Genomic DNA, 56271 nt, shown 5'->3' on the forward strand with positions numbered 1-56271 from the left:
CCGGCCTATGGCGTGAGGTTTATTGCCATCAATGACAATATTGATACTCTTAATGAAAGCGCAGGCGATGACCTGACTGTATCAGTAAAGAACATTATGAATGAAGCCTATGCACGGGATATTTCCATCAAGACGAGAAGTTCTCTGGAGACAAAGCGCAAGAACGGTGATTTCGTTGGAGCTTTCCCGGTTTACGGCTATCGTAAATCCGAAGATAACCATAATCTTCTTGTGGTAGACGAATATGCTGCCCAGGTGGTGCGGAGCATTTTCAGGATGCGCCTGGAAGGATTCAGCCCCTACGCCATCGCAAATGAGCTGAACCGGCTGGGTACGCTCTCTCCCCTGGCATATAAAAAGTATTATGGCCTTCCCCATGCCAAGAAAGGCTATACAGACCGGAAGGATTGCCGGTGGTCGGCAAATACCGTCACCCGGATCTTGCAGGATGAAACTTATACCGGTACGCTGGTTCAGGGCCGAAAGGGTTCTCAGCACTTCAAACTGAAAGAGATGGAGAGCCGCCCTTCCTCCGAGTGGATTCGCGTGGAAAATGCTCACGAAGCCATTATTGATCGGAATGATTTTGACCTGGTGCAAAGGATTCGCAACCTGGACACCCGTACATCTCCCCAAAAAGATAAAGTCTATCTGTTTTCCGGCATACTGGTCTGCGGTTGCTGCGGCAGCCGGATGGTACGCAAAACGAACCGCTACAAAGACAAAGAATATCACTATTACTATTGTCCCACTGGAAAGAAGAACGGCTGCGCCCATCCGGTCATGGTAAAGGAACATGAGCTGATGGAGTGCGTGCGGGACAGCCTGAAAGGGTTTATTGCCAATGTAGTCTCTTTGGATGAAATCTTATCCGGCATAGACCAGAGCCGTATCAACCGTGAACTTATCAAAGAGTATTCGCGGCAGATCGCCCAGAACGAGCAGCAGTTGGAGCAGATCCGTCAATATAAGATGAAGCTGTATGAGAGCATGGTAAACGGCTTTCTGGACAAGGCGGAGTTCCTTTATAACAAAAGCAGTTACAGCGCCCGTATCACCCAACTGGAACAGGCGGTTGCCGCCCTTAAGGAAAAACGGACCGATGTAATGGAAAACCGGAGTGAGCGGAATCGCTGGATTGAGAATTTCAGGCGTTTTTCCGATCTGGAAGAACTGGACCGCAAGGCGGTGATCCAGCTTGTGCAGGTGATTACAGTGCTGGGGAAAGACGAATTGCAGATTCAATTTAATTATCAGGACGAATATGAAAAAGCCCTCGCCCTGATTACGCCGGTACAGGAAAGGATGGTGGTCTGAAATGGCGAGAAAGAGCAGGAAGCATACTATGGCGCAGGCTGCCATGCCTGCTTCCCCGTTTATCAGCACGGCACTGTATATCCGGCTGTCTGTGGAGGATAACAATAAACGTGGAAATTCTATCGAAACGCAAAAGCTGGTTCTCGAAAAATTCTTATTGGGAAAACCTGAACTGCGTCTTTATGACATTTATATCGACAATGGAGCAACAGGAACGAATTTCAACCGTGACGGCTTCCAACGGATGCTTTCGGATATTGAATCCGGCAAAGTGGGCTGTGTGATTGTCAAAGACCTTTCACGCCTGGGACGCAATGCCATTGACACGGGATATTACATTGAGCGGTATTTCCCTTCCCATAATGTCCGGTTCATCAGCGTTACGGATCAATTTGATTCTGAAAATCCTGATAATCTCCACGGCGGTATTATCCTTCCGCTGAAAAATATGATTAACGAAGCCTATGCTCTGGACATAGGACGCAAGATAAAGGCCCAGGCCCGTCAGGATATGAAAGAGGGCAAGTATGTGGGTGGCAGGGCGCCATTTGGATATATGAAAGACCCTGATGACTGCCACAAATTGATTATTGATCCTGTGGCGGCTCCTGTGGTACGCCAGATTTTCCAGTGGGCTTATGAAAAAGTCCCCCTCAACCGGATTGTGCTTCTGCTCAATGAAGGAAACTACCCTTCTCCCGGAAAGTATAAGATGCAGACCGGGGAGATCACCCATCAGGCGTTAGCCGGGCGCGGCTACTGGCAGACCTGGACAGTTGCCAAGATTTTGAAGGAAGATAAATATACCGGCGACATGGTGCAAGGGCGGACAAAAACCGTTCTTCACCGGCAGGTGCCCGCAGGCGAGGAAAACCTGATTGTGGTTACTGGCACCCATGAGCCTATTGTTTCCAGAGAGATTTTTGATGCTGTCCAGAAGTACCGGGCAGAAGTGGCCGAGGAAAGCAAGAAGCATCCGGTTATTCCATATACGCCCAATATTTTCAAGGGGCGGATTTTCTGTGGAGACTGCGGGAGAAGCCTGCACCGGCAGCGTTCTCATGGAGTGTATCGCCTCCACTGTCTGACCCCTACCAGGGTACATAAAGATAAATGCGCTGGTGTTTCCATCAGCGAAACCGAGCTGATCGCAACGGTGCTGGACATTCTTAAAAGGGAACTTGCTGCCGTCCTGGGGGATTACGCACTGCTTCTGAACGACAACATTCAAAAGCAGGAAAAAGAGGCTGCCACCCGTGAGAAAATTAACCGGGCAAAGTTACAGCTTAACCAAAGCCGTGAGTTTTTGCAGACTCTTTATGAAAATCTGATGAACGGAGCGATTGACAGCGAAGAATATTTCGTCTTGAAAGCGACTTACGAAGAACAGATGCAGGCGGCCCAAAAAGAGCTTTCCTCTTATGAAAACCAGTCTGCCGCCCGTCAGAAGCAGGCCGAAAAGTGCAAGCACCTGGAAAAAGACGAGCAGGAACTTTTGGCCGGAGGCTCCCTGACTGCCGCCCTCATTGAGCGTTTGATTGAGCGGATCACGGTCTACCCGAATAAACAGGTAGATGTAAAATTTACATTCCGCACGGAATTTGAGGCGTTTAAGGAGGCGGCGGCAGAATGAAAAAGTATATGATTGCTCTTTATATCCGTCTTTCTTTGGAGGATGCCAAAACAGATAGTATGAGTATTTCCAGCCAGCGAAGCATCCTTCGGGAATATGCCTCTGAACTGCCTGAATATGCCAATGCGGAACTTATGGAGTTTGTAGATAACGGGTACAGCGGGGCAAACTTCGAGCGCCCTGCGGTGCAGGAATTACTTGACCTGGTACGGGCCAATCGGATTGACTGTATCATGGTAAAAGATTTTTCCCGGTTTGGTCGCAACAGTTTGGAAACCGGCTACTTTATCGAGCGGGTATTTCCGCTGTTTCATACCCGCTTTATCTCTGTCAATGATGATTTTGACACCCAAAAGTTAAAAGGTGATACCGGAGGTATGGAAGTCGCCTTCAAGTATTTAATCAGTGAGTATTACAGCCGTGATATGTCGGTAAAGACCAAAACGGCCAAATACCTGAAATTCCAGCGTGGCGAATACCAAAGTAAAATCTGCCCTTACGGTTATCGCAAAGGGGAAAACGGACGGATGGTGCCGGACCCGGAGACTTCCGAAGTAGTCCAGAAAATTTTTGAATATGCCGTAAATGGCATGAACGCAGCCGATATTGCACGGGAGCTTTCCCGTCAGCAGATTCCCACGCCCGGAGAACATAAGGCCCGAAAAGGAATTAAGACACACGATGTTTCAAGAACTCACGGAATGTGGTGCAATTCTACGGTGCTTCGGATTCTTGCTGACGAACGATATATGGGCACTTATGTGATTGGCAAAAGAGAGGTTACGGAAATTGGCGGCCACAAGATGCGGAGCAAAGCGGAAAGCGACTGGATCAAAATACCGGACCATCATATACCGCTGGTGAATGAGGAAATCTTTTCAAAGGCCAATGCCTCTATTCAGCGTTTTAAGATTCCAAACAGGAAAAAGCACAACTATCTCCTACGTGGGAAGGTTATCTGTGGATGCTGTAAACATGCCCTGCACCTGGCAAACGGGACATCTTACCGGTGCCGTTTTTCCAGCACGATTCCTTCACTGGACTGCTATAACATTCATATCCGGGAAAAAGAACTGAACCAGCTTGTTTATGAATTACTGTGCAAACAGTTCCAGGTAGCATTTGGCGTTGACAGCTTAGCGGATCTCCGTAAGGTAGATACCGTTGCTTTACGTCAAGCTGACTTTGACCGGCAGATTTTTGAACTGCAGGAAGAAAAGCGGAAGCTGTATGAATCGCTTGTTTCCGGGGGGATTCCGCTCCCGAAATACAAGGAGCAAAAAGAGCAGATCAGTGAAAGGCTGTTGGAAGTGCAGAATACCAAAGCGGTTGTCATGGCCCGTCTTGAAGCCGAACAGGAAGAACGGCAGCACCAGCGCCAGCAGATGGATATTTCCCGGATGCTGACGGAAAGCGATGGGCTGACTTCGGAATTGGTTGATCTTCTGATTGATAAGATTTATGTTTACCCTGATAAACGGGTGGATGTTGAATTTAAGATAAGGGACAGTTTGGCAGCTCACAAATGAGGGAAAGGGATTGATTATGCGGATTGCGTTTTATTACAGAAAAGGCAGCACAACTTTTGGCTGTATGCTGCCGGAAGAAAAGGAACGACTTCATGCTTTTTTTGCCGCCGAACAGAAACGGGAGGCGGCAAAATCCCTATCAAGAAAGCTGGATCATGGGGACAAGAAAAAATAAATATTTTTTTGTCGTGGGCTTGACATAAGGGTGTGATATTTCCGGGAACCAGGAGGCAGCAGTGATGGATTACAGGTCGGAACTGGAGATAAGCTTCAGGGAAGCATTAAATAATAATTGTCTGAATGTCCTGTATCAGCCCCAGGTAGATATGAGGACAGAAGAGCCGAAGGGGGCGGAGGCGCTCGTCAGGTGGAAGAAAGAGGACGGAACTGTCCTTTCTCCGGCATACTTTGTTCCGGCTCTGGAAAAAATGGGACTGACAACTCTTTTGGATGAAGCTGTTATCGGGATTGTGTGCAGGGACATCTGCGAGGCAAAACAAAACGGATTTCCATTTTCCCCGGTGTCCGTGAACCTTTCCAGGCTGCACGCCGTAAGACGTAATGCTGCAAAAAGTTTTCGGGAGATTGCAGAGCGATGCGGAGTTGAACGTCCGGAACTCTCTTTTGAAATTACGGAGACTGCGGCGCAGACAGAAGACGGCACGGAAGAAGTATCAGAGACGAATGAGGAAGATAAAAAGATGATGCTTCTGGCTGGTGCGCTTAAAGGAGAAGGATACCGCATTGCAATGGATGATTATGGAATGGGAAGCTCCACACTGAAACTTCTGCAGGAGGTACCTTTTGATATTCTCAAGCTGGACCGGTATTTTGTCAGGCGAATCGGAGATCCCCGGACAGATATCATTCTGGCCTCCACAATCGGCATGGCGGGAGCGCTGGGGATGGAAGTGATAGCGGAAGGTGTAGAGACAGAAAAACAGATCCGTTTTCTGCTCGATCATAGGTGCCGTTACGGGCAGGGATACTACTATTCCGGGCCGCTGCCCAAGGAGGAGTACATCAGATGGAGGCTTGAGTATGAAAAAGATGTATAAGCGGCTGGCGGCCACATTTTTATTCTCTGCCATTCTGACTGCGCTGATATTCGGAGTAAGCCTTTATGCCAGAGGAAAGGCTGAGAACGGAAGATATCTGGAACAGCTTCTTGTGAGTGTGGAGAACAATCTGGAGCATGCGTCCGAGGATTATACAGAGCAGATGGAATATCAGAAAACAGAGTGCATGAGACGTGCCAGGGCGGCTGGGTATATCGTCGCAAATGATGAGCGGATAATCGACAGAAACAGATTGGGGATCTTAAAGGAGCTCATGGACGTAAAGGCCATCTCTCTGATCGATTCGTCAGGAACTATATTTTTAAGTACAAACCAGAATCTGGAAGGCGGCATGGAAGACCAGGACGTGATGAGAGAACTGGAGAAGACGGCAGAGACGGAACTGACGCCCGCAGCTGTCCGCATGGATCAGCCGGATTTCCAGAGTGCCCCTGAATACCTGTATGCTGCTGTGGGTTCAGAATCAGACCGGCTTGCGGCGGTACGAGTAGATGCTGATCTGTCGCAGTCCGGAATGACAAGCGGAAAAGAGCTCGTCGAAACAATCCTGAAACAAGCCACGACAGAATATGCTACCGGGATCTTCGCGGTAGGAAAGGAGAGGGGAAGTATATTCGGTATTACGGAGAACAACAGCCAGAATATCCGTGTTGAAAATGTAGAAGAAGGTACGGAGCTGCTCGGATATCTGGAGGAACTGCCGAAAGAGAGACCGCTTGTCCTATATATTAACAGGGCTTTTCAGAGTGCGGTGGTAAGAGATATGGAGGGGATGTATCTCGTAGCTTTTTCCGGACTGGACCGGGTAGTGGGAGATGTGCTTCTGACCTTTTGGCTGGGCCTGGCAGTAATTGGCACGATCAGTATACTTACTGTATTGATGGTACGGTCCCATTTGAAAAAATATCTCTTCTGTCATTTTGAAGAGATCCGGGAAGGAATATACGGTATTATCCGGGGTGAACGCGATCCCGGTGAGGAGAACAGTGAGATCCCGGAATTAAAGCCCCTGGCGGAGATGATCTACCGGCTCGAACGGGAATATGTTGAAAAAATACATGGAATGAACCGGATGGAAACACAGCTTACTGAAGCACTTACTGAAGCTGAATACGACCGGCTTACCGGACTGTATAACCGGACCGGATTCGAGCGGAGGACAGAGTCTTACCTGAGAAGAGAGAGCCGGTCAGGAGGGGCACTGCTTTTGATGGATCTGGATAATTTCAAAAAAGTTAACGACTGTGAAGGACATCCGGAGGGCGACAGGGTACTCAGAATCTTCGCAAAATGTCTGTGCGCGGTATTCCGAAAAGAAGATGTTATCGGACGAATTGGCGGAGATGAATTTGCCGTGCTTCTGTGCAACGAGGTACCCCGTGAAATCCTGGAAGAGAAATCAGTATCTCTCCGGGAGGAGACCCGCTGCGCATTGGCGTCATACTTTGAGAAGTATCAAGTCTCTGTGAGTATCGGGGCCGTACCTGTGGACAGTCGTGAGGATGAGTACAGGAAACTGTACCGGTGCGCAGATACGGCACTGTATATTGCAAAGTACCTGGGAAAAGACCAGTTCTACTTTAATGAAAAGATGATTGACTGCATGAGAAGAGAATGTATCGGATGCCGGGCGGACTGTCCTAGAAGCAGAATCATAAGCAGTGGAAAAAGGACAAACTGAGAAAGGGCGGCTGCAAATGAAGACAGTTTATGTCATTATCCCGGCGTTGGAGCCGGAGAATACACTGCCAGAGTATATTATAGAACTGCAAAGCAGGATACACTCCCTGGTGGTGGTTATAGACGACGGATCAGGAGAGGCTTACCGTGGGATATTTGACCGGGTCAGCAGACTGGAAGGCTGCACAGTCCTTCGACACCATAAGAATCTGGGGAAAGGCCGGGCCCTGAAGACAGGCTTTGAATATGTCTTGAAAGATGCCGGGGACCTGCACGGGGTACTTGTACTCTGTGCTGACTGCGACGGGCAGCACCTGGCAGAAGACGGAATACGTCTTCTGAAGACAGCGGAGCGCTGCCAAAACACATTGGTTCTAGGTGTAAGAGACTTTTCAGATGAGTCTGTACCATGGAAATCCCGGTTTGGAAATCACATTTCATCGGCTCTTTTCCGTTTCCTTACGGGAGTAGAGTTAAAAGATACGCAGACGGGATTTCGCGCTTTCGGCGGCAGTCTGCTAGAGCGCATGCTCTGTATTCCCGGAGAGCGGTTCGAGTATGAGACGGAGGTACTGATTGAATTCGCGGGAGAAGGGATTCCCATCCTGACTGAGAAGACAGAGACAATCTATGTCAATGAAAATGAGGACACGCATTTTCATCCGGTGCGGGACAGCCTTCAGGTGACAGGGGTGCTCATGAGGGAACCGGCAAGGTTCTGCCTGGTATCTGCACTCTGTGCACTTCTTGATGTAGGACTGTTCTGGCTTCTCGCCGGAACCGGGAGGCCGGTACAGGAATGGAGTCCGGCAGGACTTGGTAGAATCGCTGCGGCTACGGCGGCTGCACGTGTTCTTTCGGCGGCGGTGAATTTCACGATGAACAAGAATTGGGTGTTCCGGACAGAAGAAGCAGGAAGAGTGCAGAGATATATTATTCTCTTTACCGGGCTTATGGCAGCTTCTGCCGGATCAGTATATCTTGTCTCCTCGGTCTTAGGGATCAGGCCGGCGGCAGCAAAATTATTCTGTGACGGCGTACTGTTTCTTCTCTCGTACCGGATCCAGAAGATGTGGGTATTTGCGCGCCGGAAAAAGAGGAGAGAGGACATATGACAGAGGAGAAAAAGAGAAATATATGGTTTGTATTGACTATTATCACATCATCTGTTTATCTGTTATGGAGAATTTTTTTTACTATACCGTGGAATGGGGGCGTGATACAGGCGGCTGCGGGGATTATCCTTATTCTGGCGGAGACGGTGACTACACTGGGGATGGCGGAACTGATGGTCAGCCGAATGAAGAACAAAGGCTGTGAGATACCGCTTCCGGATATCCCGGCCGGTCAATTTCCGGAGATTGATGTATTGATCGCCACACATAATGAGCCGGAAGAGCTTCTCTACAAGACAGTCAACGCCTGTACATTTCTGGAATATCCGGACAGGTCAAAGGTGCATGTCTATGTGTGCGATGACGGAAACCGGACGGAGATCAAAGAGATGGCAGAACATCTCGGAGCAGGATATCTGGGACTTGCAGACAATATTCATGCCAAGTCCGGAAACTACAATAACGCTCTCTCGTATACATCATCCCCTCTGATTGCCACTTTTGACGCGGATATGATCCCGCGAAGGACATTTTTGATGAAGACGGTTCCTTATTTTCTTATTCCCGAAAAGCGGATCGGGCTCGTCCAGACGCCTCAGAGCTTCTACAATCAGGATCTCTTCCAGTTTAATCTCTTCTCAGAGCGGTACATTCCGAATGAACAGGACTTTTTCTCAAGAGAGATCAATATATTGCGCAACGCCACCAATACTGCGGCATATACAGGGAGCAATACTGTAATATTGCGGTCCGCCCTGGAAGAGATCGGCGGATTCCCATACGATACGGTGACGGAGGATTTTGAGGTCAGTCTGCGCCTTCAAAAAGCGGGCTATATTACTTATGCTTCTTCTGAAGTGCAGGCGGCAGGACTTTCAACTACGACTGTGGAGAGTATGATCAGACAGAGGGTACGGTGGGCTAGGGGCGTGATCCAGAGCATCCGCAATACAAACGCGGTATTTACGAGGAAATTTACTGTGGCTGCCCGGCTGTCCTATCTGAATGCGTATCTGTACTGGTGGTCCTTTCTGTGCAGGATGGTATTTATTCTCGCTCCTATCCTGTTCGCCCTGTTCGGATTCCGGCTGGTAGAGTGCGGATTTTGGGAACTTTTGCTGTTCTGGCTGCCATCCCATCTGTCGTACCGTGCGGCGATGGAATATCTGAGTACAAATATCCGGAATATCCGCTGGAGTCAGATCATAGATACGATTCTGGCACCATATCTGATTATTCCGGTGTTACTGGAATCTGTCGGGATACGTGAGAAGAAGTTTACAGTGACGGATAAAAAGAAGAAAAGGATAAATACGGCTTCGGCGAGGTATCTCATCCCTCATGGTATACTGATTGCTCTGACAGTTGTATCAATCCTTCATTTTATAAGGGGGAAATACGGTATGGCTCTTGTATACAGCAGCGTGATACTTTTCTGGCTGGGATATAATCTGACGGGGCTTGTATATGCGGTGTTTTTCATGCTGGGCAGAGAATCCAGACGTATTTCAGACAGGATAGGAGCAGAAGAGAAAGCAGAAATATGGGTCAGGGGAATATGCAGGGCCGGTTTAACAGAGGATGTGTCCGAGGAAGGAATAGGCCTGCGGATGCCGGAAATGCCGCAGATCAATAAAGGGGAGCACTTTCGGGTTGTAGTGACAACAGAGTATTACCGTGCAGTGATGTACGGAGTCTGTGTATACTGCCGCAGAGAAAATGAAGAGGGAGAGACCAGGGGATTCCTTGCCGCCAGGGTCTTTCCGGCGGAAGAGAGAGACCGTAGGAACTGGCTTCAGATTATCCATGACCGTGAGCACTCTCTGCCTACGGAGATAGATCCCTGGATGACCATATATGATGAAGTGGACAGAAATGTCAGAAGGCGGTGGGAGCAGCATCGGAGACAGAAGAGGAAGAACGGGGAGGGTGTCTCATGATACAGATACAGGAAACGCTCCGTGCGGCAGGGCAGACTTTACTGCTTATATTGTCGTTCTGGGGATATTTTTTTCTCGTGTACCGATTCGGGAGAGTAAGGGAATGGTTTGTGCCTGTCGTCTGCATGACAGGAATCGGGCTTGCGCTTTTCTGGGGAGGGCTGGCAGGGGATGTCTCCCTGGCAGCGAATATGGTTCTGGCAGGCGGTCTTGCCGGATTTGTGGTGTTTTTTATCTTTTGCATAAGAAGGAAAGTCCGTCTGCCGGGACGGAATCTGTGCAGATCCTGTTTTATTGTGGGAGCAGCAACGTTCGGCATACTATCACTGAACCTGGAAATGCTTCATTACGATAATTTCTCTCATTGGGCGGTGATCGTGAAATATTTACTGTCTGCAGACAGACTTCCGGATGCAGATACAGTACTGGTTGCTTTCCGGAACTATCCTCCGGGCAGCAGTCTGTTTATTTATTATGTATGCAGACTTGCCGGGCACTCCCGGGGAATGATGCTTCTGGCGCAGAACAGTATGATTTTTGCATGCTTTTATGCTGTGTTTGGGATTGTAAAGGAAAACAGGCGATTTCTGCTCTATTCAGTCCTGGGAACAGGATGCGCGCTTCTGTCATATCTGAATCTGACGATTCGTATCAATAATCTGCTGGTCGACTTTCTGATGCCGCTTCTGGCAATGGCATCCGTGGCAGTTTCTTACCGCTGCAGGGATGAGAAGGGAAAACTGTGCCTTTTGCAGATTCTTCTGCTTGGCTTTACTGTGACTGTTAAGAGTACAGGTGTATATTTTGCGGGAACAGCGGCAATTTATGCGCTGTGGGAAATTCTCAGGACAGAAATACCCGGTCATGTAAGCGGGAGAGACTGCTCGTCAGGAAGAACAGGGTACAGCAGAATGGGCAGACGCAGAGCAGGTGCTATTCTTCTGAGTGTGATACTTATCTGCGGCTCTTTTCTGCCTTCTATGGCATGGATATACCATGTACAGGCTCAATTGGAAGGGTATGAAATGAATACTGGAAATCCTGTAGGGGAAGACGACTTCCGACAAGTCACGGAAAAGTTTTTTGAAGCGGCGTTTGATCCGTCGGGAAGGGCGTTACAAATGCTTTCCTTCGGTATTTTTTTGTCGGCCGGAGCTGTCCTGTATGCAAGATTTAAGATAAAAAAGAAATGGAATCTGGGCAGGATACTTCCGGCTGTGATTACCCTGACGATGTTGTATTATGCGGGAATGCTGTATATGTATCTGTATTCCATGTCCGCTGAGGAAGCACTCCGGATGGCAGGATTTGAGAGATATGCCTGCAGTGCGGTTATACTGTCTGCAGGACTGCTTCTCATGGGGGCGGTAACGGATATGGAGAGTTCCTTTGCAGTCAGTATTGACGACAGAGGGGCTTACCGGGCATATTCAAGCCCTTCGGCAAAACGCCGGTATCAGTATGCTGTCCTGGTATCTGTAATCGTGGCCGGGAACCTTCTCTATTCGGAGTTCAACGGATTGCGAAGCATCCGGGCAGAGTATGGGGAGTCGCTGCCGGCCAGGGCAGAAAAGATTGTCGGAGACAGGTGGTATAAAAATGGTGAAGCTGACATTAAAAAATATCTGATTGTTGCTCCGGACGACAACGGACAGGTGGCAAGCGGCGAGGTACGGTATGTGTTCCGGTATTTCCTGTGGGCGCCTGATGTGGACGTGACGGAAGATCTGAGCGACATGGAGAGAGAAGAAGCGGAGAAAGAGTACGCCAGGATAATTTATCTCTGATTAGTCTGACAAATGAAAAACCCTGTGCTAAACTACTTGAAGCTTCTCGGAGGGCTGACTGTCAGAAAGAACCGCGTCAGCCGGATAAGAGGCAGGCTGAGAAGCCTGATCCTCGGAGGAAAAGTCATTCATGAGAAATGGCGAACCGGATAAGAGATAAGTTGAGACACTTATTCCTTATCCGGTTTTTTTAGTAAGTGAATCACAGGAGGATGAGAAAAAATGGATTTTCTGAACGGAAAGATCAAAACGATCTACTTCAAGTATCTGTCGGCGGCGTTCGGCAGTGCACTGATCACTTCCATCTATTCCATCGTGGATATGGCCATGGTGGGACAGTATCACGGGCCGGAGGGATCCGCAGCGCTTGCAGTGGTGGCTCCGGTATGGAATATAAGAAAGATGTCATATATGCCGGGATCGTGGCGGATCATCTGGAAGCGTGGGAGGAAGAGTACCAGAAAGAATACCAGATGAAGTTCCTGACACCGGATCAGCTTGCAGAAGATAGCGGGCCGCTCCTTGACTGGCTCAGGGAGAACGGATATAAGCATGTGATGATCCACTGGGATCTGGACGTGATCTCCCCGGCGGATTTTCGCTCCCTGCTCTGTGCAGAGCCTCATATCCCGCCGGTGGAGTACGCGGTGGGAGAGATGACTCTGGATCAGATACTCCGACTGATCAAAGATGTATCGGCTGAGTTTGACGTTGTCGCTCTGGGCATCACGGAATTCCTGCCTTGGGATATCATCCGGCTGCAAAAAGGGCTCGGGGAGCTTAGTATATTTCACGAATAGTATGTTTTGAATCTTAAATCCGGTTTTTATCTCCCCACTCACACATTCCGTCCAGGATGGGAATCAATGATTTCCCTCTTTCAGTTAAACTGTATTCCACTTTGGGAGGAATCTGAGGATATTCCTCCCGGTGGATAAGCTGGTCAGCTTCCAGTTCTTTTAATGTTGAACTCTTAAAGTCTTATAAGGAGACCTTCAGCTTTTGTTTGTCTTTCCACAGATAGTATCCGATAAATGCCAGAGCGGTGATCACCCAGGTCACGGGGTAGCTGAATATGATGGCGTGGATCGTGGGTGATATTCTCAGTACGCCTGCGAGCCAGATGATCCTTAAGACGCAGACTCCGAGAAGGGTGATCACTACAGGGACGATCACATTTCCACGACCTCTGAGCGAGCCGCCGAGTACCTCGATAAACACATAGACGATATACCATGGCGTGATGAACAGGAGCATGTCAGATCCGATCTGCACAACAGTCTCATCTGCGGTAAACAGGCGGAAGAGGAGTCCTCTTGCCCCGATCAGAACAGCGACAAGGACAAAGGACACGACCAGATCCATACACAGGCATACCCGGGTGCTCCTTCGTACACGATCCATTTTGCCGGCGCCATAGTTCTGTCCGACAAATGTGGTGATGGAGATACCGAACGCGGTGCTGACCATCCAGAAAATGGCGTCCAGTTTGCCGAACGCGGACCATGCTGCAGCGGTATCTGTACCGAACGTGTTGATCGCGGCCTGAATGGCGATGTTCGTGATCGCAAAAAGGACAGACTCAAAGCCGGTGGGAATACCGAGCTTTAACTGCAGTTTCAGGAGCGAGCCGTGGAAACGGATCTTCCTCAGAGAGAGATGGAGCAGTCCGCCGGAACGCATCAGTTTATAGGTTACAAGAAAGGCGCTTACTGCCTGCGCGAGCAATGTGGCGATGGCGACGCCCATGACGCCCATATGGAACACAAGGACAAAAACCATGTCCAGAATGATGTTGATGACACAGCATATGATCAGGATGTACAGCGGATTCCTGGAGTCCCCGGTTGCGCGAAGGATAGCGGAGCCCATATTGTAGACGAGTACGAACAGGATACCTGCAAAATAAATCCGCAGATACACAAGAGAATCCGCCATGATCTCTGCCGGTGTATTCATGAGCCGGAGCATGAAAGGTGCGGACAGTATGCCGATAAATGTGAGCGCAATCCCGCCGGCCACAGCGATCGCATATGCATTGTGGAGACCTGCATTTGCTGTATCTTCTTTCCGTGCCCCTGTGAACTGGGCGATGGTGACGGCAGCGCCCGAGGAAAGTCCGGTGAAGAAACCGACTACCAGGGCAACGATCTGCGCAGAGGAACCGCCCACACTGGCAAGCGCTTCCTTCCCTACAAACTGACCTACGATCACACTGTCAATCGTATTGTAAAGCTGCTGGAAAAATGTTCCGAGCAGGATCGGGAAAAAGAACAGCAGAAGCTGTTTCCAGATGATTCCTTCTGTGATTTCATTTTTTGTCTGACGTATTGTTTCCATAATATTCCCTCTCATAAAACAGCGTAAGTATATGTATTATAATCTTAGTTTATAAAAAGAGCAAGAAAATATAAAGAGAACACTTGTTCGAAAATAAAAATTATGATAAACTTAATCTGTAGCAGGGAGGCGGATAAGATGGATAAAAGAACTTATATTGCGATTGACCTGAAATCATTTTATGCCTCTGTAGAGTGTATGGAGCGGGGGCTGGACCCGATGACAACAAATCTGGTAGTAGCGGATAAGAGCCGGACGGAGAAAACGATCTGTCTTGCGGTCTCTCCTTCTCTCAAGTCCTATGGAATTCCGGGCAGGGCGCGACTGTTTGAAGTAGTGCAGAAAGTCGGGGAAGTCAACGCGCTGCGTCGTCAGAGAGCACCGGGGCATAAGCTCACCGGATCTTCCTGTCAGGATCCGGAGCTGAAAAAGGATCCGGCGCTGGCAGTGGATTATGTGGTCGCTCCGCCGCAGATGGCACATTATATGAAGATCAGCGGTGAGATTTACGAGATATATCTTAAGTATATCGCTCCGGAAGATATCCATGTTTACTCCATAGATGAGGTGTTTATTGATGCTACATCTTATCTCGGGACATATCAGATGACTGCCAGGGAACTGGCTGTAAAGATGATCCGTGACGTACTTGATACTGTCGGCATTACTGCCACCGCGGGAATTGGTTCCAACCTGTATCTCTGTAAAGTGGCTATGGATATCGGGGCAAAGCGTATCCCGGCAGATGAGAATGGCGTGCGTATTGCTGAACTGGATGAAATCTCATACCGGCAGCAGTTGTGGGGGCATCGTCCGCTCACCGACTTCTGGCGGGTCGGGAGAGGATATGCAAAGAAGCTGGAAGAGTGCGGGCTGTTTACGATGGGAGATATTGCCCGCTGTTCTCTGGGGAAACCGACAGATTATCATAATGAAGATCTTCTGTATAGGCTGTTCGGAGTCAACGCAGAGCTCCTGATCGATCATGCATGGGGCTGGGAACCTTGTACTATTGCCGATATCAAGGCATACAGGCCGCAGAGCAGCAGCGTGGGTTCCGGCCAGGTACTGCAGTGCCCGTATCCGTTTGAGAAGGCAAGGCTGGTAGCGAGAGAGATGGCGGATCTGCTTGTACTGGATCTGGTAGATAAGGGACTTGTCACTGATCAGATTGTCCTGACAGTAGGATATGATATAGATAATCTGAAAGATCCTGATCTGCAGAAACAGTATCGTGGAGAAATTAAAACAGACCGTTACGGAAGAAAGATTCCAAAGCATGCCCACGGTACGATCAATCTGAAGCAGTATACATCTTCCACCCGTCAGATCGTACAGGCGGTAACGGAACTGTTCGACCGGATCGTAGATGAGAAACTTCTGGTGCGTAGGCTCAGTATGGCTGCCGAACATGTCATTCCGGAGGATGAGGCGGAGAGAGACATGAGGTTTGAGCAGATGGATCTTTTTACGGATTATACTGCTCTTCAGAGAGAGCAGGAAAAACAGGAGGCAGAACTGGAGCGGGAGAAAAAGATGCAGAAGGCTGTTCTGGAGATTAAGAAGAAGTTTGGAAAGAATGCGATATTAAGAGGGATGAATCTGGAAGAAGGTGCGACAGCCAGGGACAGGAACAGTCAGATCGGAGGTCATAAGGCATGAAAATCCGGAATGGAGATGATGAACTGTGAGTATCGAGGGTACAATGAAAAAATACGATGATATTATCCGGCTTCCCCATCATGTATCTTCTGTTCATCCGCATATGCCTGTATCTGACCGGGCGGCTCAGTTTGCACCTTTTGCTGCCCTGACCGGATATGGAGATGTGATAAAGGAAACGGCACGGCAGACGGATGCCAGACCGGAACTCTCAGAAGATGAAAAGGAAGCACTGGATTATAAAATCCAGCTTGCATGCGGTCTTCCCGGAGACAAGCCGGAGATTACAATTACCTGTTTTGTTCCGGATGAGAAGAAATCCGGCGGGGCATATCATACAGTTGAAGGCAGGATCAGACGGATCGATCCGGATGCAGGACAGCTAATCATGGAGGATGGGATTAGAATCAATCTGGAGGATATAGTGAATATTTTGTTCTGTTAAGAGATGCTCTTTAAGCATAACGAACCATGAACTCTAAGTATTTGAAGCATTGCTCATATTGTGTCAAAATATACGTATAAAGAAACAGGTGTTTTGCTGAAATGAGAGGAGAATAAATGATGCAGTACACAAAATTAGGCAACTCGGACTTGAATGTATCCCGTATCTGTATGGGCTGTATGGGATTTGGAAACGCTGCTAACGGTCAGCACACATGGACGATAGATGAGGCTCACACCCGCGAGATTGTCCGCCGGGGACTGGAGTCGGGCATCAATTTTTACGATACGGCAATCGGGTATCAGAGCGGTACGAGTGAGCAGTATCTTGGACGTGCGCTCAAAGACTTTGCAAAGCGAGAAGATGTTGTAGTCGCTACGAAATTTCTTCCCCGCACACCGGAGGAGATTGAACAGGGAGTGCCTGCACAGCAGCATATAGAGAAGATGATCAATAAGAGCCTTGAGAACCTTGGGATGGATTATGTGGATCTGTATATTTATCACATGTGGGATTACGCGACGCCGCTCTATGACATTATGGAAGGGCTGAACAATGTGGTGAAAGCAGGCAAGGCGAGATATATCGGTATTTCCAACTGTTATGCCTACCAGCTTGCCAAGGCGAACGCTCTGGCAGAAAAAGAAGGATTTGCGAAATTTGTGTCCATACAGGGACATTATAACCTTATTTTCCGCGAAGAGGAGAGGGAGATGGCGAAGCTCTGCCGTGAGGATAATATCGCTATGACTCCGTACAGTGCTTTGGCGGGCGGACGCCTCTCAAAGAAACCGGGAGAGACATCGAAGAGACTTGAGGAAGACGATTACGCAAGGCTGAAATACGACGGGACGGCGAAAGAAGACGGCATGATCATCTCCCGTGTGGCGGAACTGGCAGAAAATCGGGGAGTGTCAATGACAGAGATTTCACTCGCATGGCTGCTCACAAAAGTGGCTGCGCCGGTAGTCGGCGCAACGAAGCTTTCTCATGTGGAAGGCATGGCGAAAGCTGCGGAGATCTGTCTGACAAAAGACGAGATCACATATCTGGAAGAGCCGTACGTTCCTCACAGACTGGTAGGAGTCATGGCGCAGAATACAGCGGACCAGGCTAAGGAAAAACATGTCTGGTCTACAGGAAACCAGAAGCTATAATGGTAATCATCCATGCAGGGCGGAAAAGGGAGCCACCTTTTCCGCCTTGCTGTTTTCCGGAGGCAATGGTAGAATTGTTGCTATAGTGAGGTGAAGCGTGAACAATGGAAATACGAGTGCTGAGATATTTCTTGATGGTGGCAAGAGAAGAAAATATAACAAAGGCTGCGGAACTTCTGCATATCACACAGCCTACCCTGTCGTGGCAGCTCATGCAGCTTGAGGAAGAACTTGGGAAAAAGCTGTTTCAGCGGACCAATCACAGTATCCGTCTGACCGAGGACGGAATGCTTCTGCGGCGCAGAGCACAGGAGATCGTGCAGCTGGCGGATAAGACAGAGATGGAATTTAAGACGGGAGAGGAAGAGCTGTCGGGAAGCATTGCGATCGGAAGCGGCGAGGCGAACAGTGTGCAGGAATTTGCTGAAATCATCGGCAGGTTCCAGAAGAAGTATCCGCAGGTGCAGTATGATCTGTACACGGCAAATGCAGATGATATCAAGGAAAGACTTGACAAGGGGATACTGGATATCGGATTGCTGACAGAGCCTGTGGATATCGGGAAATATAATTTCTTACGTCTTAAGGGAAAAGAAAAATGGGGCATACTGGCGCGCAGGGATTCCGAGCTTGCGCAGAAAAGTGCAGTCAGACCGCAGGATCTGATGGATGTGCCGGTATTTCTGGCGCAGCGCCCGCTTGTAAGAAATGAACTCGAAGGATGGTTTGGAGAATACTATGACCAGATTCATGTGGCGGGAACATACAACCTGATCAATAACGTGGCAGTCATGGTAGAAAACAAAATCGGTGTGGCTTTCTGCTTTCAGTTACAGAACCGTTTTGACAATCTGAAATACATTCCGCTGTCTCCAGAGGTAGAGACGGGCGCTGTGATCGTCTGGAAGAAAGCGCAGACCATGAACCGGACGATGCGTCAGTTTATCAATTTTATGAGAGAATATCAGGAAAAAGAGCGCCACACATTGTAGTGAAAAAGCAGGCGTTTTGTTAGAATATAATCCGTGAGTGTGGGTGCAATCCAATGCGCTGCTGATAATGTGACCGAAGAGATTCTCGCATAAGGCTTTTAATAGATCGTCCTTTGCTTCAAAGTGAGCGTAGAAGGTTGTCCTGCCTACATTAGCGGTATCGATGATTTCCTGTACCGTAATTTTACTGTAACTTTTTTCTGCCAAGAGCGTACTGAACGCAGTAAAAATAGCTGCTCTCGTTTTTCGCTGTCGCCTGTCCATAATAGCTCCTTCTGTACAATTTTTCAAAAAAGTTCCATACGAAACATGGAACTGATATTATCCATTGTATTTGACTGGCATCTTACCTACAATAAAAAAGAACACAATGTTCATTATCAAATTTATTGTACGGCAAATATAAATGACCGTCAAGAACTGAACGGACTGATATGTCGTGCAGATTGGAGAATCTACCATGATAAAGAAGCTTAATGATTTTTTGTCCGGATTTCCCATGACGATTGTGGCCGGTGCATTTCTTTTGCTGGATTTAGTGCCGCATTTAATGGAAGAGTTTGGTGGCTCATCAATGCGGCTTTCCTTTTTGCCGTTAGATCCTGCATGGGGAACTGTTATTATCAGCGGGATTCCGCTTTTGTATCTGGCAATATGGCGGATTATTTATAATCCCGGCATCAGCAAAATATCTTCTGCCCTTTTGATCTGCATTGCCATGTTTGCTGCTATTGCAATCGGAGACTTGTTCGCCGCAGGAGAAGTTGCGTTTATCATGGCGATTGGCGCACTTTTAGAGGATGCTACCACCAATCGGGCAAAAAAGGGATTGAAACAGTTGATCAGACTTGCTCCAACGAAAGGGCGCAGACTAACAGACGGGAAAGAGAAAATGATACCGGCGGAGGAAATCAGGCAGGGAGATATTTTGCGTATTCTGCCAGGTGAAACGATTCCGGTTGACGGAACAATCATAAACGGTGAAACCTCTGTTGACCAGTCCATTATGACGGGAGAATCCCTGCCAGTTGATAAAGGGGCAGGAGAGGAAGTTTTCTGCGGCACTATCAACCGTTTTGGTTCGATTGACATTTCAGCAACAAAAGTGGGCGAAAACAGCTCCTTGCAAAAGCTGATCCGCATGGTACAGGACGCAGAGAACAAGCAGGCTCCCATGCAGAGAATTGCCGACAGGGCGGCGAGCTGGCTTGTGCCGGTCGCTTTGCTTATTGCAATTTTAGCCTATGTATTTACCGGTAATATCGTTACTGCTGTAACCGTGCTGGTCGTGTTCTGTCCCTGTGCCCTCGTACTGGCAACACCTACTGCAATTATGGCGGCAATCGGGCAGGCGACAAAACATGGTGTGATCATCAAGTCCGGCGAAGCCCTTGAAAAAATGGGAAAAGTAGACATGATTGCTTTTGATAAGACCGGTACTTTAACTTATGGCCGATTAGATGTCAGCGACATGATTTCTTTTGATGAAACAATCAGTGAAACAGAGATGCTTTCTCTGGCCGCTTCCGCTGAAACCAGGAGTGAACATCCGCTGGGAAAAGCGATTGTGGAATATGCAAAATCAAAAGAAGTTCCGTTGATGGAATCAAACAGCTTTAACATGATTACCGGCAAGGGGATTTTTGCAAAGGTGGGCAGTCACAGCCTGCTTTGCGGAAACGAAAAATTTCTCACAGAAAACGGAGTTTGGATTGATAACAAGGTTCAATCCGCATTGGAACGGCTTCGCATACAGGGAAAAGCCTCTATTCTTGTTGCAGAAGGTCAAAAATGTATCGGTGTTATTGCGCTTTCTGATGTGCTGCGCCCGGAAGCAAAAGAAATGGTTTCCCGTCTTTCGGATATGCATACTCGCACCATTTTACTTACCGGAGACAATCAAAAAACAGCTGACTATTTTGCACAGAAGGTTGGTATTTCCGAAGTTCGGGCGGAACTACTGCCGGAAGAAAAAGTGCAGAGTATTGAGAATCTGCAGGCAGAGAATCACAAAGTCTGTATGATCGGTGACGGTATCAATGATGCACCGGCGCTTAAAACGGCGGATGTAAGCGCCGCTATGGGAAGTATGGGAAGCGATATTGCCATAGACGCTGCGGAAATTGCCCTGATGAGTGATGATCTTTCAAAGATACCGTATCTGAAGCGGCTGTCTAATGCTACAGTTAAGACCATTAAAGTCAGCATTACCTTATCTATGTGCATCAATTTTGCAGCGATTGTGCTGTCGCTTATGGAATTATTGACACCTACTACCGGGGCGCTGGTACATAACGCAGGTTCTTGTTTTGTGGTGCTGATCGCCGCACTGCTATATGATAGAAAGTTTGAATGAAAAGTATTTTGCAAAATGTGCCATTAGAAAGAGCCGCTGCCCAAATGGGCAGTCTTCTCCTCATAGCGGTCGATCACATCCTGAAGTGTGATCGACTTCATTTCTTCTTCTTCTTCGTGTTCAAGATCATATTCCCGGAGGGAGAAGAGAAAAAGAAGTGATTTGCTCAGGGTCAGAGGGGAACGGATGAGAATTTTCAGAAGGAAAGGGGGTTGGACAAGTTGAAGGTTGGAATTATCAGATGTATGCAGACGGAAGACTACTGTCCGGGAACTACGGATTTTAAAGCCATCCGGGAGCGGACAGGCGTCTTTGAGGGGATTGAGGAGGAGATAGAGATCGTCGGTTTTATCAACTGCGGGGGATGCCCGGCGAAGAAAGCAGTTCTGCGGGCAAGAGAACTTGTAAGGCGCGGGGCAGATACGATCGCTTTCGCAAGCTGTATCCGTAAAGGAACTCCGATCGGCTATCCGTGTCCGTTTGCAAAGAAAATGAAAGAGATTATTGAAAAAGATCTACGGGAGAAAATCCGGTTTCTTGATTATACACATTAAGGTGTGGAAACTCATATGGAGCCGATTGGTTCGATCAAGAATCAGCCGGCTCCATTTTTCATATTGAAAAATTTTGTTATGCAGTTTTCAGCAAAGATATCTGTTTTCAGATTCCGGTGAAGGCGTATATCTGGCAATCATATCACCGGAGGTTCTCTCCGTTAGAGGCGATCACATCCCTGTACCAGTACCTTTCCGCAGAGGACAACAAAACCTATCTCCCCAATATCGTCACCTCCACGCTGAAAAGCATTGTGGCGGAAAGTGATCATCGGCAGAACCGGATGATTTTCAAGCTGGCCGTGGAGCTGGCGGTCATGATGAATGTGGTCGCAGCGAATAACAACATCGATCCGGTGTTACTGGAACGCCTGCGGGGAGAATGTGTCAAGGAAGTCAAAAGGCTGAATGGCTCCTTCTCTTTTGATGATGCGGTGAGCTGGCAGAAAGGATGGGAAGAAAACGAGTAGCAATTGAAAACGAATTGCAATCCCCGGTTCCTCTTGATATAATAATGGTTAGATATTACTAACTCATTTGCATATAGGAGGATAGATAGCCATGTCCGAATTTGGTATAGTAGAAGATACAATGTTTATTCCTATGGTGGGAAGGATTTACGCCAGCGAAAAGTTTCCGGGTATTTTATATGATAAAAAAGCACTTTCATTAAAAGAAAAGCTGCCATCCGCACTGTTGGAAACAGGAAATCAAAGTCAATACACGCTACTGGCTTCTGCATCCCGTTCCGCTAATATGGATCGGCATATCCAGAACTTCCTGAAACGTAAGCCGGATGGTGTTGTCATACAGTTGGGCTGCGGACTGGAGACAACATATGATCGCAATGACAATGGGCAAACCCAATGGTATGCTGTAGACCTTCCGAATGTAATCGAATACCGGCGCAGTTTGCTCCCGGAACCTGAGAAGGAAACTTATCTTTCAGGGGATGCTTTTTCAGACGGATGGCTCAGGCAGATCCGAAGGAACATGCCTGATACGCCTCTTCTGGTTACTGCAGGAGGTTTGTTCCATTACTTTCAAGAGGAAAAAGTTTTTGGCCTTCTGCAGATGCTGGAAGGTTTCGGGAATATAGAGCTTGTGTTTGATACGGTAAATAAAAGCGGCATGAAAATGTTGCAGAAGAAATATATGAAGCAGATGGGACATGAAAATGCCCGAATGTTTTTTTATGTGAATTCGGCTGAAAATCTGGTTACCACACTAGGTAGAGGTGTCAAAGTATTGGCGGATGAACCATATTACAAGTTTATCAAACGAGATGGATTAAAAATCATTACAAAAATCAGTATGGATATTTCAGATCGATTTGGAATGCTCAAAATGATCCATCTGGAGTGGAGGTAATGTAAATATGGTGGTCATGATAGAAAGTCTGATTGGTATCTTATTATTCACAATCCTGATTGTGTCGCCGACGCTGAAAAATCCCCTTGCCTCAGTGGGAGATTATCCCCGGCCATAAGGGAGAAATGTATGGAATTAGGATTAATCGAAAAAAGAGAACAACGTTTCCCAGGTCAGATATCATCTAGAAAGGAATCGCCCTGCTTGCTTTTGTGTTCATCTTCGCTGTTATCCTGAAACAGTTTAATGGAGCGGATACATTCTGGAAAGGGGTTCGGGATTCCTACATGATCTGGCTGATCATTGATTGGTATGATGCTCTTGTACTCGATAGCATCTGGTTTTGCCATTCGAAAAAAGTCAGGATACCAGGCACAGAGGATATGGAAGAATATAAGGATTACTGTTTTCATATTAAGCAGTCCTGTATTGGTATGCTTCTTGGCTTGCCCGCCTGTCTTGCAGTGGGAGTGATTACAGCAATCCTCTGATCAGCCATCAAATGATATAAAACAGAATATGATTCGCATTCAGTAGGAAATCTCTTACTATGTCTCCTGCTCTTCCTTTACTCTAAAATGGAAGGAGGTTTCTCATGACCCGCCATGTCACTATCAAATGATTAACAGGTAAAAAATGAATTGCAGTCCTATACGTCTCCTGATATAATATTAGTTAGTTGTTGCTAACCCGATTGTGTATAGGAGGGTACATCCATGTTTACTGTTCGTCCATATAAGGAAGAAGATGCTGCGGCCTGCGGGGATTGCTTCTACGAAGGATTCTTTTCATGCTCTGTGGATCAGAACGATAAAATACTTTTGCGTGACTACGCACAGATCCTGATTGAAAAATGCAATTTCACCTATGTTGCGGAAACGGAGGATCATCAGGTCGTAGGATTCATCTGTGGAAAATATGATAAGCGTTTCAGCAAGGCTCTGGCAGCTCAGTATGAGACAAAAAAGCACTATGGCCGTTGGTGTAAAATGTTCCTCAAGTTCTATCTGAAAAGATATAAAATGTCAGCACCATTCCAGAAGCAGTTTGATGCCTTTTTCCGTCAGCTACAGGAAAGGGATAAGGAAACCGTTGGGAAATGCGATCTGGAACTCGTTGCCCTTTCGTCCAGAAGGAATTACAGAAAGGGGTTGGGAACCGCATTGGTCACACACTTTTTGAATCGGGCAAAAGCTGATGGAGCAGATCGTGTGCGGCTTTTTACGAACACTCTTGCATCGTGGGAGTTTTATGAAAAACGTGGATTTAAGAAAGTGGCAGAGAAGCCCTTTCAGGATGGCTCCGGCAATCAGTCCCTCGTTTATGAGTACGTTTTGAAGGAGCATGAATATGAAAAACACCATCTGTGAAAAACTGATGTGGTCAGCGATGACACCTGCTATTTTCAAATATATCGCAGCCAATTGCAAAAATACGGATACATTCAGGGTGAAGAAGAAATCGCGTAAAAACTTTAAAGATATGTTGGCGAGGACACCCGACATAGGCGGTTTTACGAAAAATCCTCTGCGAATCTGTCTTTCCGGCGGAATTGTCTGGATGGCAGTTTATAAGGCAATGGATGGGGCGATGAGCCATGAGCAGTTCGGGGAAATGGTGACAGCCACGATGCAGGCGTCGCTCATTAAAAAAGCTTTCGGGAGTAAAAATCCATTTGATATGGAATATCAAAAAAAGAAAGTCAAGAAGGACAGAATTGCAAATGCCATATCCGACAGCGAATTCAACTGGATGACGGAGACGATTCCCGGAAGGGATGCAGACGAATACACCATCAACTATCACAGGTGCGGCCTGTGTGCGCTTGGAAAACAGGAGCATTTGGAAGAACTGATACCCTATATGTGTGCCATGGATTTTATTTCTGTTGATCTCATGGGCGGCGTGTTATACAGGACAGGTACACTTGCAGAGGGCGCAGAAAAGTGTGATTTCTATGTTTGCAAAAAGGACTCTAAATGGGATAAAGAAAGAAAATACGGACAGCAATCCAAGCTGCAAAAACAGGGAGAGTTGGGAAAGTGGAATATGTGACGGTTGCACAGGAGGGCTTCTATGGACTTTATCATGTCCCTGTTAAGGATCATGATCCCAAAAAGGTCGTCATCGTAGTAGGCGGCAGCGAAGGGAATGAAAATATCCCGATGAATGTGGGTGCTATGTTTGCCAGGTGCGGCATCGCCGCGTTAGGTATTTGTTACTGGAACGTAGACGGGCTGCCGAAAGAACTGGTTCGGGTGCCTGTCGATCCATTTGAAAAAGCGATCCTGTGGCTGAAAAACAAAGGATATGAAAAGATTATCATGTATGGCATTTCAAAAGGCGCTGAACTGGTATTGCTTTGCGCTTCTCTTATGCCGGATATCTGCGGCGTTGTTGCCCTCTCCCCGATCCACTGTATATGGGGAGGCATGTACGGGAATAAAAGCATGGCATCGAAAACTTTTTCATCTGCCTCCGAATTCACATACAGGGGAAAAGATTTTCCGTGTATGACAGCGCATCTGAAATATGGGCCGGCAATCCGGAACCTCATCCTCCATCAGCAGTTCGAGTTATCCTACATCTACGAAGAACCGCTGAAACATTTTGATGAGGATACAGCCATTCATGTGGAGAACATTCAGGGAAACATTTTATTTATTTACGCAAAGGAAGATCTCATGTGGCCCAGCAAAGAGGCAGTGGCATATATGGTAAACCGCCTGGAAAAACACCGGTTTGCTTTCCGGGTGGATGTCTTGGAATATGAAAAAGCAAGCCACATTCTTGTTCCATTAAATCCATCTAAGCTGAAAATGTTTAAAATTGAGAGACAATATCCGGAAGATTGCAGGCGCAGCCGTGAAGACGCTTTCCATAAAACGATAAAATGGATATCGGAGGTAAAGTGAATATGGCGGTCATGATAGAAAGTTTGATTGGTATCTTATTATTCACAGTTCTGATTGTGTCACTGACGCTGAAAAATCCCCTTACCTCAGTGGGAGATTATCCCCCGGTCATACGGGAGAAATGTATGGAATTAGGATTGATCGAAAAAAGAGAACAACGCTTTACCAGGGCAGATATCCTCCGAAAGGGGATCGCCCTGCTTGCTTTTGTGTTCATCTTCGCTGTTGTCCTGAAACAGTTTAATGGAGCGGATACATTCTGGAAAGGGTTTCGGGATTCCTACCTGATCTGGCTGATCATTGATTGGTATGACGCTCTGATACTTGATTGTATCTGGTTTTGCCATTCGAAAAAAGTCAGGATACCAGGCACAGAGGATATGGAAGAATATAAGGACTATCGTTTTCATATCAGGCAGTCCTGTATTGGTATGCTTCTTGGCCTGCCCGCCTGTCTTGCAGTGGGAGCGATTACAGCAATCCTCTGATCAGCCATCAAATGATATAAAACAGAATATGATTCGCATCCGGCAGGAAATCTCTTTCGAGGTCTCCTGCTTTTTCTTTACTCTAAAACGGAAGGAGGTTCCCCATGGCCCGTCTGGTCACCAAATTTAAGTACCTGAAGCCGGATCAGGAAAAGCCCATCGGCGGGTATGCCACCTACATCGCCACCCGTGAAGGTGTGGAGAAGATCGATGAGTCTTTCAAGCTGGCTCCAGCAACCGTGAAACACCAAAAGCTCATCGAAAAGCTCCTGCGGGATTTTCCGGATAGCGCTGCGATGCTGGAGTATGAGGACTACCAGAGAGAAAAGACCGTAGGAGTTGCCTCTGAATTTATCACCCGTGCCATTGAGGATAATGCCCATGAGATCCTGAACCAGAGAACCTATGCCGACTACATCGGCACCCGGCCTGGTGCGGAACGGTTTGGCAGCCATCATCCGTTCTGCGATCCTCTCTTCAGATATGATCGTATTTGCAACCCCGCTTTATTATTACGGGATGTCAGCACAGTTAAAAATTGCAGTTGACAGATTTTGTGCATATAACAGCAGCATCACCAGAAAGAAGATGAAGTCCGCACTGTTAGCTGTGGCATGGAACAGCGATAACTGGACATTTGATTCTCTGGAGAGCCACTATCGTACTCTGGTCAGATATCTGCACTTTGATGATCAGGGGATGGTACTTGGAAGAGGCTGTGGAAGTCCGGGGATGACGAGAAACACCGAGTATCCAGAGAAGGCGTATGAATTAGGAAGATCACTTTGATAGGATACATAATATATAGAGCCATATGCAGACAGGGAGTGCAGTCGGAGTATATTACCGACTGCACTCCCTGATTTATTACTGCATATTTTTTTCATTGTTACGGATCTGATAGCGGAGATAATCCAGTTTGCTTATCTGCTTCTCACGGAAATGGATATCATCAAGCAGAGTCTGCCGTTTTTGCTCAAGCATTTTAAGACGGCTGCTGTCGCTGCCGTTCTGTTCCAGAAGAAGTTTCATATAGGTCTCTATCTCAGAGACTTCAAATCCGATATCGTGTAAGGTCATGATCAGCCCAAGACGTTCCAGGTCGGTGTCGTCATACTGCCATGCACCCATTACTTTCCTGACCGCTCCGCACAGTCCCCAGCGCTCATACTCATGAAGAATTTCAAGAGGTATGTTATAACGCTCACTTGCCTCATTAATTGTCATATGCTCTCTCCTTTCAGAATGTAACAATCCAGCCAGATCCTTTGGTCAGTTTCATTGTAGACTCTAAATGAAAACGTGTCTAATACCTATATTGGATTCATATCAATGCCTGAAATGAATGTTCGTCGATTCAACATGAGTATTAGACATTAAACAGAAAAATCGGTATGCTTATATTGTGAAAAGCAGGAAGGAGGGATTTTTCTGAAACCTAAGATGAAATGTTTGTTCTTTTTATTTTCCATCATCTCCTGAACCGGAACTGGTATAGCAATCTGTTCAGAGGAAAATATACACCGCTGCGTATTTTGCAGACAGCAGCAGACGTGCTGCTTCTGGCGGCAATGATCGGGCTGATGGTAAGCGGGATCATCCTGTCCAGAGTGGTATTCGATTTTCTTCCCATATCCGGCGGCATGGGATTTGCGCGGACGCTCCACATGCTTGCCTTGTACTGGGGATTCCTGCTCATGAGTCTGCATCTGGGGCTTCACTGGGGCATGATCATGGGCATGTTCCGGAAAGCGGCCGGCATCGAGCATCCTTCACGGATCAGGACATGGATACTGCGCGTTCTGGCAGTCGGACTTTGTGCATACGGGATATATGCCTTTGCTAAAAATGGTATCGCTTCCTATATGTTTTTACAGACACATTTTGTTTTCTTTGATATGGATCAGCCTCTGCCGCTCTTCTTTGCAGAATATATCGGCATGATGGGGCTGGGGGCAGTTCTTGCTCATTATATAGGAAAACTGCTCCGGAGATCCGGATCAAAGCAGATTAAGAAAGATTGATAAATGGAGGTTTTTGGTATGAAACAGATTCAGAATCAGACATTTGATGAGGAAAGAGCTCTTTATGGAAGTAAGGGTATTCTGGTGAAAGACTGTACTTTTGACGGGCCGGCGGACGGTGAGAGCGCATTTAAAGAAAGCTCAGATATTGAAGTGGAAAAGTGCTTTTTCAATCTTCGGTATCCGTTCTGGCATGATCAAGGTCTGTCAGTCAGCAGCTCGGAAATGACAGAGCTTTGCCGTGCCGCTCTCTGGTATTCGGATCACATCAGCATTTCCGACAGCCGGCTTCATGGGATCAAGGCTCTTCGCGAATGCATCGATGTAAAAATGAATGGATGCGATATCATTTCCCCTGAATTTGGATGGTCTGTCCACAATATTGAGATGAATGACTGCGATGTTCAGAGTGAATATTTTATGATGCGTTCCTCAGAGCTGAATTTCCATGACGTACGTATGCAGGGAAAATATTCATTTCAGTATATTGAGAACGCTGTATTTGAGTCATGCACATTTGACACGAAGGATGCTTTCTGGCACGCGAAAAATATTGTGGTGAGGAACAGCGTTGTGAAAGGCGAATATCTGGCGTGGTACAGCGAAAATATTACTTTTGAGAACTGCCGTATTATCGGTACACAGCCGCTGTGTTACTGCAAGGGCCTAAAACTTATTAACTGCGAAATGATCGACGCAGATCTTGCCTTTGAGCGGTCAGATGTGGAAGCTGTGATCACAACACCGATGATAAGCATTAAAAATCCACTGTCAGGGCACATCAGTGTTCCGGCTGTAAATGAGATCATCCGGGATATCGAAGGGGCGGACGGAGTAGTAGAGATACAGGATTAGTCTTCGTTTCGCCCCGCCAATCCAGCTCCGTCCAGTCCGTGCAGGATCAGGCGGGTCGCAAGCGGGATCATCTCTTCGATCGGGATTCTCTGGCCGTCCACTTCCCACTGGCGGTAGATGACGCCGAGACACACAGAGAAATATGTAATGATCAGATTGCTCTCAAAGCGGTTGTACTGAGGAAAGCAGTCGTATTTCGCAAAGAAATGCTCACGGATCAGATCAGAGGGGCTGTTTGAATCTGTCACATTTCCTTTGGCGGAAAGAATCTTCTTATCGACCGGATCAAGCGCTGCCATGAACTGAAAGCTGTGCTGTATGATCTTCTCCACATCGTCCGGGAAAACCGTCTCTGAGATCATCCGCAGTGTGGGTTCCATAAGTTTGAACTGAAGCTCGGTGAGCAGATGATCCAGAGAGGGATAGTGCAGATAGAAGGTCTTCCGGTTGATCTGGGCTCTCTCTGTAAGTTCTTTGATCGTGATCCTGGAATATTCAGTCTCTGCTATCATCTCACGGAATGTCTTTTGTATCAGATTTTCATTTTTAATAAAACGCAGATCCTGTTTCGGTGTGGAACTCATCTCCGTTTTCAGCTCCTTCGCATGGTTTTGTGCAATAAATTAATACACATATTTGTAAAAATGAGTATTAAGCCACAAGATAGAACATATGCCCATTGTGGTAAATAGATATTTTTATTATTATAATACCAGGATAAAAAACAATCAAGAAAGTAGCAGTTCAGCCCTCGCCACTCGCAAAGCCGCAATGATGTGCTTATTACGGCTGCGCCGCGTCTTTACTTATATACTGGCGTCAGATGGCTGAACTGTTGCGTGATTGATATAGAAAATGGAGGTGCGAATATGAAATTTCGCTACATAACAATTGAAAGAGAATACGGAAGCGGGGGAACAAAGATCGCACGAAGACTTTCAGAAGTCAGCGGTGTGCCGTGTTACGGGAGGGAGATCCTTGAAGCGGTTGCAAAGAAGCAGGGAATCCCGGTAGAGCGAATCAACCAATACGAAGAAAAAGCAACAGGAAGTCTGATTTACTCTATGTTTGTCATGAGCCGTGTCCAGACAGGTGACCCGAATATGCTGACAAAAGAAGGAAAGGTATTTCTCGATGAGCAGCTTGAGATCCGGAGACTTGCCATGGAAGGACCGGCAATCTTTCTTGGACATTGTGCCAGTGACGCCCTGAGAGACCAGAAAGGCGTCATAAAAGTATTTATCCATTCCGAGAACGAGGAAGAGGTAAAGAACAGGATAGCGAAAGATTACGGAATCGCTCCGGGAGATGTGGAGTCGACCCGCAGGTTCTATAATAAAAAGAGAGCAGGGTATTTCCGGGCCAATACAGGAAATGAATGGAAGGATCTGAAGAATTATGATGTGGTCCTTGACTCGGCTAAGCTGGGAATCGAGGGATGTGTGAACATACTTAAAGGTATTTTCGAATAATAAGAAGATGTACATAAAGCTCCGCAGGATCAGAGTGATACACTGTCATTTTTAAGACAGGCAGCCTGATCCTGCGGATTTTTGTTTTACTGTGCAGTTCTAGTAGGTTACGCCCATTCGAAGTGATCTGCCCCTGCACCCAATTCGAAATGATATTTCGCGATGCCGAGATCGATCTTTGTGTAAAAACCGAATCCGGCTTTTGCAGAGACTTTATTTCCATCAAGTGTGAACAGGAATTTCTGCTGATTCATGGCAGTCGGAGCGAGCAGCGCAGCTTCTGCACCGGCTCTGAACCAGTCGGGAAGCGGTCTGTCTGCTTTGGCTATTGCCTCTACAGGTTTTGACTTGTGAGGAACGCCGTTAGTCTTGCCGTATCCGAGGGAGATAACGATGCACAGCTTCTCCCCGCTGTTTACGGTGAACGCCGTCTTCACTTTGCTGTAAGTCATTGCTACCCAGCAGGTGTTTAAGCCTAGCTGCTGTGCTTTCAGGACAAGCCTCTCGCCATAGTATCCGCATTTTTCATCCAGATCAGGTCCTTTTTTACCAATCATGGCGATATAGTTTCTGACGCCGCTGAATTTTCCATAGTGTGCCATGAAACTGTCAAAGGCTTTCGGTTCATCTTTTACGAGCTGTATGTACAGCCCGCTTTCTTTGTTGCATGCTTCAATCTCGTTCTCCAGTTCGGCGATAACGCTCTCTTCGAGTGGTCTGTCCTCATACTGGCGAACACTGTGTCTTTCTTTCATTGCTTCTTTTAAATCCATCATGTCTATTCTCTCCATTCTTTATGTTTTCAGTAAGATGCTGCGGCTCATTTTGCTGTTCCTGTCATTCTGTAGTATTACGGGCAGGCAGGTTTTCCATGATTTTTTTTGCATGAGTCAGCATATGCAGCAGACGCTCCATGACATCCGAGTCCGCATCAAAATAGTAATAATTCTTTGTACCTTCTTTGCGGACCTGCAGCAGACCGGCGTCTTTGAGTATCTGGATATGGTGGGATACGGCCGGTCGAGAGAGGTGTGTCTTCTCCGTGACGGCTCCTACGCGGACGCCGCCGCACTGTCCCATCTTCATCATTTCCAGAATGAGGTGCTGACGGTTCTCGTCTCCGAGCGCCAGCAGGATCTTCCGGCAGCTCTCAAACTCTGCCGCGAGTTCGGCAAGCTCTTTCTCATGATCTGTCATAATTACACTCCTTTGGTTTATCAGATTAAACCATTGTACCATAGAGATGAGATTTTGCAACATTGGTAAAGAAAATCGAGTTGATTACAGGCTGCAGTTTAGAAACAGCGCACTGGAAAATGCGTTGACAACTAATCCTCTTTTTTGGAAATCCTTTTTCACATAGAGAATATTTCTTTTTTCTTGAAATAACGACTCCCGGATGGATAAGCACGCGCCCTTATCTGCTGGCGCTCTGTGCAGTTGCTGCAATTTTCCTCGCGCTGTTAAGAGTCAGCCTTAAAATCCTGAAAGGTTTCAAGGTATTTGACGATATTCTGCAGCGGCAGTGTGATCCGAAACAGTATCTTGCGGTCATAAGTTATGGGGTATCTTATGGAAAAGAGCTTCGGCTTAAAGGTTATCAAAAATCTGTATTCCTGTTGATGCAGCAGAGATATGCATTAGCATTGATGGGAAATGCACAATTAGAAGAAAGCAGACGATACCTGAATGAAGAGTGGAGCGGAAAGAAGAAAGAACGTCTTTATAAACAGACTGTACTCAATCTGGATCTGGTGGAAGCATACCAGCAGCAGGATGCAGACCGGTATAATGAACTATATGACCGGGCTGACCGGTCGATCAAAAGGAATAAGCTTTTTGGCGCGGAGAAGTTGTTTCTTGAACATCAGTATAAACAGGCCATAGATTTTCTGGAGGGATACAGAGTCCGGACAGCTTATGACAAAGTGATCAGGTCATATCTTCTCGGACAGTGAATAACCATTATGGGACAGAGCAATTGGCAGGAAAGCTCCGGTCATTTTCCATGAAAGAGGGAGAAAAAAACGTCGGTGCCATATTTGAATCTTTACAGATTTACAGAGGAGAAGATTGCTATGCCGCAGACGGACAGCATGTATCTGTATGTTGTGGCGGAGGCAAGACGGCTGATGCTTGACGAGAACCGGAATGCGACCGAGGCAGCCTTTGAGATCAGATATGAGAGTGCGTCATAGTTCACGCGGGATTATCGGAAGATGTTCGGAGCGTCACCGAAAGAAGATGTGGAGAATCTCAAGCAGCAGCTTCGGAAGTGAACAATTAAAGAAATGTGCAAATTTTTCAGAGAAACTCGGGGTCTGTTTTTTGTCCCAACTCTTCTGACAGGGCGCCCAGATTTTCCAACAGGCTGATAACAGCACTGGATTTACCCTGACTTATATACTCATTTCTTTCGCCTCCGCTCTGTGTATTTCCGGATCTTATCTGTATATAATGCTTTAAATATATGGCATCACCGGTAGCGCCGGAGTACCAGCAAAAATTTGAGGATAGTGGAAATCAGATAAGGTATGAGGTAATATATAGGGAAAGGCTGCAGTTTTCGTTGCAGTGGGCTGCAGATACAAAAAACAGTTCCGGAAAACAGAGGACAGAAAGAAGGAATGGGACATGTGGCTTTTCTATGCTATAGGCTCTGCGTTTTTTGCCGGGGTGACTTCGATCCTGGCAAAATGCGGGATAAGGAAGACAGATTCTACCGTGGCGACGGCAGTGCGCACGGTGGTAGTCCTTATCTTTTCATGGATCATGGTGCTCATATCAGACTCCTTTGACCAGATCACTTCCATCAGCGGATATACGTTTGTATTCCTGATTCTGTCGGGCGCTGCCACGGGGGCGTCGTGGCTGTGTTACTTCAAGGCGCTGCAGACAGGGGATATCAACAAAGTGGTACCAATCGATAAGTCCAGTACCGTCCTTACGATCATACTGGCGCTCATCTTCCTTCGTGAGGGCATTTCCCTCCCGAAGGCTGTGGCAGTTGTCGCTATCGCGGCGGGCATCCTGCTGATGATCGAGAGAAAAGATGTGGAGGAGACGAAGCAGACAGGAAAAGGCGGATGGCTGCTCTATGCAGTCGGTTCGGCTTTCTTCGCCAGTCTGACGGCGATCCTCGGTAAGATCGGCATCTCCGGCGTGGAGTCCAATCTGGGAACCGCCATCCGTACATGTGTGGTGCTCGTCATGGCGTGGGGAATGGTATTTGTCACCGGAAAGCAGCGGGAAGTCAGGAAGATCGGCAGAAAGGAGATGGGATTTATCTGCCTTTCCGGTGTTGCTACAGGGGCGTCATGGCTGTGCTATTACCGTGCGCTGCAGGAAGGTCCCGCAAGCATCGTAGCGCCTGTTGATAAACTGAGCGTATTGGTAACAGTCGTCTTCTCGTATTTTGTGTTCGGAGAAAAACTGGGGAAGAAAGAGGCGGCAGGGCTTGCGCTGCTCACTGCCGGTACGGTGGCGATGGCGTTATTGTGAACAGTCTTTAAGAATGCGCTGCATCAGGTGACGAAAGAGTAATGGACAGACTATTGATAAGAAGGACAGACAAGACGTGCCGGGGACTTAACAGTCTCCGGCATAGTATGATACAACTGCAAAATAATCTGTCGGATAGTCAAATTCCAGAGTAAGGGGCAGGCACTTCCCATTCTCGAGATACTCTGCCTGCAGCTTACGCTGAATACCGGTGCAGCCATTGATATCCGTCCGCTTCCCATCGGGAGATACGACCATTATCCTGCCGACGCATTGATTTACTACTTTCAGAAAACTCTTCATATTCAGTATTTTTACTTTTATCATAGCGAAACCTCCTTAGCTGTAAATCAGTCTTTTTGTACTTCCTGTTACAATAATTATAGAAGTTCCGCATTCTGTGAAATATCCCTTTCCTGTCAGCTTTTATCATTATCCTGCCATTTGCGGCGGTACTCCAGAGGCGTATATCCTGTGTGTTCCCGAAATGTCTTTCCGAAATAGCTGCTGCTCCCCAGACCACAGGCATGGCCTATGGCTGTTACGGATTCGCGGGTTTCTGCAAGCATCCGGCAGGCCATCTGCAGCCGGATGCTTGTCAGGTATTCCGTCGGAGTCATGTGAAGGCAGTTCTGAAAGACTCTGTAACATTCCCGCTCACTGAGAAAGGCGGCCGCTGCCAGATCCCGGACGGAGATTTTTTCAGCAAAATGATCATGTATATAGATCATCATTGTCTTGATCTTATCATCGGACTTTTTGTCCGGAGCTGTTTCCTCATGTATTAATTCAGATGAAGAGAGCTCAAGCAGCTTGAGCCATATCTGCGAGAGAGCATTCCTCAGCCTGACTTCATAGCCGAATTCATTCTCGTCCAGTCGGAAAGCCTGCCGGATCATAGTGAGGATCTCTGCCTGTTCTGGAACATCGGGCGTGAGACGGATCAGCTCGAGCTGTGAGGCTGCGGCAAGGGGAGTGACGTACTTCTTTTCGATCAGATTCCCGTATGCACCTGAGATCAGGACAGGGTCAAAAATATGGAGATACTGGATATTTTCCTCCGTGCGGGAGAGCATTTGCGTCATATGCAGCACATTGGAATTGACCATCCCTCCGGTGCCGGCAGGGAATAGTTCTGTGCCGCCCGGCGTGTGATACCTGATTTCCCCGCTTTCCATGTAAAAGAGCTCGACTGCCTTGTGCCAGTGCCACGGCACGAAAAACTCTCTGTAGTGATCCAGTTCGGCGCGCGAAGCAATATATGGAAATTCCGGTGTGAATCCCGGCAGATTTTCTTCGCTGCTGCCGGAATGTAATTGGATACTGTGGACGATCTGCATCTTTTTCCCTCCTGCTTTCTCCTGTCGGTATTTTAACATAATTCTGCCGGATAAGATAATTTTAGCAATTCAGAAATAAAAGTCAAACATTCCGGAAGCACAAAATGAAACATTAAATGAAATTGTCTGCCCCTATTTAAATTACAGCGGATTTCAGGCGGCAGGATTCTGATAATTTGTGACAGGAAAAAGATATCAGATATGCGGTATGCGTGTTAAAATAAAAACTGAAAACAGATAATAGGAGAGCCTGACAGTTTTCTGTCAGGTTTTTCCGGTTGAAAAGAGTCTGTCTTTCTGAAGTAAGTTTGAAATTATAGGAAGGGGATATATGATGAAACTGGATCGGAAAAGAGCGGAACTCGAACTGGAGCGGGCGGGAAAGCTGAATCCCGGGAAATGGACAGATCACTCCCGTTATACGGCGCAGGCGTGTGAGAATATAGCGGCGCGCTGCGACGGTATGTCTCCTGATACGGCATACTGTTACGGCCTGCTGCATGACATCGGGCGGTATGCCGGGGTGACTTCAGAGAAGCATCTGATCGACGGCTACCGGTTCTGTATGGAGCGTGGATGGGAGAAAGCGGCACAGATCTGTATCTCACATGCATTTATGATACAGGATATCAGCACATCGATCGGAACTTTTGATGTGACGGAAGAAGATTATAAGTTTATGGAGCATTTTGTCAAAAATGCGGTTTATGATGACTATGACAGGTTAGTGCAGTTATGTGATTCCCTTGCGCTCCCATCCGGTTTCTGCCTTCTGGAGAAGCGCTTTGTGGACGTGGCACTCCGGTACGGCACACCGCCGGTCATGGCAGAGCGCTGGCGCCGGACACTTGAGATCAGGGATATGTTTGAGGAAAAGATAAACGGTTCCATTTATGAACTGCTTCCGGGTGTGGAAGAAAATACATTCAGATGAGCAGTCCGGTAGGTTTCGGTTTGTTTGACGGAAAGGAGTAGTATATGAATACAGACATCAAAATTGCAGCGGTAGATATCGACGGTACTTTTGTGCGTTCTGACTATACATATGATGTGCCGCGCTTTAAGAAGATACTGGCGCGGATGAAAGAGGCGGGATGCAGTTTTGTCGTGGCGAGCGGCAATCAGTATTATCAGCTCAGGGATCTTTTCCCGGGATGTGATGATGAATTGTCCTTTGTGGCGGAAAACGGCGCGTTTGTCAAAGATCGTACCGAGATCATCTTTGCCGCTGACATACCGAAAGAGACAGTCCGCTTTGTCGCTGATCTGTGCGAGGAATATCCGGAGATACAAAATGTGATGTGCGGTCTGCGGAGCGCTTACTGCGAGCGAGGAGCAGTGAGCCGGGAGTTTTTTGAGCTTACAAAGATATACTGCCACCGGCTGGACTGGGCAGATGATTTCAGGGAAGTAGATGACCGGATACTCAAATTCGCAGTCACAGTACCGGATGAAAAAACATACTATTATTACGATATGTTCCGTGAGCGGCTTGAAGGAAGACTGGAGCCGACAACAAGCGGGCACGGGGCGATCGACCTGATCCTGCCGGGATGCCATAAAGCGTCAGGGCTGAAAAGACTGGCAAAGCGCCGCGGAATATCGCCGGAACAGTGCGCAGCGTTCGGTGACGGCGGCAATGATATCGAGATGCTGAAATACTGCGGACACAGCTATGCCATGGCGAACGCTCCGGAGGAGGTAAAACAGGCCGCGAGAAGTGTGTGCCCGTCAAATGAAGAGGACGGTGTGCTTGTGACACTTGAGGAATTGTTCCCGTAAATTTTAGCTCCTTCAAGGCACTTGAACGACGCGTGCAGAGACGTACGCGGAGTGAAAGTAACGTAGAAGGTGCTAAAATAAGCCCTTCAGCGACCGTGTTGCCCCTTGTACACTGACGCTATTCATTTTTTATATAACATAATATTTTAGCTGTTAAAGGTCTGAATAGGAAATATAATATATAACCCAGAACTCCACCGAATACATTTGTTATCAGATCAGTTATATCCGATGACCTGAAATCACTTACTAATGGCTGCAATATCTCAATGCCTAAACTTAGTAAAAATGTATACAGCATTATTTTTATTAAGCTTGTCTTGCTTTTAATAAGTGGCAATAAGAATCCGAAAGGAATTGTCATTATAACGTTTAAAACTATCTGTCTGATAAAATCACCCCTGCCGTATGAAACATCAATGAAAGGAACTAAATTCATCGGAACATAAGAGTGATTAAATACGAATGGCAGAGAGGTAATTACAGGCATTAAAGTAAAATATAATACAAAAGATAAATATATATACATCAGAGTATTTATAAATAATATGTCTTTTCCTTCTGCTTTCCACTTCCTATAGAATATAAAGAGATAAATAATAGCTAAAACAATAAAATCTACTGTATTTTTCATATTGCCTCCATTTATGAATCGTTTTCGTAAAGTATATCTGTAATATGCAGAAACCACAATTAATTATTTCTTAAGTTTGAAATTTAACATTGAAAAGATATTTGTGGAGGTGCTGGTATGTCGATACAACCGCGGGTCAGGCAGAAGCCGCACTTTGTATTGACAACAAACGTGGACCATCAGTTCTGGAAAGCAGGATTTGCAGACGAGGACATCTTCGCCACTCAGGGAGATTACGGAGAGATCCAGTGTGCGAGAGGATGTCACGAAAAAGTATATGATGCTGAGGAAATGTTTCTGGAGATGAATAGAGCGCGGAAGGACTGTGAGATCCCGTCTGATATGGTCCCGCGCTGTCCGGTCTGCGGCGGCAATATGGCGATGCATTTACGGTGCGACCAGTATTTTGTGGAGGATGAACACTGGAACGAAGCGGCAGGAAGATATGCCGCATTTCTGAAAGAACATCAGAAAGATAAGGTCGTACTTCTGGAACTGGGCGTTGGGTTCAATACGCCGACGATTATTCGGTTCCCGTTCGAGAAGATGGTAAGAGAGAACGACAGATGGACACTTGTCCGGCTGAATCTCAGGGAAGCAGTAGTGCCGGAGAGCTTTCACAAAAGAGCGGTTGGGATCAATGAAGATATATGCAGGTGCATGGAAGATATCAGGAAAGAGGCGGAAAAAGATGTGGTTCGGTAAATATAAAGACGAAAAAGATAAAGAGAAACAGAACAGCGCGGGCGGAGAGCAGGAAGAGAGGCTTGACTATCTGCTACGTGAATTTAAGGAAGATTCCGTGCAGTACAGAGACCTGGAAACAGGAGAGGACTATCGGGAGAAGCGAAGACTCCTGCGCTCCCTTATGAATATCCGTATGCCGGGAAAAATGAATGAAGAAGTCCTGCGGGTGCAGGATGATTTCCTGACCGAGGAGGCAAAAGAAAAAGGAATCGTAGAACTTAGTGATATCCCGACAGTGGGAGAGCAGTACGGCAGCAGCCATCCGTATGCAGATAAACTGTCCGTCTGGCAGGGAGATATCACCAGACTCCATGTCGGAGCTATTGTCAATGCGGCGAACTCGCAGATGCTCGGATGCTTCGTGCCATGTCACGGATGCATCGACAATGCCATCCACAGCGCGGCGGGGATTGAACTGCGTGAGGCGTGCAGCCTTTATATGCACCGGCGGCGCATACAGTACGGTTCCCGCTATGAGGAGCCGACAGGTCAGGCTGTCCTGACAGAAGGATACAATCTGCCTGCGGAGTACGTGATCCACACAGTGGGTCCTATTGTTGGACGGGGGCTGAATCAGGGCCTGAGGGACGATCTGAGGAACTGCTATCAGAATGTACTGAAGTGTTGCGTGGAGCATAAGATACGATCTGTTGCGTTTTGCTGTATCAGCACCGGCGAATTTCATTTCCCGAATGATGAGGCGGCGAAGATTGCTGTGGAGACTGTGACGGAGTTTTTAAACGAGCATAGTGCGGATTTTGACCGGGTGATCTTCAACGTATTTAAAGAAGTGGATAAACTCCTGTATGAGGAAGAACTTACCTGTAATAATTGACATTACAATGGACAGCAGGTAAAATAAATCTCAAAAGGAGATGAGAGCATCATGCAGATTTCAAGCAGATTTACAATCGCTATCCATATGCTGACCTGTATGGAGACGTTTAAAGAAGATTATAAGATAACGAGCGACTTTCTCGCTTCCAGTATTAATGTAAATCCCGTCATTATCAGACGAATCCTGTCACAGCTAAAAGAGGCAGGCATTATCGAGGTGAAGAGAGGAACGGGCGGAGCGGCCATTACAAAACCATTGAATGAAATCACGTTTCTCGACATTTATCGTGCGGTAGAATGCATAGAGGAGAATACGCTGTTCCATTTCCACGAGAATCCGAATCCGAACTGTCCGGTAGGGAAGAATATCCATAATATTCTCGATGACAAGCTGTACCGGGTTCAGTCGGCGATGGAGAGGGAACTGAAAGCCATCACTCTGGCAGATGTGATGGCAGACCTTGGAAAATATATCTGAGACAGCAAATGAAGATGCGGGAGTTTTTCCTGCATCTTCATTCGTTATCCGCATCTGTGCACAGCCGTTTTTTATATTCTGTTCCCCATTTCTCCATCGCATCCAGTATAGGTTTCATAGATTCCCCCAGAGGAGTCAGGGAGTATTCCACTCTGGGCGGCACTTCCGGATAGGCAGTGCGCGCGACGATACCATCGGACTCCAGTGCGCGCAGGCTGTCTGCCAGAACTTTCTGGCTGATGCCTTCCAGATCTTTGCGCAGTTCGTTGAAGCGCCACGGACGTGCAAGGAGATTGCGCAGGATCAGCAGTTTCCATTTGCTGCCGATCAGTTGTACAGTCGTCGCCACCGGACATGCCGGCATCTCTTCTTTTGTGAGCATTTGATCACCTCGTTTTCATATAATCAATTGAGAAATGTGCGAAATGCGAGCTGCTCGCATGGTGCAGGGGATGTCCCGCCGTGGCAAGCGGAAAAGACGGCGATTTCTATGCAGCAGATCCACAGTGTTGGAAGGAGGTCGAATAAGATGACAGAACGGAATAATGTGACAGTCATGGAGGCGATCATGCACCGCCGTGCGATCCGGCGGTACGATCCAAGGCAGATCGAGGAGTCGGATCTTCAGCAGATCCTTGAGGCAGGCATGTACGCTCCCAGTGCAGGCGGGCGGCAGGGCGTGATCTTTGCAGTATGTCAGGACAGGAAAGTCAATGAAAAGCTCGGAAAGATCAAGCGGGCCAATTCCAAATGGAACATGGCGTCGGGAAATAACTATATATCAAAAGAGCAGCCGAGTGTCGCTGATGATCCGAAACTGACCAATGCATTTTATGATGCTCCCACTGTCATTACTATGTTCGCGCCGAAGAATTTCCTCTTCTCTGCGGAAGACTGTGCGACAGCGGCGGAGAATATGATGCTTGCGGCGGACGCTCTGGGCGTGGGATCCTGCTATATCGGACAGGGATGGACAGCGTTCGCAGATCCGTATGGTCAGGAAATCCTGAAGAAATGGAACATCCGCCCGGACTCTTATGCGGTCATGCAGCTCCTGCTCGGTTATCCGAGAGAAGGAGACAGACATCCCGCGCCGAAGCCGCGCAAAGAGGGACGCATACTCCGGGTGTGATCTGGAGATGCAATGCGGATAAAGAATGATAAAGGAGGAACCACAGATGGACGCAAGGACCTGTCTTCAGAAATTACAGTATGTCGGTGTGCTGGCATTCGCCACCGTGGACAAAGAAGGAGCGCCGCAGGTGCGCAACATCAGTGCTGTTCACTACGAGCCTGATGCTATATATTTTTTTACAGCCAGAGGAAAAGATTTCTGCCGGGAGCTGCTATCCGACGGACGGGTGCAGATCCTCGGATATACAAGGTATAAGGAGATGATACGCCTGTCCGCAAAGGCGGAACCGGCTCCGGATGAGGAACAGGAGAAGTGGATCAGAACGATATTTGAGGATCAGCCTTACCTTTCAAATGTATATCCGGGAGATACAAGAGAGATTGGCATTGTATTTGTGATAAGAAATGCGCAGATTGAATATTTCAATCTGGGAGTGAACCCGATCTTTCGGGAAAGTTATACGGTGGGGAAGGGACAGATTGCTGAAAAAGGATATGAGATCACGGAGAAATGTATCGGCTGCGGAACCTGTATGAAGCACTGCCCGGTATCCGCGGTAAAGAAGAGGGGAGACAAATGATGTCTGTACAGCGATTATTTCGGAGAAATGGGGAGACTTACAACGAGAAGATAAAGAGGCTGGGGAATGTTCTTGCGGAGGCAGATACAATTGTGATCGGTGCGGGGGCAGGGCTTTCCACATCGGCGGGTTTTGTGTACGACGGAGAACGCTTTGAGAAATATTTTTCAGATTTCAAAACAAAATATGGATTCCGCGATATGTATTCGGGAGGGTTCTGGCCCTACGATACATTGGAAGAACACTGGGCGTACTGGAGCCGGTATATCTGGATCAACCGGTATATGGATGCCCCGGAGCCGGTGTATGACGAACTGCTTGATCTTGTAAAGGATAAAGATTATTTTGTTTTGACGACAAATGTAGATCACTGTTTTCAGAAAGCGGGATTTGACAGGGAAAGACTTTTCTATACGCAGGGAGATTACGGTCTGTTCCAGTGTTCGGAACCGTGCTGCCAGAAGACGTGGGACAATAAAGAGGTGATCCGTCAGATGGTTGAGCGGCAGAAAGATATGTGTGTTCCGTCCGAACTGGTGCCGCACTGTCCGGACTGCGGGAAACCCATGTCCATGAACCTGTGGGCGGATGATACATTTGTGCAGGATGCGACATATGTATGCATTAATTACAGGGATGCGGCGGTGCCGCAGGAGATTGCTGAGCGGTCGATCTGTATAGATGGGGATATTGGGGAGATACTGATAGAATTATAAGAGAGCAGATTCCATTTAAATTCTAAAACAGAAAAATGTTAAAAGTTGCAAAAATCTTTTCTAAAACCGCGTCGATATATTGAGCTGGCATTTGTTTTGTGATAAAATAGAACAGAAAAATGCTGAGAGTTGCAAAAATCTTTTGCAAGGAGGTCGCTGAATGGAGATCCGCAGAAATTTCTATCTGGACAAATTGATAAAAAGAAAGAACAATGGTCTTATTAAGGTTATCACTGGTATTCGCAGGTGTGGTAAGTCCTATCTGCTCAATAACCTTTTCTATCATCATTTACTAGAGAGCGGCGTGGACGTTGACCATATCATACGTTTTGCCTTTGACTCAGCGGATGATCTGTACTTGATCGGCGAAAGCCTTATTGGGATTGAAAAAGAAAAGCGTGGGGCAGACCCGGAAAAATTCATGGCTTATGTCCGAACCAAAGTCGTTGACGATGGAATGTATTATTTGCTGCTTGATGAAATTCAGATGTTGGATTGTTTTGAAGCTGTATTGAATAGTTATCTGCGTAAGGATAACATGGATGTATTTGTGACAGGAAGTAATGCAAAGCTCCTGTCCAAAGACATTGCTACTGAGTTTGCCGGCCGTGGCGATGAAGTTCATATGTATCCTTTAAGTTTTGCGGAGTTTATGTCTGTATATGAAGGCGATAAGTATACGGGACTGTCTGAATATATGCTCTATGGCGGCATTCCCTCAGTTGTCTTGCGTGATGGGGCAAATGATAAAGCTGTGGCATTACAGAATCTGTTCAGTGAAATATATATCCAGGATATATGCAGGCGGAACCGTGTCAAGAATATCGGCGAATTGGAGGATCTGCTGAACACTCTTTCTTCTGCGATTGGTTCTCTGACTAATCCGGAGAAGCTTAAAAACACTTTTAGAACTGTGAAGAAATCTAAAATAACTTCCAATACCATTAAAAAGTATTTGGATTATTTTGAAGATTCATTCCTGATCGAGTCCGCACAGCGCTATGACATCAAGGGAAAGTCATATATTGAAACCCCAAAAAAATATTACTTTTCTGACCTTGGACTTCGGAATGCAAGAATTAACTTTCGTCAGTTTGAACAGACTCATTCTATGGAAAATGTGATTTACAATGAGCTTCGTATGCGTGGTTACAGCGTGGACGTAGGAGTTGTACCTATCGCTGAAAAAGATCGGACCGGGAAAGTAACACGTAAGCAGTTGGAAGTTGATTTTGTGTGTAATCTTGGTTCTTCCAGATACTATATTCAATCTGTCTATACCCTGCCTGATGAAGCAAAGCGCACTCAGGAGGTCAGACCATTCAGAAAGATAGATGATTCTTTCAAGAAAATCATCATTACCAGGGACATGGTGCCGATGCAGTATGATGAATATGGTATCCTGACCGTAAACATCTATGATTTTCTGCTTGACCCGAAATGTCTTGAAAAATAAAGAAGTAAGTCAAAATGCCGAAAAAAATTGCCAGATTACCGAAAAAGGAGTATAAACATATGCATGACATCTGGAATCCATGGCACGGCTGCAGGAAGTGCTCGGAGGGATGCGAAAACTGTTATATGTATTTTCTTGACCGGATGCGGGAGCAGGACGGGAGCCGGATCTACCGGACTAAGAACGGCTTCCGCTATCCGTTGTCCAAGGACCGGCAGGGAAAGTACAAAGTAAAGAGTGGAGAGATGATCCGGGTCTGTATGACTTCGGATTTTTTCCTTGAAGAGGCGGATGAATGGCGGGATGAGGCGTGGTCTGTCATGCGTGAGAGGAAGGATGTGAAGTTTTTTCTTCTGACGAAGCGGCCTGAGCGCGTCTCTTTCTGTCTTCCCTACGACTGGGGAAATGGATGGGACAATGTCTTCTTCAATGTAACCTGCGAGAACCAGAGGCGGGCGGATGAGAGGATACCGATCCTGTTTGAGCTGCCCTTTAAGCACAAAGGAATTATGACCGCTCCGCTGATCGGTCCGGTGGATATTGAAAAATATCTGCCGGCAGGGCAGATCGAACAGGTGATATGCGGCGGGGAGAACTATGACGGTTCCCGTCTCTGCCGCTATGAGTGGGTAAAGCTCTTAAGTGATCAGTGCAGAAAATATGACGTTACATTCAACTTTATCGAGACGGGCACCTGTTTTGCGGTGGGTGAAAAAGTATACCGCATTCCGGATAAGAGGACGCAGGCTCAACAGGCATTCCGGTCGGGGTTGAATTATAAGGGGAAAGAGATCCATTTCCATCTGACAGATGAATGGGGGTATGACATCCCGGAGGAAGAGCTCTATGTTCCCCATTATCATCCGGTCACATGTGTGGAATGTTCCAACCGTCTGACGTGCAACGGATGCTCAGACTGTGGAAAGTGTTCCTAGTGCAGCGATTACAGTTATATAAGTTATTACGAGGGAAGGATAGCTATGCAGTCAAGATCAAAAATGTTAAAAAAAGCTTTTACCACGGCATTCCCCTATACGATATCGATATTTGCCGGATTCTGGTTCCTGGGTATTACATATGGGATATACATGAATGTGTCAGGATTCAGCTTCTGGTATCCGATGCTCATGAGTGTGACGATATTTGCCGGCTCGATTGAATTCGTGACCGTCAATATGCTCCTTGGAGCATTTAATCCGCTGCAGGCCTTTGCTATGACACTGATGATCAATGCGAGGCATCTGTTCTACGGGATTTCCATGCTGGACAAGTTCCGGGGAGTCGGCAGGAAGAAGTTTTATCTTATATTCGGGATGTGTGATGAGACGTTCTCAATTAACTATACAGCAGACATTCCGGAAGATGTGGACAGGGGATGGTTTATGTTTTTCGTCACTCTTCTGAATCATTTTTACTGGTTCTCCGGCGCGACACTGGGCGGTATCTTCGGGTCTCTGATCAATTTTAATACAGAAGGTCTTGAATTTGTCATGACAGCTATGTTCGTGGTAATCTTTCTTGAACAGTGGCTTAAGGAAAAAGATCACACGAGTTCTCTCATCGGACTGGGGATCTCGATTCTCTGCCTTATCGCATTCGGAGCGGATAACTTTATCATCCCGGCAATGCTTGCAATCCTCGGCGTGCTGACGCTGATGCGGCATCCGCTTGAAAGAAAAGATGGTGTGGAAAGCAAAGCCGGAGTAAATGAAGTGGAAGACAGTCAGTCAGAAAAGAAGAATGTTGAGCTGAGCAGTCTTGGGGAAGGAGGAGATGTACAATGACGCTGACACAACAGATCATCACAGTTGCAATGGTAGTCCTCGGCACGGCGGTCACCCGCTTCCTGCCCTTTCTTTTATTCCCGGCAGGCAGGACGACGCCGAAGTATGTACAGTATCTGGGCAGAGTGCTGCCTGCGGCAGTATTCGGCCTGCTCGTCGTTTACAGTCTGAAAGACGTGAGCATCCTCACCGGAAGCCACGGCATACCGGAGCTGATCTCGATCGTTCTGGTTATTGTGCTCCATGTGTGGAAACGGCAGATGCTTCTGTCTATTGCCGGAGGGACAGTGTGCTACATGCTGTTAGTGCAGCTCGTTTTCTGAAGATGTGAATTGTGAGCGCAGCACGGAACATTCCGGAGCTATCACAGCAGAGATTTTGACCGGTATAATTTTAATCATTTAGAAACAAAACAAAAACATTTTGGAAATAATGAACAGCTATTGTGAAATCAGATGTGCATTTTGGTGCGGAACTTCATTCGAGGAGGAAGACTATGCGCGGATTTCACATTCCGATATGGCGGAAGATGACTGCTAAAATAAAAAAAGTAAAAATGCCTGACCTGAGCCTGCAGGTAAAGATAATGCTGTACATTGCCGCCCTCGCCTGTGCCGTGCTGTCAATAGTCAGTATCACATGCGGGGGCATTTTCCCGCCGGCAGCAGAGTATGCGGTATATACTGCAGCCGGAATTACGCTGTTTGTGTCCTGTTTTTATTTGGCGGGGGACCTGGACCTGCTGAAGCAGAAGATCATGGAGCTGGCACGTTCGAATACACTGACCGCACGACTCACGGACGATATAGAATACAGATCGGTTCTGTTTGCTGTGTGCGGAGTCTGTATGAATATAGTGTTTGCCCTGTTCAATGGCATCGCCGGATGGATGAGCCGGTCCGCGTGGTTTGGCACGCTGTCCGCGTATTATCTGATCCTCGGGATGATGCGCGCCTATTGGATATTTCACAGTCAGGACAAAGTGAGAAACCGGGAAAATCAAAGGAGCAGCCGTGCCCCGGAGAGGAATATATGGCGCTGTTACGGCGTCCTGTTCCTCTTTCTGGCAGTCGTCCTCTGCGGGGCGGGAAGCCTTTATGTAAATCCGGAACATACCGCATGCGTGGCAGACGGTCCGGATTTCCCGGATGTATTTAAGCCTGTAGCATCAGCTCAGGCAAAAGCCGCCGGCATGTCAGCAGCGACCCTCTATGTCTATTATGATAATAAGGAGGATATGTTTCGCAAGGTTTACATGGATGTGAAAAAGCACATGACAGAGAAATGCAGCAGGGATATTGATCCGGAGGGCAGCGTAGAAGAGGCGGTCAGAAAACTCTGCGGAAACCTGCTTGACTATATGCAGGAATACACGGATGAATTTTTATTCATAGAACAGGCGTGTAATTCTCCTATGACAACGGATGAAATGCTGGAGACGCTTGAACAATATAACAAAGACACGGTAAGGATTTTTCAGAGAGGGATAGAGGAAGGAATCTTGAAACCGGCCTCACCCGCTCTTCTTATCAGCTTTTGTTACTATCCGATCCAGCAGATTTTCAAAGAATGGCGGAAAGACAGATCCATGCTTCCCGATGTGGATTTTGATATGGTCTTTCAGATGTGCTGGGATGCAGTCAAACGATAAAAGAGGCACCTGCCTGGTGCTTCCTTTTTTACAATATAAATTAAATGAATATTCGATTAAAAAGTGGCGTGGTGGAAAAGAAGTAATCCGTATTCGGAAAGGGAAAGGAGTAATAAGAAATGAGATACACAGAATTCAAAAACGGCATAAAGCTTTCTAAGCTGGGATTAGGCGCCATGCGCCTTCCACAGACCGAACCCGGTTTCGGAAAACCTGTCGACGAGGTAAAAGCACGGGAACTTATTGATTATTGCATGGCGCACGGTGTGAATTACTATGACACTGCTTATATTTATCATGGGGGAAGATCAGATATTTCGGATTTTCATTTCACGGAACGCCAGGCTGCCTGAGAAGACTTCTGGAAAAAAACGAATGGGATTTTGTACAGATACAGCTGAATTATTATGACTGGTATCAGGGGACTGCAAGACAGCAGTATGAAATATTAAGAGAACATGATATTCCTGTTATGGTAATGGAACCCGTTCATGGAGGCATGTTAGCCGTTCTTCCGGAAGACTGCAGACAGCTTCTGCAGGACAAGAATATCTCACCGGCCGGGTGGGCGCTTCGATTTGTAATGAATCTCCCAGGCGTATCGGTTACTCTCAGCGGTATGTCTGAGACGGGGCAGGCGGAAGAAAATACAGCAGCGGCAGATTCAGAGCATAGTCTGACCCGGAAAGAACTTTCACGGCTGGAGAGGATCAGCGAGATACTTCACAAAAAAATAGCGGTTCCCTGTACCGGATGCCGCTACTGCTGTGACAACTGTCCTCAAGGCCTGGATATTCCTTTTTTGCTGTCGGCATATAATGATTATCGTGATGAAGCTGCTGCATTAGGCGATAAAAATCTGGCAGTCTGGCGGCTGTTCCGCCTAAAAGCGTTAGCAAAAGAAAAACAGCCCTCTGCCTGTATCGGGTGCGGCAGTTGTACGGAACATTGTCCGCAGGGGCTTGATATCCCTTCCTATATGCGGGAAATGTCAGCGGTATGATGGAGTTATGCGGATGAGGAGACAAAAGAGGAAAAAAGCTAAAAGAGCGATGTGCAGTCTGGTAAAAACTCAAACTGCGCATCGCTTCCGGGGAATGCAGCCACAGCCTTTTTGGGACGCATTTGACTGTTCAATACCTATACGAGCGACATAAACCACTCGACAGTCGCCGGGTCGTAGTGGGAGAAGAACAGGCTGTTTCCTGTATCCAGAGCTTCAATCTCTTTCATCTCCTCATCGGTCAGGGAGAAGTCAAAGATATTAAAGTTTTCTTCCATACGGTTCTTGTGTGTGGATTTCGGGATCAGCACTACATCACTCTGAAGAAGGAAACGGAGTGCTGTCTGAGCTACAGATTTGCCGTATTTTTCACCAATTTTTTTCAGCACCGGATTGTTGAAATAATCGTTCTTGCCTTCTGCAAAAGGTCCCCATGACATAATCTGGGTTCCGTTCTTTTTCATGTATTCTTTTGCGGTCTTCTGCTGCTGGAATACATGGGTCTCAACCTGATTTACAGCCGGTTTGATCCTGGAGAAATGGAAGATATCCAGATACCGGTCCGGATAGAAGTTGGAAACACCGATGGCGCGTACCTTGCCCTCATCGTAAGCCTCTTCCATTGCGCGGTAAGTTCCGTAGTAATCGCCGAAAGGCTGATGGATCAGGAGCAGATCGATATAGTCTGTCTGCAGCTTCTTCAGAGATTCTTCAATAGAAGCTTTCGCCTTTTCATATCCCGCGTTTGTGATCCATACTTTTGTCGTGATGAAAAATTCTTCTCTCGGTAGTCCGCATTTTTTCAGGGCGTTTCCGACTCCTTCTTCGTTGCCGTACGCCTGGGCAGTATCAATGCTTCTGTAGCCTGTCTCAATTGCTTCCAGCACGCAGCGTTCTGTCTCTTCCGGCGGTGTCTGATATACTCCGTATCCTAATTTCGGCATTTTGACGCCATTGTTTAATGTAACATAATCCATGATAAATACCTCCTGTCTGTCTGTTTTCATTTATAAGTTTACAGCTGGAGCAAAAAAAAGTACAATAAAAATACAGGAATCCAGATTCCTGAAAATGAATAGTGAAAGGAAAGAGGAAAATGTTGAATCTGCTGGAGCTGGAGCAGCTTTCCGCATTTGCAGAATACGGAACACTATCGAAAGCTGCTGAAAAACTGAATATTTCACAGCCTACGATCACAAGGACGATGCAGCGTCTTGAGGAGGAGTTTGGGGTACCGTTATTCGAACGAAGCAAGAATCACATTGCGCTGAATGAAACAGGAGAGCAGGCTGTCAGTTATGCCGTACAACTTCTGAAAGATGCGAAAGAGGCAGTGGATGCTGTCCGGGCGTTCGACCGGAGCCGGCATACGATCACGGTCAGTTCCTGCGCGCCTGCACCACTGTGGAGGCTGCTCCCGGCACTGTCGGATGCATTTCCGGATATGACACTGTCATCCTCTATTAAGAATAACGCATCGGTACTGGAAGATGTGAAATCCGGTCACTGCCTTCTGGCGGTACTGCCGGGGATACCGGAAGAGGGGAAGATTCCGGAAACATATTGCTGCCGGCCCTTTATGAAAGAAAATCTGGCGGTGTGTGTGCCTCCCGACCATGTGCTTGCATGGTATAAAGAGGTGTCTTTTGAAGTGCTAAACGGATATAATTTCCTGCTGGGCACAAGGCTCGGGTTCTGGGATGACATGTGCCGGGAGAAAATGCCGGCTTCAAGGTTTCTGGTACAGACGGATCAGTTTACAATGGAGGAACTGATCAGGGAATCTTCCCTGCCCTGCTTTGTGACGGACGTTGCTGAATATGACGAAGAAATTTACGGAGACAGAATTGTCATACCTGTCTCAGACCAGGCGGCGAAGATAACATTTCACATAGTATATAACGGGACAGATAAAAAATATGCCCCGGCGTTTGCACAGCTTTTTAACTTCTGACCATGGCAGACACCGCTTTTAATATTCCGGAAACGAAACGGAAACGCTTTGTCAATAAAACGGGGTTATCTTTATATCGTCAAACGGAAATAAAGATCATATAAAGAAAGAAGGAGCAAAGCAAATGGCAAAATCAAAGCTTGTAAAAGCAAATCAGAAAATCGCCGATTCAGCGGCCGGCGGTTACAAGAAAATTGAGAGAGGTGTAGTCGGCGGATATAAAAAGATTGAAAATGGCGAAGGCGGGGGGATTGAAATAATACGGATAGGGACAGGGCAAAACGCAATTGGGGACGTAGTAAAACCGCATTTTACTACGTCCCCAATATTTAACATTGCTCAGCTATCGTATACAGCAGTTTCTCCGTATCCTCCCAGCCAAGGCACGGGTCGGTGATGGATTTCCCGTATACATGGTCGGTTCCGATCTGCTGGCATCCTTCTACGAGGTAGCTCTCGATCATAACGCCTTTGACAAGTTTCCGGATATCCTCATCAATCCGGCGGCTGTGCAGGATTTCTTTCACGATGCGGATCTGCTGTTTATATTTCTTGCCGGAGTTGGAATGGTTGGCGTCGATGAGAACAGCCGGGTTTTCCAGATCCCTCTCCTCGTATTTTTCAAGAAGAAGCTGGATATCTTCATAATGGTAGTTGGGGATCGTATTTCCGTGTTTGTTTACGGCCCCTCTGAGGATCGTGTGGGTGAGCGGATTCCCTTCTGTCCGAACTTCCCAGCCTCTGGAGATAAAATCATGTCCTCCCTGTGCCGCAACGACAGAGTTGAGCATGACGGAGAAGTCTCCGCTGGTGGGGTTCTTCATGCCGACAGGGATATCCAGTCCGCTGACCATAAGGCGGTGCTCCTGATTCTCTACGGAGCGGGCTCCGATGGCTACATAGGAGAGAATATCGGAGAGATAGTGCCAGTTGTCCGGGTAGAGCATCTCATCAGCGGCAGTAAGTCCGGTTTCTGAGATGGAACGGATATGCATATGGCGGATCGCAAGGATTCCTGCAAGGATATCCGGCTTTGCCTCAGGGTCCGGCTGATGGAGCATCCCCTTGTATCCCTCGCCCGTAGTACGGGGCTTATTTGTATAGATCCGGGGCACAAGCACAAGGCGGTCTGCCACCTTTTCCTGTACCTTTGCCAGACGGTTTGTATATTCGCATACGGAGTCTTCATTGTCGGCCGAGCAGGGTCCTACGATCACGAGAAACTTGTCGGATTCGCCTGTGATCACGTCGCGTATAAGCCTGTCGTGCCCGGCTTTTATTTTTTTCATTTCTGCGGACAAGGGCTCCAGCGCTTTGACCTCGTCCGGAGAAGGCAGTTGTCTGATAAATGTAAAACTCATTGTATTTTCCCTCTGTAATTTTTATTTTAGTTCATTGGCGGATCGGCTGATTCCGCCGGACGTAACAGTTCAGTCCGCGCCATTCGTAAAACCGCACTTCGTGCTTATTGCGGCTGACACCGTTGTTTTACTCATTGACAGACGCTCAACTCATCTGAATGCCAGTCGATGGATTCTTATGCGAACATAAATCCGTCGACTGGCATCAGATGGCTGAACCGTTACCAACGGACAAATTATAATACAGAGAAGGGAAATTGTCGATACTTCCGCATAAAAAGTCTTGACAGATGAGAAAAAAACGTTTATATTAACACCCATAGCAAGGGCGCTTGATCATTTGGTCAAGTGTCCTTTTTACATATATATGAATAAAGGACCGTCCTCAGGCGGTCAGGAGACAAAGGCGTTTCTTCTGCTGTATGGTGCAGTGCATAGGAACGTCTTTTTTGTTTATAGGAAACTCCGTTCCGCGGACAGCAGGCCGGGCGGGGATTTGATTTATGTCAGGAGGAAACACAGCATGAAAGAACTGGTAGAACACACAGAAGGGATCAACCGGCTGATGGCGCGGTACGGCGTCAAATTCGGGATTTATAAGGGCGGTGAATTCCACGAGCAGCTCTTTCCGTTCGACGCGATCCCGAGGGTCATCACCCATGATGATTTTCAGCAGCTTGAAAAAGGCCTGATCCAGCGGGTAGACGCGCTGAATCTGTTCCTTAATGATATATACAGTGAGAAGAAAATCATAAAAGACGGCGTTATACCGGAAGAATTTGTATTTATTTCCTCCGGTTATCTGCCGCAGTGTGAGGGCATCACGCCACCGAAAAACATATACAGCCACATATCAGGTATCGATCTGGTGCTTGGAAAAGACGGAGAATGGTACATACTGGAGGACAACTTACGGATTCCTTCCGGCGCATCCTATCCCATGATCGCCAGAGAGATATGCAGAAGAGTATCGCCTGCTACATTCAGCAACAACTCTGTTGTAGATAACAGGAACTATGCAGCAATGCTGCGGCAGACCATGGACTGGGTGAATACCGGCGGGATTCCGGTCATCATGACGCCGGGGCGCTACAATGCGGCATACTTTGAGCACTCCTATCTGGCGGAGAGAACGGGCAGCGAGCTTGCCACCTGCACGGATCTGTTTGTGGAAGACAATTACCTGTATTACAGGGATTACCGGGAGAAGAAACAGAAAGTGGGAGTGATCTACCGGAGGATCTCGGACGAATATCTGGACCCCATGACATTTAATCCGGAATCGCTGATCGGCATCCCGAACATTATGGACGTGTACCGCAGCGGAAATGTGGCTATTGTGAATGCTCCGGGAAACGGAGTGGCTGACGATAAGGGCATCTATTATTTCGTTCCCAAAATGATCCGATATTATCTGGATCAGGAGCCGATCCTCAAAAATGCCCCGACTTATCTGCCGTTCTACGATGAGGACAGAAAATATGTGCTCGACAATCTGGAAAAGCTGGTTGTCAAGGATGTGGCGGAAGCCGGGGGATACGGCGTGATCTTCGGAAATGAGCTGAGCAGCGAGAAGCTCTCGGAGATGAAGAAACTGATCGAGAAAGAATCCAGACGTTTCATTGCCCAGGAAGTCGTGGATTTTCAAGATATGGAAGTCATGGAAGGAGAGGACAGAGTGCTCAGGAAAGCAGATCTCCGGGCGTTTGTCCTGTCAGGTGAAACGACAAAGGTATGGCCCAGCGGCCTTACCAGATTTTCGAGGAATGCGGATTCATTTGTGGTGAATTCATCACAGGGAGGAGGATTTAAAGACACATGGGTATTATCTCAATGGAAAAAGTAGATCATCTGTACTGGCTCGGACGCTATACAGAGAGAGTTTATACAACGCTGCGGGTGTTCTTTCATATCTATGACAAAATGATCGAACAGCCGGAAGGAATTTATGCGAAATACTGCGAAAGACTGAATATCCCGAATATCTATACATCCAACCGGCAGTTCGTCATGTCATATCTTTTCAATGAAGACAATCCGGATTCTCTGCGCTCCAATATGGAACGTGCCTATGATAATGCAGTGGTACTCAGAGATGAGCTGAGCACCACGGTACTTTCCTATGTACACCTTGCAGTGGGGGCTTTTGAGGGATGCAGGAAAACGACGGCCCCGCTTCTCGAACTGCAGCAGGTGATCGATGATCTGCTCGCTTTCTGGGGAGGAGCAGACGATTACGTGGAACAGGAGGACTGCCGCAATATCCTCAAATGCGGGAAATATGTAGAGCGGCTTGACCTCTGCATGCGGCTTGATTATCATACGGAAAATCTGGAAAAAGAGTACAGAAAACTGTGTAACAGGCTTGGAAAAACAAATCTGGTTTACCATGAGGCAAGTCTGAACCGTCTGGAAGAGATCATACTGCGGGAGGAGCATCCGGAGCAGTACTACAGGGAAGCGCTGGGGTGCCTGGGTGCTCTGCTGGCATAGGTGGCCGATTTACAGCTGGCCAATTTAGAGGCTTGATTATGAGAAAATTAAAATTTGAGTATAGTATGGAACTGAAATTTTCATCTCCGGTGAGCAGACATTATTTTGCACTGCGCTGCGTCCCCGGGGATTCTTTGCGGCAGAAGATCACGCTGACCGAATGCCGTGTGAGTCCTGCCGATTACACAAGTGCGGATAAAGACGGATTCGGGAACCTGAAGATCAGCGGAGGCTGCCGGAGATTACATGATATGTTCAGCTATTATGTCGCGGGCACAGCCGTTGTGCAGGGAATGATCGTGCAGAAATGTCCTCTTCATCCCATGTACCGGTATCCGTCTAAGTATACTGAACCCGGACCGGAGATTACTTCATTTGCAGAGAAAGTGTCACAGAAGTGCAAAAGACAGGGAGCAGAGACGGCTATGGACAGGGCAGTGTGCGCCATGCATGATCTGTATATCCGTTTTCAATATATCCCTGGTGTGACGGATATAGGAACGACTGCAGAGCAGGCGCTCATGCAGGGAAAGGGCGTATGTCAGGACTATGCCCATATCATGATCGCAGTGATGCGCAGGATGGGAATCCCGGCACGGTATGTAAACGGTCTGATGATCGGGGAGGGAGCCACCCATGCGTGGGTGGAAATTTATACGGACGGCGGCTGGTACGGTCTGGACCCGACAAATGACCTGTATATCGATGATTACTATATCAAGCTCGCTCACGGGCGGGATTACGCGGACTGCGTGGTAGACAAAGGAATCTTTCTGGGAAATGCATCTCAGGAACAGAAAATATATGTGAATGTGGAGGAAATCAGTGATGGTAGAGACAGTAGTGTCAATGGAACTGCCGGTGGACGAGAAGCTGACGATCCGGAAAAACCGGATCATGCCGGCACATCCTACAGGGGATGAAAAGAGGATCGCGATCGTGACGGGGACTCACGGAGATGAGCTGGAAGGCCAGTTCGTGTGTTATGAGCTGCTCAGAAGGCTGAAGGCGGAGCCGGGATATCTGAAAGGAATTGTGGACGTCTATCCGGCGCTTAATCCTCTGGGGATCGATTCGATCACGAGAGGAATTCCCATGTTTGATCTGGATATGAACCGGATTTTCCCGGGCAATGAGGAAGGCCCTATGATGGAGTCTGTCGTGTACGGGCTCATGGAAGACCTGAAAGGCGCAGATCTGTGCGTGGATATCCATGCCAGCAATATTTTTCTGATGGAGCTGCCTCAGGTGCGGATCAATGAGCTCACGGCGGAAACCCTTGTCCCTCTTGCAAAGAAGATCAATGTAGATTTTGTGTGGGTCCATGCGTCGGCCACAGTTCTTGAGTCCACTCTTGCTTACAGTCTGAACAGTATCGGAACCCCCACACTGGTCGTTGAGATGGGTGTAGGTATGCGGATCACGAAAGAATACGGATATCAGCTCGTGGAAGGAATCCTGAATGTGATGAAGGAACTGGGTGTCTGGGAAGGCGATGTGGGAGAAGTACGGACTCCCATCGTATCTACGGACCGGGAGGTGGGATACCTGAACGCGGACGGTGCAGGGATCTATGTGCCCCATGTAAAGATCGGCGAACAGGTAGAAGAGGGAACGCTTCTTGGCGAGATCTTAAATCCTCTGACCGGGGATGTGGAGCAGTCGGTGACAGCGCCGATCTCAGGACTGGTATTTACGAGAAGAGAGTATCCGGTCGTTTACAGCGGTTCACTGCTGGGACGGATACTTGGCAGCAGCGACAAAGAAAAGGAGGCGGATGATAATGCGGAAGACGGAAATATATAAGCTGGGATCACCGTACCGGGAGGATCTCACGATCAGCGGCTATACCTTCGGACATGGGCGTAAATCAGCGTGTATCGTGGGAAGCATCCGGGGAAATGAAATACAGCAGCTCTACGTCTGCTCCCAGATCGTAAGGAAGCTGGAAGAGCTTGAGGCGTCTCACGCCATCGCCTCCGGTAAGGAGATCCTTGTGGTGCCTTCTGTCAACCATCACGCCATGAACATCGGCAAGAGATTCTGGCCGGTGGACAATACGGATATCAACCGTATGTTCCCGGGATACGATCAGGGAGAGACGACGC

General features: G+C 47.4%; 62 protein-coding genes and 3 pseudogenes (2 of these 65 cut by a window edge). 51 read left to right on the forward strand and 14 right to left on the reverse strand.

The features are described from left to right. From FNY66_RS00965 to FNY66_RS01010, 10 genes and pseudogenes are all read left to right on the forward strand, one after another. A protein-coding gene (locus FNY66_RS00965; protein ID WP_150310023.1) for a recombinase family protein crosses the window boundary here: on the forward strand, nt 1–1317 show its 3' portion. It extends 303 nt beyond the left edge of the window; 1317 of the gene's 1620 nt are visible here — the last part of the coding sequence; its start codon lies beyond the left edge, outside the window; it ends in the stop codon at nt 1315–1317. A gap of 1 nt (nt 1318) precedes the next feature. Then, nucleotides 1319–2950, forward strand: coding sequence for a recombinase family protein (locus FNY66_RS00970; protein WP_150310024.1), 1632 nt, complete (start codon nt 1319–1321; stop codon nt 2948–2950). Next, complete coding sequence (locus FNY66_RS00975; RefSeq protein WP_150310025.1) at nt 2947–4479, forward strand: recombinase family protein; 1533 nt, start codon at nt 2947–2949, stop codon at nt 4477–4479. Before FNY66_RS00970 ends, FNY66_RS00975 begins: the two co-directional genes overlap by 4 nt. Nucleotides 4480–4718: 239 nt before the next feature. After that, nucleotides 4719–5537, forward strand: coding sequence for an EAL domain-containing protein (locus FNY66_RS00980; RefSeq protein WP_087150147.1), 819 nt, complete (start codon nt 4719–4721; stop codon nt 5535–5537). Beyond that, the gene (locus FNY66_RS00985) at nt 5521–7239 is read left to right on the forward strand and encodes a GGDEF domain-containing protein (protein WP_150310026.1); all 1719 of its coding nucleotides are present in this window, start codon (nt 5521–5523) and stop codon (nt 7237–7239) included. The genes FNY66_RS00980 and FNY66_RS00985 overlap by 17 nt, the downstream gene beginning before the upstream one ends. A 16-nt stretch (nt 7240–7255) precedes the next feature. After that, nucleotides 7256–8353, forward strand: a complete 1098-nt coding sequence (locus FNY66_RS00990; protein WP_150310027.1) for a bifunctional glycosyltransferase family 2/GtrA family protein — start codon at nt 7256–7258, stop codon at nt 8351–8353. After that, complete coding sequence (locus FNY66_RS00995) at nt 8350–10293, forward strand: glycosyltransferase family 2 protein (RefSeq protein WP_087150150.1); 1944 nt, start codon at nt 8350–8352, stop codon at nt 10291–10293. The genes FNY66_RS00990 and FNY66_RS00995 overlap by 4 nt, the downstream gene beginning before the upstream one ends. Continuing rightward, nucleotides 10290–12080, forward strand: coding sequence for a glycosyltransferase family 39 protein (locus FNY66_RS01000; protein WP_150310028.1), 1791 nt, complete (start codon nt 10290–10292; stop codon nt 12078–12080). The genes FNY66_RS00995 and FNY66_RS01000 overlap by 4 nt, the downstream gene beginning before the upstream one ends. A 222-nt stretch (nt 12081–12302) precedes the next feature. After that, nucleotides 12303–12476 (forward strand): annotated as a pseudogene (locus FNY66_RS01005) (MATE family efflux transporter); the annotation flags it as partial. Continuing rightward, entirely contained in the window at nt 12467–12880 is a 414-nt protein-coding gene (locus FNY66_RS01010) for an arginase family protein (protein WP_150310029.1), read from the forward strand. The pseudogene FNY66_RS01005 and the gene FNY66_RS01010, both read left to right, overlap by 10 nt. 13 nt (nt 12881–12893) lie before the next feature. Here the strand turns inward: FNY66_RS01010 and FNY66_RS01015 are convergent. Continuing rightward, nucleotides 12894–13052: pseudogene (locus tag FNY66_RS01015) on the reverse strand (winged helix-turn-helix transcriptional regulator); the annotation flags it as partial. Between the two features lie 9 nt (nt 13053–13061). Then, nucleotides 13062–14420 (reverse strand): MATE family efflux transporter, encoded by a 1359-nt coding sequence (locus tag FNY66_RS01020; protein WP_087150155.1) that lies wholly within the window; start codon nt 14418–14420, stop codon nt 13062–13064. Nucleotides 14421–14558: 138 nt separating this feature from the next. On the opposite strand from FNY66_RS01020, the gene FNY66_RS01025 reads away from it, so the two are divergent. From FNY66_RS01025 to FNY66_RS01040, 4 genes are all read left to right on the forward strand, one after another. After that, complete coding sequence (locus tag FNY66_RS01025) at nt 14559–16082, forward strand: Y-family DNA polymerase (RefSeq protein ID WP_150310030.1); 1524 nt, start codon at nt 14559–14561, stop codon at nt 16080–16082. 43 nt (nt 16083–16125) lie between these two features. Continuing rightward, nucleotides 16126–16527, forward strand: a complete 402-nt coding sequence (locus tag FNY66_RS01030) for a YolD-like family protein (protein ID WP_150310114.1) — start codon at nt 16126–16128, stop codon at nt 16525–16527. Between the two features lie 119 nt (nt 16528–16646). Next, the gene (locus tag FNY66_RS01035) at nt 16647–17684 is read left to right on the forward strand and encodes an aldo/keto reductase (RefSeq protein ID WP_150310115.1); all 1038 of its coding nucleotides are present in this window, start codon (nt 16647–16649) and stop codon (nt 17682–17684) included. 104 nt (nt 17685–17788) lie between these two features. After that, nucleotides 17789–18676 (forward strand): LysR family transcriptional regulator, encoded by an 888-nt coding sequence (locus FNY66_RS01040; RefSeq protein WP_229409405.1) that lies wholly within the window; start codon nt 17789–17791, stop codon nt 18674–18676. Nucleotides 18677–18778: 102 nt separating this feature from the next. On the opposite strand, the pseudogene FNY66_RS16085 reads toward FNY66_RS01040, so the two are convergent. Next, nucleotides 18779–18940, reverse strand: a pseudogene (locus tag FNY66_RS16085) (TetR/AcrR family transcriptional regulator); the annotation flags it as partial. 196 nt (nt 18941–19136) lie between these two features. Between FNY66_RS16085 and FNY66_RS01050 the strand changes: the two are divergent. The 4 genes from FNY66_RS01050 (at nt 19137) to FNY66_RS01065 (ending at nt 22957) form a co-directional block, all read left to right on the forward strand. Continuing rightward, the gene (locus FNY66_RS01050; protein ID WP_150310032.1) at nt 19137–21032 is read left to right on the forward strand and encodes a heavy metal translocating P-type ATPase; all 1896 of its coding nucleotides are present in this window, start codon (nt 19137–19139) and stop codon (nt 21030–21032) included. A 221-nt stretch (nt 21033–21253) separates the two neighbouring features. After that, the gene (locus tag FNY66_RS01055) at nt 21254–21586 is read left to right on the forward strand and encodes a CGGC domain-containing protein (protein WP_087150160.1); all 333 of its coding nucleotides are present in this window, start codon (nt 21254–21256) and stop codon (nt 21584–21586) included. Between the two features lie 284 nt (nt 21587–21870). Further along, nucleotides 21871–22056, forward strand: a complete 186-nt coding sequence (locus FNY66_RS01060; protein ID WP_143449245.1) for a hypothetical protein — start codon at nt 21871–21873, stop codon at nt 22054–22056. A 91-nt stretch (nt 22057–22147) separates the two neighbouring features. Then, complete coding sequence (locus FNY66_RS01065; protein ID WP_150310033.1) at nt 22148–22957, forward strand: class I SAM-dependent methyltransferase; 810 nt, start codon at nt 22148–22150, stop codon at nt 22955–22957. A 173-nt stretch (nt 22958–23130) separates the two neighbouring features. Here FNY66_RS01065 and FNY66_RS15390 read toward each other — a convergent pair whose 3' ends face one another. Next, on the reverse strand, nt 23131–23370 hold the full coding sequence (locus FNY66_RS15390) for a hypothetical protein (protein ID WP_162607699.1): 240 nt from the start codon (nt 23368–23370) through the stop codon (nt 23131–23133). Between the two features lie 303 nt (nt 23371–23673). Between FNY66_RS15390 and FNY66_RS01075 the strand changes: the two genes are divergently transcribed. The 6 genes from FNY66_RS01075 to FNY66_RS01100 all read left to right on the forward strand — a co-directional run bounded on the left by FNY66_RS01075 (nt 23674) and on the right by FNY66_RS01100 (nt 27149). After that, nucleotides 23674–24327: a GNAT family N-acetyltransferase gene (locus FNY66_RS01075; protein ID WP_150310034.1), complete on the forward strand. Its 654-nt coding sequence runs from the start codon at nt 23674–23676 to the stop codon at nt 24325–24327. After that, a complete protein-coding gene (locus FNY66_RS01080) occupies nt 24308–25012 on the forward strand; it encodes an L-2-amino-thiazoline-4-carboxylic acid hydrolase (protein WP_150310035.1) in 705 nt (234 codons plus the stop codon). Before FNY66_RS01075 ends, FNY66_RS01080 begins: the two co-directional genes overlap by 20 nt. Continuing rightward, complete coding sequence (locus FNY66_RS01085) at nt 25000–25872, forward strand: acyl-CoA thioester hydrolase/BAAT C-terminal domain-containing protein (protein ID WP_022789869.1); 873 nt, start codon at nt 25000–25002, stop codon at nt 25870–25872. Before FNY66_RS01080 ends, FNY66_RS01085 begins: the two co-directional genes overlap by 13 nt. 125 nt (nt 25873–25997) lie before the next feature. Continuing rightward, on the forward strand, nt 25998–26360 hold the full coding sequence (locus FNY66_RS01090; protein WP_202879148.1) for a hypothetical protein: 363 nt from the start codon (nt 25998–26000) through the stop codon (nt 26358–26360). A 104-nt stretch (nt 26361–26464) separates the two neighbouring features. After that, nucleotides 26465–26908, forward strand: coding sequence for a hypothetical protein (locus FNY66_RS15655; protein ID WP_229409406.1), 444 nt, complete (start codon nt 26465–26467; stop codon nt 26906–26908). After that, nucleotides 26844–27149 (forward strand): NAD(P)H-dependent oxidoreductase, encoded by a 306-nt coding sequence (locus FNY66_RS01100; protein ID WP_229409407.1) that lies wholly within the window; start codon nt 26844–26846, stop codon nt 27147–27149. Before FNY66_RS15655 ends, FNY66_RS01100 begins: the two co-directional genes overlap by 65 nt. Before the next feature lie 78 nt (nt 27150–27227). Here FNY66_RS01100 and FNY66_RS01105 read toward each other — a convergent pair whose 3' ends face one another. After that, a complete protein-coding gene (locus FNY66_RS01105; RefSeq protein WP_087150168.1) occupies nt 27228–27587 on the reverse strand; it encodes a MerR family transcriptional regulator in 360 nt (119 codons plus the stop codon). Nucleotides 27588–27808: 221 nt separating this feature from the next. Between FNY66_RS01105 and FNY66_RS01110 the strand changes: the two genes are divergently transcribed. Both FNY66_RS01110 and FNY66_RS01115 read left to right on the forward strand, forming a co-directional pair. Then, nucleotides 27809–28384, forward strand: a complete 576-nt coding sequence (locus FNY66_RS01110; RefSeq protein WP_150310037.1) for a DUF4405 domain-containing protein — start codon at nt 27809–27811, stop codon at nt 28382–28384. An 18-nt stretch (nt 28385–28402) separates the two neighbouring features. Then, nucleotides 28403–29239 carry a DUF3737 family protein gene (locus tag FNY66_RS01115; protein WP_150310038.1) on the forward strand — a complete coding sequence of 279 codons (837 nt, stop codon included), beginning with the start codon at nt 28403–28405 and terminating at the stop codon, nt 29237–29239. Here FNY66_RS01115 and FNY66_RS01120 read toward each other — a convergent pair. After that, on the reverse strand, nt 29236–29823 hold the full coding sequence (locus FNY66_RS01120) for a TetR/AcrR family transcriptional regulator (protein ID WP_087150171.1): 588 nt from the start codon (nt 29821–29823) through the stop codon (nt 29236–29238). The two genes, FNY66_RS01115 and FNY66_RS01120, sit on opposite strands and share 4 nt — an antisense overlap. A 285-nt stretch (nt 29824–30108) precedes the next feature. Here FNY66_RS01120 and FNY66_RS01125 point away from each other — a divergent pair, with 285 nt between their 5' ends. Then, the gene (locus FNY66_RS01125) at nt 30109–30711 is read left to right on the forward strand and encodes a cytidylate kinase-like family protein (protein ID WP_087150172.1); all 603 of its coding nucleotides are present in this window, start codon (nt 30109–30111) and stop codon (nt 30709–30711) included. Between the two features lie 107 nt (nt 30712–30818). On the opposite strand, the gene FNY66_RS01130 is transcribed toward FNY66_RS01125, so the two are convergent. Both FNY66_RS01130 and FNY66_RS01135 read right to left on the reverse strand, forming a co-directional pair. Then, complete coding sequence (locus FNY66_RS01130) at nt 30819–31487, reverse strand: nitroreductase family protein (protein ID WP_330581250.1); 669 nt, start codon at nt 31485–31487, stop codon at nt 30819–30821. 61 nt (nt 31488–31548) lie between these two features. Next, nucleotides 31549–31908 carry an ArsR/SmtB family transcription factor gene (locus FNY66_RS01135; protein ID WP_087150173.1) on the reverse strand — a complete coding sequence of 120 codons (360 nt, stop codon included), beginning with the start codon at nt 31906–31908 and terminating at the stop codon, nt 31549–31551. A gap of 449 nt (nt 31909–32357) precedes the next feature. Here FNY66_RS01135 and FNY66_RS01140 point away from each other — a divergent pair, with 449 nt between their 5' ends. The 3 genes from FNY66_RS01140 (at nt 32358) to FNY66_RS01145 (ending at nt 34212) form a co-directional block, all read left to right on the forward strand. Next, on the forward strand, nt 32358–32669 hold the full coding sequence (locus tag FNY66_RS01140) for a hypothetical protein (protein ID WP_150310039.1): 312 nt from the start codon (nt 32358–32360) through the stop codon (nt 32667–32669). A gap of 75 nt (nt 32670–32744) precedes the next feature. Beyond that, nucleotides 32745–32909, forward strand: a complete 165-nt coding sequence (locus FNY66_RS15395) for a hypothetical protein (protein ID WP_190324739.1) — start codon at nt 32745–32747, stop codon at nt 32907–32909. A gap of 436 nt (nt 32910–33345) precedes the next feature. Continuing rightward, nucleotides 33346–34212, forward strand: coding sequence for an EamA family transporter (locus FNY66_RS01145; protein ID WP_150310040.1), 867 nt, complete (start codon nt 33346–33348; stop codon nt 34210–34212). Nucleotides 34213–34299: 87 nt separating this feature from the next. On the opposite strand, the gene FNY66_RS01150 is transcribed toward FNY66_RS01145, so the two are convergent. Next, nucleotides 34300–34539: a hypothetical protein gene (locus FNY66_RS01150; RefSeq protein ID WP_087150175.1), complete on the reverse strand. Its 240-nt coding sequence runs from the start codon at nt 34537–34539 to the stop codon at nt 34300–34302. A gap of 92 nt (nt 34540–34631) precedes the next feature. Further along, nucleotides 34632–35552: an AraC family transcriptional regulator gene (locus tag FNY66_RS01155; RefSeq protein ID WP_150310041.1), complete on the reverse strand. Its 921-nt coding sequence runs from the start codon at nt 35550–35552 to the stop codon at nt 34632–34634. A gap of 334 nt (nt 35553–35886) precedes the next feature. On the opposite strand from FNY66_RS01155, the gene FNY66_RS01160 reads away from it, so the two are divergent. After that, nucleotides 35887–36486: an HD domain-containing protein gene (locus tag FNY66_RS01160; RefSeq protein WP_087150273.1), complete on the forward strand. Its 600-nt coding sequence runs from the start codon at nt 35887–35889 to the stop codon at nt 36484–36486. Nucleotides 36487–36530: 44 nt separating this feature from the next. Further along, nucleotides 36531–37334 (forward strand): Cof-type HAD-IIB family hydrolase, encoded by an 804-nt coding sequence (locus tag FNY66_RS01165; protein ID WP_150310042.1) that lies wholly within the window; start codon nt 36531–36533, stop codon nt 37332–37334. A gap of 118 nt (nt 37335–37452) precedes the next feature. Here the strand turns inward: FNY66_RS01165 and FNY66_RS01170 are convergent, their stop codons facing one another. Next, nucleotides 37453–37968: a VanZ family protein gene (locus FNY66_RS01170; protein WP_087150177.1), complete on the reverse strand. Its 516-nt coding sequence runs from the start codon at nt 37966–37968 to the stop codon at nt 37453–37455. Nucleotides 37969–38085: 117 nt separating this feature from the next. Between FNY66_RS01170 and FNY66_RS01175 the strand changes: the two genes are divergently transcribed. Genes FNY66_RS01175 through FNY66_RS01185 form a run of 3 tightly spaced genes read left to right on the forward strand, consistent with a single transcriptional unit; the run spans nt 38086 to nt 40030 of the window. Continuing rightward, a complete protein-coding gene (locus FNY66_RS01175; protein ID WP_190324740.1) occupies nt 38086–38673 on the forward strand; it encodes an SIR2 family NAD-dependent protein deacylase in 588 nt (195 codons plus the stop codon). Continuing rightward, nucleotides 38660–39550, forward strand: a complete 891-nt coding sequence (locus tag FNY66_RS01180; RefSeq protein WP_150310043.1) for a protein-ADP-ribose hydrolase — start codon at nt 38660–38662, stop codon at nt 39548–39550. Before FNY66_RS01175 ends, FNY66_RS01180 begins: the two co-directional genes overlap by 14 nt. Before the next feature lie 51 nt (nt 39551–39601). Continuing rightward, nucleotides 39602–40030, forward strand: coding sequence for an Rrf2 family transcriptional regulator (locus FNY66_RS01185; protein ID WP_150310044.1), 429 nt, complete (start codon nt 39602–39604; stop codon nt 40028–40030). 37 nt (nt 40031–40067) lie between these two features. Here the strand turns inward: FNY66_RS01185 and FNY66_RS01190 are convergent, their stop codons facing one another. Continuing rightward, nucleotides 40068–40412 (reverse strand): winged helix-turn-helix transcriptional regulator, encoded by a 345-nt coding sequence (locus tag FNY66_RS01190; RefSeq protein WP_150310045.1) that lies wholly within the window; start codon nt 40410–40412, stop codon nt 40068–40070. Nucleotides 40413–40559: 147 nt separating this feature from the next. On the opposite strand from FNY66_RS01190, the gene FNY66_RS01200 reads away from it, so the two are divergent. The 10 genes from FNY66_RS01200 (at nt 40560) to FNY66_RS01240 (ending at nt 48355) form a co-directional block, all read left to right on the forward strand. After that, the gene (locus FNY66_RS01200; protein ID WP_190324741.1) at nt 40560–41162 is read left to right on the forward strand and encodes a nitroreductase family protein; all 603 of its coding nucleotides are present in this window, start codon (nt 40560–40562) and stop codon (nt 41160–41162) included. 46 nt (nt 41163–41208) lie between these two features. After that, entirely contained in the window at nt 41209–41745 is a 537-nt protein-coding gene (locus FNY66_RS01205; protein ID WP_150310047.1) for a pyridoxamine 5'-phosphate oxidase family protein, read from the forward strand. Then, on the forward strand, nt 41745–42461 hold the full coding sequence (locus tag FNY66_RS01210) for an SIR2 family NAD-dependent protein deacylase (RefSeq protein WP_190324751.1): 717 nt from the start codon (nt 41745–41747) through the stop codon (nt 42459–42461). The genes FNY66_RS01205 and FNY66_RS01210 overlap by 1 nt, the downstream gene beginning before the upstream one ends. A gap of 160 nt (nt 42462–42621) precedes the next feature. Beyond that, nucleotides 42622–43917, forward strand: a complete 1296-nt coding sequence (locus FNY66_RS01215; RefSeq protein ID WP_150310049.1) for an ATP-binding protein — start codon at nt 42622–42624, stop codon at nt 43915–43917. Between the two features lie 59 nt (nt 43918–43976). Continuing rightward, entirely contained in the window at nt 43977–44852 is an 876-nt protein-coding gene (locus FNY66_RS01220; protein ID WP_150310050.1) for a DUF5131 family protein, read from the forward strand. Between the two features lie 45 nt (nt 44853–44897). Further along, entirely contained in the window at nt 44898–45701 is an 804-nt protein-coding gene (gene azlC, locus FNY66_RS01225; protein WP_150310051.1) for an azaleucine resistance protein AzlC, read from the forward strand. Continuing rightward, on the forward strand, nt 45698–46024 hold the full coding sequence (locus FNY66_RS01230; protein ID WP_087150181.1) for a branched-chain amino acid transporter permease: 327 nt from the start codon (nt 45698–45700) through the stop codon (nt 46022–46024). Before azlC ends, FNY66_RS01230 begins: the two co-directional genes overlap by 4 nt. A 173-nt stretch (nt 46025–46197) precedes the next feature. After that, complete coding sequence (locus FNY66_RS15995; RefSeq protein WP_150310052.1) at nt 46198–47352, forward strand: TetR/AcrR family transcriptional regulator; 1155 nt, start codon at nt 46198–46200, stop codon at nt 47350–47352. 119 nt (nt 47353–47471) lie between these two features. Further along, entirely contained in the window at nt 47472–47705 is a 234-nt protein-coding gene (locus FNY66_RS15670) for an aldo/keto reductase (RefSeq protein WP_229409408.1), read from the forward strand. Nucleotides 47706–47713: 8 nt separating this feature from the next. Further along, on the forward strand, nt 47714–48355 hold the full coding sequence (locus tag FNY66_RS01240) for an aldo/keto reductase (RefSeq protein WP_229409415.1): 642 nt from the start codon (nt 47714–47716) through the stop codon (nt 48353–48355). Nucleotides 48356–48492: 137 nt separating this feature from the next. On the opposite strand, the gene FNY66_RS01245 is transcribed toward FNY66_RS01240, so the two are convergent. After that, nucleotides 48493–49332, reverse strand: a complete 840-nt coding sequence (locus FNY66_RS01245) for an aldo/keto reductase (RefSeq protein WP_087150183.1) — start codon at nt 49330–49332, stop codon at nt 48493–48495. Nucleotides 49333–49451: 119 nt separating this feature from the next. Between FNY66_RS01245 and FNY66_RS01250 the strand changes: the two genes are divergently transcribed. Then, the gene (locus FNY66_RS01250; RefSeq protein WP_087150184.1) at nt 49452–50309 is read left to right on the forward strand and encodes a LysR family transcriptional regulator; all 858 of its coding nucleotides are present in this window, start codon (nt 49452–49454) and stop codon (nt 50307–50309) included. 329 nt (nt 50310–50638) lie between these two features. On the opposite strand, the gene FNY66_RS01260 is transcribed toward FNY66_RS01250, so the two are convergent. Next, nucleotides 50639–51670, reverse strand: coding sequence for a 3-deoxy-7-phosphoheptulonate synthase (locus tag FNY66_RS01260; protein ID WP_150310054.1), 1032 nt, complete (start codon nt 51668–51670; stop codon nt 50639–50641). 523 nt (nt 51671–52193) lie between these two features. Here FNY66_RS01260 and FNY66_RS01265 point away from each other — a divergent pair. The 5 genes in view from FNY66_RS01265 to FNY66_RS01285 are tightly spaced (at most 38 nt apart) and all read left to right on the forward strand, a layout consistent with a single transcriptional unit that may run on beyond the window. Beyond that, nucleotides 52194–53516 carry a circularly permuted type 2 ATP-grasp protein gene (locus tag FNY66_RS01265; protein ID WP_150310055.1) on the forward strand — a complete coding sequence of 441 codons (1323 nt, stop codon included), beginning with the start codon at nt 52194–52196 and terminating at the stop codon, nt 53514–53516. Beyond that, nucleotides 53489–54163, forward strand: coding sequence for an alpha-E domain-containing protein (locus FNY66_RS01270; RefSeq protein WP_150310056.1), 675 nt, complete (start codon nt 53489–53491; stop codon nt 54161–54163). Before FNY66_RS01265 ends, FNY66_RS01270 begins: the two co-directional genes overlap by 28 nt. A 38-nt stretch (nt 54164–54201) precedes the next feature. Next, nucleotides 54202–55086, forward strand: coding sequence for a transglutaminase domain-containing protein (locus FNY66_RS01275; RefSeq protein WP_150310057.1), 885 nt, complete (start codon nt 54202–54204; stop codon nt 55084–55086). After that, nucleotides 54992–55969, forward strand: coding sequence for a M14 family metallopeptidase (locus FNY66_RS01280; RefSeq protein WP_150310058.1), 978 nt, complete (start codon nt 54992–54994; stop codon nt 55967–55969). The genes FNY66_RS01275 and FNY66_RS01280 overlap by 95 nt, the downstream gene beginning before the upstream one ends. Continuing rightward, on the forward strand, nt 55947–56271 hold the 5' end (the start) of the coding sequence (locus tag FNY66_RS01285) for a M14 family metallopeptidase (RefSeq protein ID WP_150310059.1). 611 nt of this gene lie beyond the right edge of the window; only the first 325 of its 936 coding nucleotides appear in the window; the start codon lies at nt 55947–55949; the stop codon falls past the right edge of the window. Before FNY66_RS01280 ends, FNY66_RS01285 begins: the two co-directional genes overlap by 23 nt.

The organism is Mediterraneibacter catenae, assembly GCF_008691045.1.
In the GTDB taxonomy this organism is placed as follows: domain Bacteria; phylum Bacillota; class Clostridia; order Lachnospirales; family Lachnospiraceae; genus Mediterraneibacter; species Mediterraneibacter ornithocaccae.

Coding starts and splice junctions, on each gene's coding strand:
- FNY66_RS00970 (WP_150310024.1), top strand. CDS start 1,319: ATGGCGAGAAAGAGCAGGAAGCATACTATGGCGCAGGCTGCCATGCCT.
- FNY66_RS00975 (WP_150310025.1), top strand. CDS start 2,947: ATGAAAAAGTATATGATTGCTCTTTATATCCGTCTTTCTTTGGAGGAT.
- FNY66_RS00980 (WP_087150147.1), top strand. CDS start 4,719: ATGGATTACAGGTCGGAACTGGAGATAAGCTTCAGGGAAGCATTAAAT.
- FNY66_RS00985 (WP_150310026.1), top strand. CDS start 5,521: ATGAAAAAGATGTATAAGCGGCTGGCGGCCACATTTTTATTCTCTGCC.
- FNY66_RS00990 (WP_150310027.1), top strand. CDS start 7,256: ATGAAGACAGTTTATGTCATTATCCCGGCGTTGGAGCCGGAGAATACA.
- FNY66_RS00995 (WP_087150150.1), top strand. CDS start 8,350: ATGACAGAGGAGAAAAAGAGAAATATATGGTTTGTATTGACTATTATC.
- FNY66_RS01000 (WP_150310028.1), top strand. CDS start 10,290: ATGATACAGATACAGGAAACGCTCCGTGCGGCAGGGCAGACTTTACTG.
- FNY66_RS01010 (WP_150310029.1), top strand. CDS start 12,467: ATGGAATATAAGAAAGATGTCATATATGCCGGGATCGTGGCGGATCAT.
- FNY66_RS01020 (WP_087150155.1), bottom strand. CDS start 14,420: ATGGAAACAATACGTCAGACAAAAAATGAAATCACAGAAGGAATCATC.
- FNY66_RS01025 (WP_150310030.1), top strand. CDS start 14,559: ATGGATAAAAGAACTTATATTGCGATTGACCTGAAATCATTTTATGCC.
- FNY66_RS01030 (WP_150310114.1), top strand. CDS start 16,126: ATGAAAAAATACGATGATATTATCCGGCTTCCCCATCATGTATCTTCT.
- FNY66_RS01035 (WP_150310115.1), top strand. CDS start 16,647: ATGCAGTACACAAAATTAGGCAACTCGGACTTGAATGTATCCCGTATC.
- FNY66_RS01040 (WP_229409405.1), top strand. CDS start 17,789: ATGGAAATACGAGTGCTGAGATATTTCTTGATGGTGGCAAGAGAAGAA.
- FNY66_RS01050 (WP_150310032.1), top strand. CDS start 19,137: ATGATAAAGAAGCTTAATGATTTTTTGTCCGGATTTCCCATGACGATT.
- FNY66_RS01060 (WP_143449245.1), top strand. CDS start 21,871: ATGATTTTCAAGCTGGCCGTGGAGCTGGCGGTCATGATGAATGTGGTC.
- FNY66_RS01065 (WP_150310033.1), top strand. CDS start 22,148: ATGTCCGAATTTGGTATAGTAGAAGATACAATGTTTATTCCTATGGTG.
- FNY66_RS15390 (WP_162607699.1), bottom strand. CDS start 23,370: ATGAAAACAGTAATCCTTATATTCTTCCATATCCTCTGTGCCTGGTAT.
- FNY66_RS01075 (WP_150310034.1), top strand. CDS start 23,674: ATGTTTACTGTTCGTCCATATAAGGAAGAAGATGCTGCGGCCTGCGGG.
- FNY66_RS01080 (WP_150310035.1), top strand. CDS start 24,308: ATGAAAAACACCATCTGTGAAAAACTGATGTGGTCAGCGATGACACCT.
- FNY66_RS01090 (WP_202879148.1), top strand. CDS start 25,998: ATGGAATTAGGATTGATCGAAAAAAGAGAACAACGCTTTACCAGGGCA.
- FNY66_RS15655 (WP_229409406.1), top strand. CDS start 26,465: ATGGCCCGTCTGGTCACCAAATTTAAGTACCTGAAGCCGGATCAGGAA.
- FNY66_RS01100 (WP_229409407.1), top strand. CDS start 26,844: ATGATCGTATTTGCAACCCCGCTTTATTATTACGGGATGTCAGCACAG.
- FNY66_RS01105 (WP_087150168.1), bottom strand. CDS start 27,587: ATGACAATTAATGAGGCAAGTGAGCGTTATAACATACCTCTTGAAATT.
- FNY66_RS01110 (WP_150310037.1), top strand. CDS start 27,809: ATGTTTGTTCTTTTTATTTTCCATCATCTCCTGAACCGGAACTGGTAT.
- FNY66_RS01115 (WP_150310038.1), top strand. CDS start 28,403: ATGAAACAGATTCAGAATCAGACATTTGATGAGGAAAGAGCTCTTTAT.
- FNY66_RS01120 (WP_087150171.1), bottom strand. CDS start 29,823: ATGAGTTCCACACCGAAACAGGATCTGCGTTTTATTAAAAATGAAAAT.
- FNY66_RS01125 (WP_087150172.1), top strand. CDS start 30,109: ATGAAATTTCGCTACATAACAATTGAAAGAGAATACGGAAGCGGGGGA.
- FNY66_RS01130 (WP_330581250.1), bottom strand. CDS start 31,487: ATGATGGATTTAAAAGAAGCAATGAAAGAAAGACACAGTGTTCGCCAG.
- FNY66_RS01135 (WP_087150173.1), bottom strand. CDS start 31,908: ATGACAGATCATGAGAAAGAGCTTGCCGAACTCGCGGCAGAGTTTGAG.
- FNY66_RS01145 (WP_150310040.1), top strand. CDS start 33,346: ATGTGGCTTTTCTATGCTATAGGCTCTGCGTTTTTTGCCGGGGTGACT.
- FNY66_RS01150 (WP_087150175.1), bottom strand. CDS start 34,539: ATGATAAAAGTAAAAATACTGAATATGAAGAGTTTTCTGAAAGTAGTA.
- FNY66_RS01155 (WP_150310041.1), bottom strand. CDS start 35,552: ATGCAGATCGTCCACAGTATCCAATTACATTCCGGCAGCAGCGAAGAA.
- FNY66_RS01160 (WP_087150273.1), top strand. CDS start 35,887: ATGAAACTGGATCGGAAAAGAGCGGAACTCGAACTGGAGCGGGCGGGA.
- FNY66_RS01165 (WP_150310042.1), top strand. CDS start 36,531: ATGAATACAGACATCAAAATTGCAGCGGTAGATATCGACGGTACTTTT.
- FNY66_RS01170 (WP_087150177.1), bottom strand. CDS start 37,968: ATGAAAAATACAGTAGATTTTATTGTTTTAGCTATTATTTATCTCTTT.
- FNY66_RS01175 (WP_190324740.1), top strand. CDS start 38,086: ATGTCGATACAACCGCGGGTCAGGCAGAAGCCGCACTTTGTATTGACA.
- FNY66_RS01180 (WP_150310043.1), top strand. CDS start 38,660: ATGTGGTTCGGTAAATATAAAGACGAAAAAGATAAAGAGAAACAGAAC.
- FNY66_RS01185 (WP_150310044.1), top strand. CDS start 39,602: ATGCAGATTTCAAGCAGATTTACAATCGCTATCCATATGCTGACCTGT.
- FNY66_RS01190 (WP_150310045.1), bottom strand. CDS start 40,412: ATGCTCACAAAAGAAGAGATGCCGGCATGTCCGGTGGCGACGACTGTA.
- FNY66_RS01200 (WP_190324741.1), top strand. CDS start 40,560: ATGACAGAACGGAATAATGTGACAGTCATGGAGGCGATCATGCACCGC.
- FNY66_RS01205 (WP_150310047.1), top strand. CDS start 41,209: ATGGACGCAAGGACCTGTCTTCAGAAATTACAGTATGTCGGTGTGCTG.
- FNY66_RS01210 (WP_190324751.1), top strand. CDS start 41,745: ATGTCTGTACAGCGATTATTTCGGAGAAATGGGGAGACTTACAACGAG.
- FNY66_RS01215 (WP_150310049.1), top strand. CDS start 42,622: ATGGAGATCCGCAGAAATTTCTATCTGGACAAATTGATAAAAAGAAAG.
- FNY66_RS01220 (WP_150310050.1), top strand. CDS start 43,977: ATGCATGACATCTGGAATCCATGGCACGGCTGCAGGAAGTGCTCGGAG.
- azlC (WP_150310051.1), top strand. CDS start 44,898: ATGCAGTCAAGATCAAAAATGTTAAAAAAAGCTTTTACCACGGCATTC.
- FNY66_RS01230 (WP_087150181.1), top strand. CDS start 45,698: ATGACGCTGACACAACAGATCATCACAGTTGCAATGGTAGTCCTCGGC.
- FNY66_RS15995 (WP_150310052.1), top strand. CDS start 46,198: ATGCGCGGATTTCACATTCCGATATGGCGGAAGATGACTGCTAAAATA.
- FNY66_RS15670 (WP_229409408.1), top strand. CDS start 47,472: ATGAGATACACAGAATTCAAAAACGGCATAAAGCTTTCTAAGCTGGGA.
- FNY66_RS01245 (WP_087150183.1), bottom strand. CDS start 49,332: ATGGATTATGTTACATTAAACAATGGCGTCAAAATGCCGAAATTAGGA.
- FNY66_RS01250 (WP_087150184.1), top strand. CDS start 49,452: ATGTTGAATCTGCTGGAGCTGGAGCAGCTTTCCGCATTTGCAGAATAC.
- FNY66_RS01260 (WP_150310054.1), bottom strand. CDS start 51,670: ATGAGTTTTACATTTATCAGACAACTGCCTTCTCCGGACGAGGTCAAA.
- FNY66_RS01265 (WP_150310055.1), top strand. CDS start 52,194: ATGAAAGAACTGGTAGAACACACAGAAGGGATCAACCGGCTGATGGCG.
- FNY66_RS01270 (WP_150310056.1), top strand. CDS start 53,489: ATGGGTATTATCTCAATGGAAAAAGTAGATCATCTGTACTGGCTCGGA.
- FNY66_RS01275 (WP_150310057.1), top strand. CDS start 54,202: ATGAGAAAATTAAAATTTGAGTATAGTATGGAACTGAAATTTTCATCT.
- FNY66_RS01280 (WP_150310058.1), top strand. CDS start 54,992: ATGGTAGAGACAGTAGTGTCAATGGAACTGCCGGTGGACGAGAAGCTG.